The 55,300-nt window shown below is 70.4% G+C and carries 64 protein-coding genes and 2 pseudogenes (2 of these 66 running past the window's edge); 14 read left to right on the forward strand and 52 right to left on the reverse strand.

Annotated features, from left to right (window positions below; all coding sequences use genetic code 11):
• Both N5I75_RS32820 and N5I75_RS32825 read left to right on the forward strand, forming a co-directional pair.
• Positions 1-111 carry the final stretch of a DUF5655 domain-containing protein gene (locus N5I75_RS32820; RefSeq protein ID WP_476683642.1) on the forward strand. It extends 762 nt beyond the left edge of the window, so the window shows 111 of its 873 coding nt (coding positions 763-873); its start codon lies beyond the left edge, outside the window; the stop codon is at positions 109-111.
• A gap of 331 nt (positions 112-442) precedes the next feature.
• Positions 443-1,528: a pentapeptide repeat-containing protein gene (locus tag N5I75_RS32825; protein ID WP_476683644.1), complete on the forward strand. Its 1,086-nt coding sequence runs from the start codon at positions 443-445 to the stop codon at positions 1,526-1,528.
• A 333-nt stretch (positions 1,529-1,861) separates the two neighbouring features.
• Here N5I75_RS32825 and N5I75_RS32830 read toward each other — a convergent pair whose 3' ends face one another.
• From N5I75_RS32830 to N5I75_RS33085, 52 genes and pseudogenes are all read right to left on the reverse strand, one after another.
• Positions 1,862-3,229 (reverse strand): SPDY domain-containing protein, encoded by a 1,368-nt coding sequence (locus N5I75_RS32830; protein ID WP_476683646.1) that lies wholly within the window; start codon positions 3,227-3,229, stop codon positions 1,862-1,864.
• Between the two features lie 55 nt (positions 3,230-3,284).
• Positions 3,285-4,399, reverse strand: a pseudogene (locus tag N5I75_RS32835) (DnaB-like helicase N-terminal domain-containing protein).
• Positions 4,399-5,665, reverse strand: a pseudogene (locus N5I75_RS32840) (DNA cytosine methyltransferase). The pseudogenes N5I75_RS32835 and N5I75_RS32840 overlap by 1 nt, the downstream one beginning before the upstream one ends.
• Positions 5,662-6,534, reverse strand: a complete 873-nt coding sequence (locus tag N5I75_RS32845; RefSeq protein ID WP_476684854.1) for an adenine nucleotide alpha hydrolase family protein — start codon at positions 6,532-6,534, stop codon at positions 5,662-5,664. The pseudogene N5I75_RS32840 and the gene N5I75_RS32845 overlap by 4 nt, the downstream one beginning before the upstream one ends.
• A 96-nt stretch (positions 6,535-6,630) precedes the next feature.
• Positions 6,631-7,053, reverse strand: coding sequence for a hypothetical protein (locus N5I75_RS32850; protein ID WP_476683648.1), 423 nt, complete (start codon positions 7,051-7,053; stop codon positions 6,631-6,633).
• Between the two features lie 4 nt (positions 7,054-7,057).
• On the reverse strand, positions 7,058-7,891 hold the full coding sequence (gene trpA, locus N5I75_RS32855; protein ID WP_476684856.1) for a tryptophan synthase subunit alpha: 834 nt from the start codon (positions 7,889-7,891) through the stop codon (positions 7,058-7,060).
• Entirely contained in the window at positions 7,888-8,433 is a 546-nt protein-coding gene (locus N5I75_RS32860; RefSeq protein WP_476683650.1) for a hypothetical protein, read from the reverse strand. Before N5I75_RS32860 ends, trpA begins: the two co-directional genes overlap by 4 nt.
• Positions 8,434-8,468: 35 nt before the next feature.
• Positions 8,469-9,089, reverse strand: a complete 621-nt coding sequence (locus N5I75_RS32865) for a hypothetical protein (protein WP_476683651.1) — start codon at positions 9,087-9,089, stop codon at positions 8,469-8,471.
• 226 nt (positions 9,090-9,315) lie between these two features.
• Positions 9,316-10,032, reverse strand: a complete 717-nt coding sequence (locus tag N5I75_RS32870) for an SPDY domain-containing protein (RefSeq protein WP_476683653.1) — start codon at positions 10,030-10,032, stop codon at positions 9,316-9,318.
• Positions 10,029-10,256: a hypothetical protein gene (locus tag N5I75_RS32875; RefSeq protein WP_476683655.1), complete on the reverse strand. Its 228-nt coding sequence runs from the start codon at positions 10,254-10,256 to the stop codon at positions 10,029-10,031. The genes N5I75_RS32870 and N5I75_RS32875 overlap by 4 nt, the downstream gene beginning before the upstream one ends.
• 70 nt (positions 10,257-10,326) lie before the next feature.
• On the reverse strand, positions 10,327-11,091 hold the full coding sequence (locus N5I75_RS32880) for a hypothetical protein (RefSeq protein ID WP_476683657.1): 765 nt from the start codon (positions 11,089-11,091) through the stop codon (positions 10,327-10,329).
• A complete protein-coding gene (locus N5I75_RS32885) occupies positions 11,088-11,363 on the reverse strand; it encodes a hypothetical protein (protein ID WP_476683659.1) in 276 nt (91 codons plus the stop codon). The genes N5I75_RS32880 and N5I75_RS32885 overlap by 4 nt, the downstream gene beginning before the upstream one ends.
• Before the next feature lie 71 nt (positions 11,364-11,434).
• A complete protein-coding gene (locus N5I75_RS32890) occupies positions 11,435-13,222 on the reverse strand; it encodes a type IV secretory system conjugative DNA transfer family protein (protein ID WP_476683661.1) in 1,788 nt (595 codons plus the stop codon).
• Positions 13,223-13,271: 49 nt separating this feature from the next.
• A complete protein-coding gene (locus tag N5I75_RS32895; RefSeq protein WP_476684858.1) occupies positions 13,272-14,024 on the reverse strand; it encodes an SPDY domain-containing protein in 753 nt (250 codons plus the stop codon).
• Between the two features lie 14 nt (positions 14,025-14,038).
• On the reverse strand, positions 14,039-14,638 hold the full coding sequence (locus N5I75_RS32900) for a hypothetical protein (protein WP_476683663.1): 600 nt from the start codon (positions 14,636-14,638) through the stop codon (positions 14,039-14,041).
• Between the two features lie 67 nt (positions 14,639-14,705).
• Positions 14,706-15,536, reverse strand: coding sequence for an SPDY domain-containing protein (locus N5I75_RS32905; protein WP_476683665.1), 831 nt, complete (start codon positions 15,534-15,536; stop codon positions 14,706-14,708).
• Complete coding sequence (locus N5I75_RS32910; protein WP_476683667.1) at positions 15,533-15,943, reverse strand: hypothetical protein; 411 nt, start codon at positions 15,941-15,943, stop codon at positions 15,533-15,535. The genes N5I75_RS32905 and N5I75_RS32910 overlap by 4 nt, the downstream gene beginning before the upstream one ends.
• Positions 15,940-16,290 (reverse strand): hypothetical protein, encoded by a 351-nt coding sequence (locus N5I75_RS32915; protein WP_476683669.1) that lies wholly within the window; start codon positions 16,288-16,290, stop codon positions 15,940-15,942. Before N5I75_RS32915 ends, N5I75_RS32910 begins: the two co-directional genes overlap by 4 nt.
• 44 nt (positions 16,291-16,334) lie before the next feature.
• Positions 16,335-17,174 carry an SPDY domain-containing protein gene (locus tag N5I75_RS32920; protein WP_476683671.1) on the reverse strand — a complete coding sequence of 280 codons (840 nt, stop codon included), beginning with the start codon at positions 17,172-17,174 and terminating at the stop codon, positions 16,335-16,337.
• On the reverse strand, positions 17,171-17,980 hold the full coding sequence (locus tag N5I75_RS32925) for an SPDY domain-containing protein (RefSeq protein WP_476683673.1): 810 nt from the start codon (positions 17,978-17,980) through the stop codon (positions 17,171-17,173). The genes N5I75_RS32920 and N5I75_RS32925 overlap by 4 nt, the downstream gene beginning before the upstream one ends.
• Positions 17,977-18,366, reverse strand: a complete 390-nt coding sequence (locus N5I75_RS32930; protein ID WP_476683675.1) for a hypothetical protein — start codon at positions 18,364-18,366, stop codon at positions 17,977-17,979. Before N5I75_RS32930 ends, N5I75_RS32925 begins: the two co-directional genes overlap by 4 nt.
• Positions 18,367-18,680: 314 nt before the next feature.
• A complete protein-coding gene (locus tag N5I75_RS32935) occupies positions 18,681-19,409 on the reverse strand; it encodes a hypothetical protein (protein WP_476683677.1) in 729 nt (242 codons plus the stop codon).
• A 28-nt stretch (positions 19,410-19,437) separates the two neighbouring features.
• Complete coding sequence (locus tag N5I75_RS32940) at positions 19,438-20,202, reverse strand: hypothetical protein (protein WP_476683679.1); 765 nt, start codon at positions 20,200-20,202, stop codon at positions 19,438-19,440.
• Between the two features lie 30 nt (positions 20,203-20,232).
• The gene (locus N5I75_RS32945; RefSeq protein ID WP_476683681.1) at positions 20,233-20,937 is read right to left on the reverse strand and encodes a hypothetical protein; all 705 of its coding nucleotides are present in this window, start codon (positions 20,935-20,937) and stop codon (positions 20,233-20,235) included.
• 21 nt (positions 20,938-20,958) lie between these two features.
• A complete protein-coding gene (locus N5I75_RS32950) occupies positions 20,959-21,873 on the reverse strand; it encodes a hypothetical protein (protein ID WP_476683682.1) in 915 nt (304 codons plus the stop codon).
• Positions 21,870-22,646, reverse strand: a complete 777-nt coding sequence (locus tag N5I75_RS32955; protein ID WP_476683685.1) for a hypothetical protein — start codon at positions 22,644-22,646, stop codon at positions 21,870-21,872. The genes N5I75_RS32950 and N5I75_RS32955 overlap by 4 nt, the downstream gene beginning before the upstream one ends.
• A complete protein-coding gene (locus tag N5I75_RS32960; RefSeq protein WP_476683687.1) occupies positions 22,643-23,059 on the reverse strand; it encodes a hypothetical protein in 417 nt (138 codons plus the stop codon). Before N5I75_RS32960 ends, N5I75_RS32955 begins: the two co-directional genes overlap by 4 nt.
• A 107-nt stretch (positions 23,060-23,166) precedes the next feature.
• Positions 23,167-23,664, reverse strand: a complete 498-nt coding sequence (locus N5I75_RS32965; RefSeq protein WP_476683689.1) for a hypothetical protein — start codon at positions 23,662-23,664, stop codon at positions 23,167-23,169.
• A 34-nt stretch (positions 23,665-23,698) separates the two neighbouring features.
• Positions 23,699-25,468 carry a vWA domain-containing protein gene (locus tag N5I75_RS32970; protein WP_476683691.1) on the reverse strand — a complete coding sequence of 590 codons (1,770 nt, stop codon included), beginning with the start codon at positions 25,466-25,468 and terminating at the stop codon, positions 23,699-23,701.
• Complete coding sequence (locus N5I75_RS32975; RefSeq protein WP_476683693.1) at positions 25,465-26,604, reverse strand: AAA family ATPase; 1,140 nt, start codon at positions 26,602-26,604, stop codon at positions 25,465-25,467. The genes N5I75_RS32970 and N5I75_RS32975 overlap by 4 nt, the downstream gene beginning before the upstream one ends.
• 194 nt (positions 26,605-26,798) lie before the next feature.
• The gene (locus N5I75_RS32980; RefSeq protein WP_476684860.1) at positions 26,799-27,020 is read right to left on the reverse strand and encodes a hypothetical protein; all 222 of its coding nucleotides are present in this window, start codon (positions 27,018-27,020) and stop codon (positions 26,799-26,801) included.
• Between the two features lie 89 nt (positions 27,021-27,109).
• Positions 27,110-28,366: an MFS transporter gene (locus N5I75_RS32985; RefSeq protein ID WP_476683694.1), complete on the reverse strand. Its 1,257-nt coding sequence runs from the start codon at positions 28,364-28,366 to the stop codon at positions 27,110-27,112.
• A gap of 70 nt (positions 28,367-28,436) precedes the next feature.
• On the reverse strand, positions 28,437-28,787 hold the full coding sequence (locus N5I75_RS32990) for a hypothetical protein (RefSeq protein WP_476683696.1): 351 nt from the start codon (positions 28,785-28,787) through the stop codon (positions 28,437-28,439).
• Positions 28,784-29,185 carry a hypothetical protein gene (locus N5I75_RS32995; RefSeq protein ID WP_476683698.1) on the reverse strand — a complete coding sequence of 134 codons (402 nt, stop codon included), beginning with the start codon at positions 29,183-29,185 and terminating at the stop codon, positions 28,784-28,786. Before N5I75_RS32995 ends, N5I75_RS32990 begins: the two co-directional genes overlap by 4 nt.
• A gap of 70 nt (positions 29,186-29,255) precedes the next feature.
• Positions 29,256-30,437, reverse strand: a complete 1,182-nt coding sequence (locus N5I75_RS33000; RefSeq protein ID WP_476683700.1) for a hypothetical protein — start codon at positions 30,435-30,437, stop codon at positions 29,256-29,258.
• Positions 30,438-30,489: 52 nt separating this feature from the next.
• Entirely contained in the window at positions 30,490-31,296 is an 807-nt protein-coding gene (locus N5I75_RS33005; protein WP_476683702.1) for an SPDY domain-containing protein, read from the reverse strand.
• A gap of 46 nt (positions 31,297-31,342) precedes the next feature.
• Positions 31,343-32,080, reverse strand: coding sequence for a glycosyltransferase (locus N5I75_RS33010; protein WP_476683704.1), 738 nt, complete (start codon positions 32,078-32,080; stop codon positions 31,343-31,345).
• A 60-nt stretch (positions 32,081-32,140) separates the two neighbouring features.
• On the reverse strand, positions 32,141-32,665 hold the full coding sequence (locus N5I75_RS33015) for a hypothetical protein (protein WP_476683706.1): 525 nt from the start codon (positions 32,663-32,665) through the stop codon (positions 32,141-32,143).
• Positions 32,666-32,746: 81 nt separating this feature from the next.
• The gene (locus N5I75_RS33020; RefSeq protein WP_476683708.1) at positions 32,747-33,256 is read right to left on the reverse strand and encodes a hypothetical protein; all 510 of its coding nucleotides are present in this window, start codon (positions 33,254-33,256) and stop codon (positions 32,747-32,749) included.
• A gap of 78 nt (positions 33,257-33,334) precedes the next feature.
• Positions 33,335-33,796: a hypothetical protein gene (locus N5I75_RS33025; protein ID WP_476683710.1), complete on the reverse strand. Its 462-nt coding sequence runs from the start codon at positions 33,794-33,796 to the stop codon at positions 33,335-33,337.
• A gap of 18 nt (positions 33,797-33,814) precedes the next feature.
• On the reverse strand, positions 33,815-34,870 hold the full coding sequence (locus tag N5I75_RS33030) for a DUF8094 domain-containing protein (RefSeq protein ID WP_476684862.1): 1,056 nt from the start codon (positions 34,868-34,870) through the stop codon (positions 33,815-33,817).
• 30 nt (positions 34,871-34,900) lie between these two features.
• A complete protein-coding gene (locus tag N5I75_RS33035; RefSeq protein WP_476683712.1) occupies positions 34,901-35,368 on the reverse strand; it encodes a hypothetical protein in 468 nt (155 codons plus the stop codon).
• 202 nt (positions 35,369-35,570) lie between these two features.
• A complete protein-coding gene (locus N5I75_RS33040; protein ID WP_476683714.1) occupies positions 35,571-35,975 on the reverse strand; it encodes a hypothetical protein in 405 nt (134 codons plus the stop codon).
• A gap of 91 nt (positions 35,976-36,066) precedes the next feature.
• Positions 36,067-37,581, reverse strand: a complete 1,515-nt coding sequence (locus tag N5I75_RS33045) for an ATP-binding protein (protein ID WP_476683715.1) — start codon at positions 37,579-37,581, stop codon at positions 36,067-36,069.
• Positions 37,582-37,724: 143 nt separating this feature from the next.
• A complete protein-coding gene (locus N5I75_RS33050) occupies positions 37,725-38,171 on the reverse strand; it encodes a hypothetical protein (RefSeq protein ID WP_476683717.1) in 447 nt (148 codons plus the stop codon).
• Between the two features lie 23 nt (positions 38,172-38,194).
• Positions 38,195-38,665, reverse strand: coding sequence for a DUF6238 family protein (locus N5I75_RS33055; RefSeq protein ID WP_476683719.1), 471 nt, complete (start codon positions 38,663-38,665; stop codon positions 38,195-38,197).
• Positions 38,655-39,215, reverse strand: coding sequence for a hypothetical protein (locus N5I75_RS33060; protein WP_476683721.1), 561 nt, complete (start codon positions 39,213-39,215; stop codon positions 38,655-38,657). Before N5I75_RS33060 ends, N5I75_RS33055 begins: the two co-directional genes overlap by 11 nt.
• Positions 39,216-39,298: 83 nt before the next feature.
• Complete coding sequence (locus tag N5I75_RS33065; RefSeq protein WP_476683723.1) at positions 39,299-40,771, reverse strand: SCO6880 family protein; 1,473 nt, start codon at positions 40,769-40,771, stop codon at positions 39,299-39,301.
• Positions 40,772-40,861: 90 nt separating this feature from the next.
• Positions 40,862-42,214 carry an SCO6881 family protein gene (locus tag N5I75_RS33070; protein ID WP_476683725.1) on the reverse strand — a complete coding sequence of 451 codons (1,353 nt, stop codon included), beginning with the start codon at positions 42,212-42,214 and terminating at the stop codon, positions 40,862-40,864.
• Positions 42,215-42,249: 35 nt separating this feature from the next.
• Positions 42,250-42,930 carry a hypothetical protein gene (locus N5I75_RS33075; protein WP_476683727.1) on the reverse strand — a complete coding sequence of 227 codons (681 nt, stop codon included), beginning with the start codon at positions 42,928-42,930 and terminating at the stop codon, positions 42,250-42,252.
• Entirely contained in the window at positions 42,930-43,247 is a 318-nt protein-coding gene (locus N5I75_RS33080; RefSeq protein ID WP_476683729.1) for a DUF6112 family protein, read from the reverse strand. Before N5I75_RS33080 ends, N5I75_RS33075 begins: the two co-directional genes overlap by 1 nt.
• 141 nt (positions 43,248-43,388) lie before the next feature.
• Positions 43,389-44,519: a C40 family peptidase gene (locus N5I75_RS33085; RefSeq protein ID WP_476683731.1), complete on the reverse strand. Its 1,131-nt coding sequence runs from the start codon at positions 44,517-44,519 to the stop codon at positions 43,389-43,391.
• A gap of 523 nt (positions 44,520-45,042) precedes the next feature.
• Here N5I75_RS33085 and N5I75_RS33090 point away from each other — a divergent pair.
• The 12 genes from N5I75_RS33090 to N5I75_RS33145 all read left to right on the forward strand — a co-directional run.
• Complete coding sequence (locus N5I75_RS33090) at positions 45,043-45,810, forward strand: DNA-methyltransferase (RefSeq protein ID WP_476683733.1); 768 nt, start codon at positions 45,043-45,045, stop codon at positions 45,808-45,810.
• 152 nt (positions 45,811-45,962) lie between these two features.
• Positions 45,963-47,033 carry a tyrosine-type recombinase/integrase gene (locus N5I75_RS33095; protein ID WP_476683735.1) on the forward strand — a complete coding sequence of 357 codons (1,071 nt, stop codon included), beginning with the start codon at positions 45,963-45,965 and terminating at the stop codon, positions 47,031-47,033.
• A complete protein-coding gene (locus N5I75_RS33100; protein ID WP_476683737.1) occupies positions 47,030-47,350 on the forward strand; it encodes a helix-turn-helix domain-containing protein in 321 nt (106 codons plus the stop codon). The genes N5I75_RS33095 and N5I75_RS33100 overlap by 4 nt, the downstream gene beginning before the upstream one ends.
• An 818-nt stretch (positions 47,351-48,168) precedes the next feature.
• Positions 48,169-49,704 carry a hypothetical protein gene (locus N5I75_RS33105; RefSeq protein ID WP_476683739.1) on the forward strand — a complete coding sequence of 512 codons (1,536 nt, stop codon included), beginning with the start codon at positions 48,169-48,171 and terminating at the stop codon, positions 49,702-49,704.
• A 162-nt stretch (positions 49,705-49,866) separates the two neighbouring features.
• Positions 49,867-50,625 (forward strand): ANTAR domain-containing protein, encoded by a 759-nt coding sequence (locus N5I75_RS33110; protein WP_476683741.1) that lies wholly within the window; start codon positions 49,867-49,869, stop codon positions 50,623-50,625.
• 70 nt (positions 50,626-50,695) lie between these two features.
• Complete coding sequence (locus N5I75_RS33115; protein WP_476683743.1) at positions 50,696-51,394, forward strand: GAF and ANTAR domain-containing protein; 699 nt, start codon at positions 50,696-50,698, stop codon at positions 51,392-51,394.
• Positions 51,395-51,756: 362 nt separating this feature from the next.
• The gene (locus N5I75_RS33120; protein ID WP_150167986.1) at positions 51,757-52,464 is read left to right on the forward strand and encodes a DUF4913 domain-containing protein; all 708 of its coding nucleotides are present in this window, start codon (positions 51,757-51,759) and stop codon (positions 52,462-52,464) included.
• The gene (locus tag N5I75_RS33125; protein ID WP_476683747.1) at positions 52,461-52,949 is read left to right on the forward strand and encodes a hypothetical protein; all 489 of its coding nucleotides are present in this window, start codon (positions 52,461-52,463) and stop codon (positions 52,947-52,949) included. Before N5I75_RS33120 ends, N5I75_RS33125 begins: the two co-directional genes overlap by 4 nt.
• On the forward strand, positions 52,946-53,644 hold the full coding sequence (locus tag N5I75_RS33130; RefSeq protein ID WP_476683749.1) for a DUF3631 domain-containing protein: 699 nt from the start codon (positions 52,946-52,948) through the stop codon (positions 53,642-53,644). Before N5I75_RS33125 ends, N5I75_RS33130 begins: the two co-directional genes overlap by 4 nt.
• A 29-nt stretch (positions 53,645-53,673) precedes the next feature.
• Positions 53,674-54,135, forward strand: a complete 462-nt coding sequence (locus N5I75_RS33135; RefSeq protein WP_476683751.1) for an N-acetyltransferase family protein — start codon at positions 53,674-53,676, stop codon at positions 54,133-54,135.
• The gene (locus tag N5I75_RS33140; protein ID WP_476683753.1) at positions 54,132-54,812 is read left to right on the forward strand and encodes a hypothetical protein; all 681 of its coding nucleotides are present in this window, start codon (positions 54,132-54,134) and stop codon (positions 54,810-54,812) included. Before N5I75_RS33135 ends, N5I75_RS33140 begins: the two co-directional genes overlap by 4 nt.
• A 55-nt stretch (positions 54,813-54,867) precedes the next feature.
• Positions 54,868-55,300 carry the 5' portion of a hypothetical protein gene (locus tag N5I75_RS33145; RefSeq protein ID WP_476683755.1) on the forward strand. The gene runs 287 nt beyond the window's last position, so only the first 433 of its 720 coding nucleotides appear in the window; the start codon lies at positions 54,868-54,870; its stop codon lies beyond the right edge, outside the window.

Genomic DNA, 55,300 nt, shown 5'->3' on the forward strand with positions numbered 1-55,300 from the left:
GTGAGCGGCCTCGGTCACCATGGCACGGGAGACCTGGAGGTTCAGCTGCGCACCGAGCGGGACCTGGAGCGTGCCCAGGACCTGTTCCGGCTGAGTTACGCCGCGGCGTGACGGAGCAAGAACGGGCATTGCGTCTCGTGTGGCGGTGACGTCATGGATCGTCGCAGTGCTGCCTTTCGACGGGCGGTCAGGAAGCGGCGGTGGAGCTACAAGTATTCGGCGGATCCCCGGTTTCGGTAACCGGGGATCCGCCGCTATATTGAGCGCTGCTCAGCCAGGGCCGCCGTCACCTCAGGCGCACGTGGCTGACGAACGGGTACGGCCAGGGACGGCATGGAAACGGTGCCGCAGGACCTGGATCGCGGGGCGCGGCGCAAGGAGGATGTGGGGCCGCGGACTGTGCAAGGTTGTCCCTGAACGGACTCGTGCGGTGAGATGAAGCGTGCGCAGACAACGGGGACTTGTGATTCTGGGCGGCGTTGCAATAGCGACAGCCGCCGTCGGTGCGGTGCTGCTTGTATGGCGCGGGCCCTGGTGGGCAGATGGCGAGTATCTCAGCGACGCGGAACTACGCAACGGCTCGGCGGCTCTGGTAACTGGCTTTCGAACCTCGGTCGTTCAGCTGTTCGCCCTCTTCGGTGCAGGTATCGCCCTGCTGTTTACCGCGTTCAACTACCGCCTCAGCAGACGAGGCCAGGTCACGGAACGCTTCACCAAAGCACTCGAGCGCCTCGGTTCGACAGAGAAATACGTACGAATCGGGGGGCTCCTGGCGCTAGAGCAGATTGTCCAGGATGCGCCTGGACAGATGGGACATGCGCGGCAGGTACTGAAAGCCTTCGTGCGGGAGAGGGCGGCGCTAGGGATCGCCCCATCGACCCCTGTGCCTCGCTCAGAGCGCATCGCCGCTGCGCGTCGCGCAGCACGCAATGGAGTTGGGTTCAACGGAGCCCCGGCTATGTCCGCACGGCAAAGTATCGAAGCTGACGTGCAGATGGCATTGGGGACACTCGTTGGTCCGCGAACCTACGACCACCCCGACGACGACATCTGGGAGTGGCCAGAAGGTGCTGATCATGTTCATGCTGGCGGAAGTCTCGATCTAAGCGGTCTGCTCCTTGCCGGTGTCTCTCTCTTCCGTCGAGACCTGTGCGGCGTTCGGTTCAAAGGCGCCGACCTCAGCCGAGCCATGATGACCCGGGCGTACCTGCAGGGCGCCGACTTGGAAGGCGCGAACCTCACGGGAGCCACTCTGTATAGGACGAACTTCCTTAGTGCCCAGCTGCGACACGCAGATCTAACAGACGCTTATATCGACGCTGCGGACCTTCGGGATGCCAAAGGGCTGACGGTGGAGCAAGTTCTGGTGGCTCAGGTGACAAGTCGGACGTCACTGCCCAGTCATATCGCCGAAGACTCCCGCGTGCTCGCGCGTATGGCGGACGTGGAGCGGATGCTCGACGACGAGTTCGAGAGTGCTCTCCGTGAGAACGCCAACAGAAGTGCTTCGATTCCGATGGGCGATTGAACGTGTGAATCCCTGCAACGGAGCAGCCCGCCTTTACAGCTGGTTCATCGCCACCGCTTAGTTGCGGCCTTCTGTGCCTCTGCCACGAGGATTCACGGGATGACCCGCTCGCGCGGCTTCAGCGAGCGATCCCTGTCCTGGAACAGCTCTTGAAACTAGTGGGTGGCCGCACTCGACTCGCGAGGCGGACGCTCTGGGAGATCTACCGTGTAGTCCGCGCGCGGTGGGAACTGAGCGCCGTTGAGGAGAAGGGCCGGTCAGTCAACGGCATCGACCAAGCGGCCTGACCAGAGCACACGCCCCAGTGGCCGTTGCCCTCGGCTTCGTGGAGCGTCACCGTGACCTCGTTGAGGCGGCGCGTGGGACGGGCTGTGGGTGGGTGTCGGTACGGCTCAGCGTGTTGAGCCCCTGGCGCCGTGCCTCGACGGGCTTCTGCGTGAGGCCGTGGGCCACCTCGAAGGCCACGTCCTGCAGCACGAGGGCTGCAGCGTGTGGCGAGAAACGAAGCGCCCACCGCGGAGTGCTGGCGTCGCCGTCGCCCCAGAACGTCCAGGCGGGCTGGCCACTGTGAGGGGAGTGGGCTGCGAAGGCGTCGAAATTGACGCCGACGGCGTGCTCCTCCGGCGCCTGCCAGCGGATCGAGCGGCCGTCGATGGCGTGTTCCCAGCCGGCGTCGGCCAGCGGGCGGGTAGCCTCGCCGATGACGGATTCTGAAACCTGGCTGCCCGCCGCGATGTTCGCCGCGTCCGCGGAGGCGAGGCTGTCCAGGAGTGCCCGCATGATCTCCACGGGGACCGTGGTGGTCGCGGTGGCGTGCCACAGGCGTTCCCCTACCGGGCTCTCGTACGCTGCGATCTTCCACTGGATATCGGCGGGTTCGGCTTCGTGGACGAACTCGGCGCGCAGGACGAGGGATTCGTGGACGGCGTGTGTGGTGTCGTCGGACCAGGTGCGCCACTTTTCCCAGGTTCCGTGTGCTTCGAGGAAGTCGTTCAGGAGCGTCTCGTGGTCGTCAGCCCGGTCCGCGTCGGTCTCGGCGGAGTCGGCCGTGTTCGTGGGCGGCTCGGCGCCGGCCTCGGGCCCGGGAGACGACGGGGTGCGTGCTTGCTCGGCCTCGCGTTCGGTGTCTGTGGCTGGGGCGGGGCCGGGGCGAACGGCGTCGCCGTAGAGGCGTTCGAACTCGGCGATGGCCGTTGTGGGGTTGTTGTACTGGCCGGCTTCCACGCGCAGGTGGTTCTCGCCGTGGAGGTGGATGCTCGGGCCGTTGCGGTAGGTGCCGACGGCGACGATGGTCCAGCCGTCGTGGGCGTGCGCGTGGATGATCAGGCGGCCGGAGCGTATGTCGTCGTAGAACTGCTGGGCGTCGTTGGAGACTTCGCGGATCTCCTCGCGCGAGCACCAGGGCATGGGGTAGTTGGCCCAGGTCCATTCGGTGTCGATCTCTTCTTGCAGCAGCGGTGTGATGTCCACCGTGACGCCTTGGTCGCGCAGGGCGCGTGCGGCCTGGTCGGCGTAGTGCGCCTCCTCGCGGTCGATGCGGGCCATGACCAGCGTCGTGGCGTCGAGGGGCTCGAAGCCGTGCAGGGCGAGCAGGGCTCGCACGGTGTGTGTGGGGGTGCCGGTCAGGGTGGCCGTGACGGCGCTGGGGCGGCCGTGGAGCAGGTCGAGGGATACGTGCAGGTCTTGTTGGGGGTGCGGCAAGGTGTTCTCAATTCACGGCTCCGGCCGGCGAGAGGGCAGGCCGGAGCGGGTGGGGTCAGTGCAGTGCGCGTGCGCCGGGGGCGATGGCTCGCGGTGGCGGGCCTGCCCGTGCGGCGGCCGGACTGCGCGGTGTGCGTGGTGCGGGAGGTGTGGGGGTGGTGCTGCGCTGCCATCGGGTTCGTAGGGCCTGGAGGTCGGCCAGGGCGCGGCGGCTGCCGGTGACCAGTTGGTACGGCGTGTTGGCCGGGTCCTGGGCGTAGGCGGTGATGCGGTTGCCGACGTCGAATGCGCGGCCCAGCAGGGCGCGTTGCAGCACGCGCTCCCCCCAGTGCTCGGGAGAGCCTGCGGGGGTGGAGACCAGGGCGATGAGGTCGCGGGGGTCGAGGCCGTTGGCGAGGAGTCCGCGGTGCTGGGCTTCCCAGAGCACGGTGAGCGGATCCACGGGCTCCCCGTTGTGCACCAGGGTGGCCAGGCATTGCCACACCGTGGCGTGCAGGGCAGTGCGAAGTCGTCGGGCTGCAGCCAGCGCATGTCCTTCACCTCGGCCGGGTGTGCGGTGGCCGTGGCGAGGAGGAGCCGTTCCTCGTCGAGGGCCTCCTCATTGCTGGGCCACGCCGGGGTGAGCGGGGCGGGAGTACGCGGCAGGGAGGCGGGGTGCGGGGCGAACTGTCCGGTAAGCGTGTCCAGGAACTGTCCGAGCGCGTCGACCTGGGCCAAGGTGGTGACGGCCGGGTGGGGCAGCGTGGTGTCAATGGCGGTCTGGGTGAGGCGTTCGGCGTGCAGGAGCAGCGTGCGCCGGGCGTGATCGGCCCGGATCATGCGCGCGTACGTCGGCGCGTGCTTGGGCCAGGGGCAGACCTGGATGAGGGAGTGGAGGTAGGAGGCGGCCAGCCCGGGGGCGTCGGGGCGCGCTGCGTCGAGCACGGTGTTCAGCCAGGCGGGGTCGGAGTGGTGGGCCTCCGGATCGGGCAGGGGCGCGGTGCGCATGGCCCGGAAGAGGGCGCCGTGCGCGTGGTTGGAGAACTGGTCCGCGTCCAGGTCGCCGATCTCGGTGAGCCGGTGCGGGTCGAGGAGGAGTGCGCCGAGCAGGGCCTGCTCGGCGTAGTGCACCGGTCGGGCCGGCGGCAGGTCGTCCAGGTGGTCCTCGTGCGGGTCGGCGGGCTGTGGCATCAGGCGGCCAGGGTGAAGTCGTCGGGGCCGAGGGTCTTGCCCAGGTGCGGGGCCAGCAGGTGGGCGGCGAGGCGGGGCGGCACGGCATTGCCGATTTGGGAGAACTGCTGCCCCTTGTTCCCGGCCCAGCGGTAGTCGGCGGGGAAGGTCTGCAGGAGCCCGGCCTCCTGGGCGGTGATCCGGATGGACGCCGGCACCGGACGCTCCTCGTCCGTGCGGCTGGGCGCGAGTTCGGCAACCCAGACGCATTCGTTCGCACGATGGCCGAAGAACAGCGTGCCAGCCGGTTCCTCGACGGAGCGGACGGTCGCGTTGGACTGATTGTTGCTGCGCAACGACCACGACCACCGGTGCGCCTCACCCGTGAATGTGGGTGCGGACGCATCGGCCGGCCGGTCTTCCCGGGCCCCATGGCGCGCAGTCCATCCCGCTCCTTCGCGGCGGGCTTGCAGGACCACGGGGTTCTGGGGCGTCCAGGTTCCGCGGTCGCGTGCGTCGCTGAGGGTCTTGCGTGATCCGGACGGGAACGGTTCGGGACCGCCTCCTGGCCCGCCGCCGGCGCACACGGTCGGCACGGGGCGGTCGGTGGCGCCCCAGCCCAGGGCTTCGGCCATCGACACCCACTTCTGCCGGCCCGGCCCGAACAGCGACTCCGGCTCGGCGGCCTTGGCGTGGGTGGGCGGTGGCGGCTCGGCGGTGCGGGTGCGTGAGGCGAGCAGGATCGCCCGCCTTCTGGTCTGCGGTACCCCGTAGTCGGCGGCGTTGAGGATGCCGGTCCAGACCGAGAAGCCCCAGCTGCGCAGGATCGCTGCGTACTGGCGCCACAGCGGCAGGACGTCGGGGACCTCCTCCATCGCGACCCATTTCGGGCTGGCCGTGCTGGTTGAGGGCGTGGAGGTAGCGCATGGGTTCGGCGGCCAGCAGGGATCGCTCGTCCTGGCAGGCGGCCAGGAGCTTCCCGCGGGTGTCGCGGCCGGCGGCGAGGTCGGCGACGGCCTGGTGCACCAGGGGCTGGTCGAGCAGTCCGAGGCGTTTGCCGGCCATCGACCACGCCTGGCAGGGCGGGCTGGCGATCAGCCCGGTCGTCTTGCCGAGGAAGGGCCATACCGGGTACATCGCTACGTCGGTGCGGATGGTCAACTGTCCGGCTGCTGCACGGGTCTTGCACGCCCACTCGTCCCATTCGAGCCCGATGTCGCGTACGCCGAGGACGCTCAGGGCGTGGCTCCAGCCGCCGGGCCCGGCGAACAGGTCGAGCACGATCACGTGGCCAGCCCGAAGTCGTCGCGGGAGGGGGCGTCGGCGTCGCCCCGGCAGGCCCAGGGCGAGCATCCGTCGGTGACCCCGTCCTCCAGCTCGGTAGCGTCCTCGTCGCTGCCCAGTTCTTGCTGCAGAGCGGCCCACTCGGCCGCGGTGACGTGATCGATGGGAGCCTCGGACAGGGGCACGCGGGAGCGGTGCAGGAAGGCTTGGCCGAGCAGGCGGTTGCCGCTGGCGTTGGCACGCGCGTTGCCCTGGCGGATGGCGGCATCGAAGGCGACGACGTCCGCCCATTCCTCGGGGGAGGTGTCGCGGATCTGGCGCCACTGCGCGTTGCCGTGGAACGGGCACCCCAAGCAGCTGCTCTTGGGCGTGTCGGCGAGGCCCAGGGATGACAGGTAGCGGACGCAGTCGGCGCGCGACCAGCCCATGTCGATGAGCGGGTGCCGGTTGCGCATGTATTTCACGTCCGCGTCCTTGGCGCGGTGGAACTCGTCGGTGGAGATGCCGACCCACTGCTCGACGAACACCTCCCGCGGGATCCGGGCCGGGTACGGGAAGCCGAGGAGTTCACGGACTTGTCGCTTTATCGGTTTTATCTTGTACTCGCCTGTGCACTGCCGGCGGGTCATCCCGGCCTTGCCGTCCTGGTTGAGGATGTAGAGCGGCATGGAGGCGAACCGGTGATCCGGGTCGAGGGCGTCGTCGCGGATGTTGCCGGTGGACACGCGCAGGACGGGGATGCCGGCCGGGGCGGCGATCTCGCGTTCCAGACGGTCGAGGTGCGCGTACACCGTGCGGGGCTCCCATCCGGTGTCGGCGAAGATCGCGTAATCGACCTTGGGGAGGATGCCCTCGGCGGACAGGGCGAGCAGGGTGCTGGACTGGACTCCGGCGCCCAGGGACAGGGCGCGGAACTGGGGCTGTTCGGTGATGGTCGGTCCTGAAGGGGGAGAGGTCTGGGGGCTGCTTCAGCGCGCCGGCGGCACGGGCGCGTCGGTGGGCCGGGGCTGTTCTGGGGGCGGGGGCGGGAGCCCGTCGAGCAGGTCGGCGGCGGAGGTGACGAACTGCTGCGGTGTGGGGCGCAGGAGGACAGGCGGCGATGTCGAGGCGTCGCGTCGGCGGCGCTCGTTCTCGACCGCGCGCGCCAGAGCGGCGGTCAGTTCCGCACTCGCGTCCTGTGCGGCCTTGGCTGTGCGTGCCAGCTGGTCGAGGCGAAGCAGGTGCACCTGGTCGCGTGGCGTCTCCCGCTCCAGATCGAGGAAGAGCCGGAGCGCGGCGGCGGCGAGCGCCTGTGCCTCGGTGATCCGGGCTGTCAGCACCTGTGCGCCGTCGACAGGGGTGCGGCGCAGGCGCTGTTGAAGTGCGGCTGCGTCGGCCGCGAGTTGGCTCACGGAGTCAGGCATCGTGGGCCTTGCCGATCCGGGGCTTCAGGGCCTGGGCGAACGCGGCGGTCACGGCGGCGGCCGGGCCGGGGTCCGGCAGCAGGGCCCGGACGATCGGGGTGCCGATGACGACGGCGTCGACCAGGGGCGCCACGCGGGCGGCGAGATCGGGGCTAGAGATGCCCACCCCCGAGACCACGGGCAGCGCACTCGCTGCGCGCAGCCGCTCGGTGAAGGCTTCGAGGGCTGTCAGGTCGAGGGGGCCCCTAAAGCCGGTGACGCCGCTGCTCGCGGGTGCGTAGAGCCAGCCGGACGCACTCTCGACCATGGCGGGAAGGTCGGCGTCCGCGGTGGCACGCGGGACGAGATGCGGAGTATCCAGGCCGGCGTCGTGGGCAGCGCGATGCCAGCGGAACGCTTCGCTGCGGGGCAGGTCGACGACCATGATCCCCGCAGCGCCCGCGTCCGCGAGCATGCGTGCCAGACGTTCGGGGCCGTGGCGGCGGACCGGGTCCCAGTACGTCATGACCACTGTCGGCCGCAGTGATGCGGCGTGTGCGACGACGCGGGCGGTGCGGCCCAGGACGTTCCCCTTGAACAGGGCGCGCTGGTAGGCGGCCCGGATGAGGCGGCCATCGAGGACCGGGTTCGCGGCGGGCAGGCCGATCTCGAACAGGTCGGCCCCGGCATGGGCGAGGTGGTCGAGCTGGCGGCGCTGGACGTCCGGCTCGTGGACACCGGCTGGGATGAACACGCCGAGCGCGCACGAGGGTTGGGTGAGAAGGGGGTGGAGGGGATGGGCGGTGGCCAGGAGGAGTCCTTCGAGGCGGAGGGGTGGTCCGGTCAGCGGTGCCGGATGGCTGGTGAGGTGGGGGGTGCGGCGGCGGTGCTTGGCGCTGCCCTAGGAGCAGTCGGTTGCCGCTGCTGCGGTGGCGATGCGAGGGCCGGCGGATCGTCGGCGAAGGAGGGGTGGATGGCGTCGAGGCCGTCGGCGAGGTCGCGCGTACGGTCGGTGGCGTCGCGCAGCCACTGCCAGGCGGAGTCGGGGAGACGGCGCCAGTGGGCGTGGTTGCGCGCCCATTCGAGGACCTCGGCGGCGTTGCGCAGCTGCTCGGCGAGCTGCTGCAGGACCGCGGCCTGCTGATCTGGATCATCGGTGGTGTGCGCGGCTTGCAGCAGCGCGCCGAGGTCGGCAGGCAGCGGCTCGTCGTCCATGGGCAGCCCATAGAGCTGGGCGTGCAGGGCCTGGGCGTAGACGGTCACGGGGCCGCCGCGGGAGCGGTAGCCGTGCTGGGCCGCGGCCTGGCGCCGGACGGCGAAGCTGACGGTGACGTCGCGGGGAGCGGCGCCGGGGATCTGGTCGGCGAGCGCACGAGCAAAGTCGTGCACGGTGGGGGTATCGGAGGTCGTGAGGCTCTCCTCGTTCAGCGGGCGCGGGTAGCGGCGGCCGTGGGCCGGACGGCGGCGGGGCGCGTGGTGGCCAGGGCGGCGGGCCGGGGGTGTGCGAAGGAGGTTGCGAGGCCGCGGCGTCCGGCAGGGCTCAGATGCACGCGCTCGTCCACGAGCCACAGGTGGCAGTCCTCGCGCGTGATCAGGTCGCGGTTCTCCAAGGCGCGGATGGTGCTGATGCTGCAGCGGGCGCCCTCGCGGCGGTGGTAGGGCCTGCCGTCGCTGATGGTCACGTCCCCGCGGGCGATGGCGTGAAGGGTGCTGTGCTGGGTGCGAGACAGCGAGGGCGGCTGGTGCTCGGGCAGGTAGCCGTAGTGGCGGCGTTCGGCCACGTATTGTTCGGCGGTCGCGACGGCGTCGACGGCTCCCAGGGCAGTGAGTTCGGAGACGAGGGTGAAGCGCCGTCCGATCTCTCCGCGCGCGTCCTGCAAACGGGGGACGGCCAGGAACCCGTCGCCGAGCTCCATGGGCAGTCCTGCCTGAGCGTGGATGAGGATGTCCTCGGCGTCGATGAGGTGGTCGGCAGCGTCCGTGGCCAGATGGGCGAGCTGGCGGATCCGGGCGTACACGGCGCGGATGACGGGGCTGTGGTACATCGACTCCTTGTTGAGCGTGGTGACGATGTCCAGGGCCGAGTTGGCCAGGGCTTGGGCGCCGGCCGTCTGGGTGTTCAGGATGTTGTCGGGCCGGTTCCCGTTGACCGCGTGGCGCAGGTGCAGGTCGTGGAAACGGGTGAAGTCGGCAGCCAGGGAGAGGAGTTGCTCGGCCGGTTCAAGGGAAATGGTGGTCTTCTCGGGCAGGGGTGGCTCCGGGGCAGGGGGTTCAGCGGCGGCGCGGGCGGGTGTTGCCGAGCTGCGCGAGGGCGTGATCGACGTGAGGGTTGATCGCGGCTCCGCGGACCGGGGTGATCACGTTGCTGTGCTCGTAGCGGGTGCTGAGCGGCACGTCGGCGAAGGCGCGTTCCACCGCCGTGGGTGTGGCCAGGTGGGCGAAGAAGTTCCGCACGAGTGCGTCGGGGGCGTCGCGGGTGAAGGTGGCCAGCGGCTGCTTCTCGAAGAAGGCGTGCCAGGCCCGCCAGGTGATGTCCTCATCGGGCGTGTGCAGGAGCTGGCAGCACCAGTCGGGCGAGGTCAGGGCGCTGTCTTCGGCAGACCAGTCGTTGAGTGCCGCGAGCTGGTCCAGGGGCATCTCCGTGATCGGTATGCGCTCGGCGTGACGGGTGTCGCCGAGCAGCTGGGGCAGAGCCTGGGTGACGGCGGCGACGGCTTCCAGAGGTGTCTGCCGGCTGAACTGCACTTCCCAGTACGGCTCGTGGTGCGAGATCGTCCACCACTGTCCCAGGGGGTGGATGGGGTCGAAATCGACGAACACGCTGCCGTCAGGGCTGTCGATCTTGACGTGTCCAGTGGCTGGCTCGTGCTGCGGGGTCCAGCCGAAGAGATGGATCAGCGGGCCGATCGCGTCGGCGAGCCGGTCACCGGCGCCGGCCATATAACGGGGGGAGACCATGACCCGGTCATCGGGCCCGTACGCGCTCACCGGCGGGCTCCGTGGGCGACCGCGGCCTTGAGCGGGGTGGCGGCTGCGGTACGCAGTACGGATGTGTACGTGCTGTTGTCGAGCGCGGTCAGGCGCACCAGGGCGGTGGCCGTGAGGCCCTGCGCCCGCAGGAGCAGGGGGCTGACATGGCGCAGCGCGTCCGTGCCGGGTGTGTAGGAGATGTCGCGTACGCGGCCCTTGAGGGCTTCGAAGTCGTCGCCCAACTGTAGTAGTTGGACGGCTTGTTCGTTCAGGTCGGGTGGAGGCGCAGGGATGAGATGGCTCCTGTGGGGTTCAGCGGCTTCGGGCGGTGGTCTGCGTGGCGGCGGGCAGCGGGCGGGGCGCGGTGCCGGGCGCGGTGCGCGGCCCGGCGGAGGGCATGTCGATCACGGAGGCGAGGGCGGTGATGCCGGCCGAGGTAAGGCGTACGCGGTCCAGGGGCGGGCCGCCGACGTAGGCGGCGCGTGCCGTGCCCGGTGTCCTCTCGGCCAGTGCTTTCGACTCCAGGGCGCGCAGGGTGCTCATCAGCACTTTGGGCTCGCGGGAGCGGGTGAACTCGCGCCCCAGGGAGTTGCTGGCCGTGACGTGTCCGCAGGCGATCTCGGCCAGGGCGGTGCGGTGCGCGGCGCTGAGCTGACCGCCGGGTGCCGGCGAGCGTCGCCGGCTGGTCTCGCAGGCCAGCGTCACGGCGCTGGCGACGGCAGCTTCCGGAGCCAGCGCGGTCAGTTCCCGGGCGGCGCTGGTGTTCAGGTCGATCGAGGCGTCGGCGAGGACGACGAGCTGCCTCAGCCGTGCGATCACCTCGGCCAACTCAGTGCTCTCATAAAGCCGTTCGCCTTGAATGGCCTTGATGGCGGCCCCGGTGGCGGAGACCAGACGGTGCGCCGAGTTGGCGTAGGTGTCCGGCAGCGCCGGCAGCGGTGCGCCTGCGGCAGGCAGGAGCAGGTCGAGTGCGTCGTTGTGCTGGGTGTACTGGTCGGCCAGCTGGAGCAGCCGCTCGACGGGCGTCGGAGGGGGCGCCACCTCGAACAGCAGGGCCTCGGCGGGCGAATCGGTCATGCGCGAGACCGGTGGGCGGGAGCGGGGACGGAGGATGACGCCGGCGTGACGCCGGGCTTCGAGACCTGACCGGACGGGGCCGGCGGAGCCGGCGCGTTGGATTCGAGGACCGCGGCAACGTCGGCGATGTGCCGGGTGCAGGCAAGCGCCTGCTGGTTGTTCGCCTGGTGGGTGATGGCCCGCAGGGTGACGTCGGGGTCGCTGTTGCCGCATTCGAGGCAGCAGCGATGGTCGGGGTTCCAGTCGTCGGGAACGTCGTGGATCAGTGGCATAGAGGGGTCCAGGGGGCTCGGACGGTGAGCAGAGGGAGGCGGAGCGGGGCAGGCGCGGGCGGGACGCGGCTTTACGCTGCGGGACCGAAGTCGGACTGCTGCGGGGTGGCCTTGGCGATGGCGCGGGCGGTGATGCCCTTGGAGGCGCGGGCGGAGGCGGCGGAGAGTTCGGCGGCCCCGGGCTCGAGATACCAGGGGCGCAGGTCGAGCATGGCCGCTCGCATGCCGGTGGCGAACGCGAGCGCGGTGCCCTTGGGCAGTGCACGGATGGCGTCGGCGGCCAGGATGCGTTCCTGTCGCATGGACACGGAGGTGGACTTGCCGGACTCCGAGCTGGAGGTGGAGGTCGTCTCGACGTCGTGGTCGCCGATCAGGCGGGAGAGCTTGTCGGCGAAATCGGGATCGTCGATACCGCTGCCGATGACCTTGATGGTGGAGGCGGACCACATGGCGTCCATGCCCGCGTCGCCCCAGACTTTCTGGCCTTGGCGGTAGGACTGCAGGATGGTGATCGGGATGATGCCGCGCGAGCCCAGGTGGGAGTACAGGTCGGGCAAGTCCGAGATCTTGCAGACGTTGGCGGCCTCGTCGAGGATCGCCAGCATCGGCGGGTCCAGGCGCCCGCCTGCCCGTTCGGCCTGTGCGGTCGCGGACCGCATCACCGAGTCCGCGCACGCGGCGATCAGCGCGGAGGCGCCGCCGCCGCCGTCTTTCGACAGCAGGTAGAGCGTGTCCTTCGAGGTGACGAACACGGACGGCTGGAATTCCGGTACGTCCTTCTGCGGGGTCACCCAGGCGGCGATCTCGGTGTTGAGCAGGGCGGCGGCGTACTGGCGGGCCGTCTCGTAGATGCCGTCGCGGGTTTCCGGGGGGCCTTCGACGGTGCCCTTGAGCTGGGCGGCGACCGCGGCGAACTTGTGGTCGCGCAGGATGTCGAGCGGGGTGCGGTCGGCGGGGAAGGCGAGCCAGGCCATCACGTCGGTGATCGGCCGCTCGTCGAGGGCTGCGGCCAGGAACAGCTGGGACAGGATGTTGCTGCCGGCCTTCGACCAGAAGTCGCCCTGCTGTGAGGCGTCGACACTGGCGGCGAGGAAGTGGCCGGCGAGCCGTCCGGCGCCGTCGAGGGTCTTGGCGTCGGCCAGCGGGTTCCACCACATGGCCCGCTTGGCGTGGGCGATCTGCTGCGGGTCCATCGACCAGGTCCGGCCGACGGCCGCGCGTGCGTCGAGGGTCGCCGTGTAGGCGTCGCCCGCGGCTTTGTTGGAGGTGAGCAGGACCGGGCCGGGCGCGTTGAGGATCGAGGGGATCGCCAGACTGGTGGTCTTGCCGGAGCGGGGCGCCATGATCGCGACGGCGACGTCCTCGTACCCCATGCGTACTTCGTGCTTCGTGCCCTGGAGGTTGCCGAGGAGGATGCCGGTGTCGGCTGCGGTGATGTGCTTGGCGTCCTTCAGGCTCGGACGCAGGGAGCGCGCCTTGTCGGTGATGGCCTTGGACAGCAGTGGCTCGATGTCCCGCTGTTTGGCCAGTCCGGCGACGCGCTTCTTGCGCCCGCCGCCGCGGTGCCGCTGGTAGAGCACGGCGGCGGTGATGGCGAGGGCGACGAGCACGGCGCCGGGGAGGATGCGTGTGCCCAGCAGCAGGGACGTTTCGCCCAGGTCCGGCCATAGCTGGTCGGGGTGCAGCAGGGCCTGCACGGGCTGGTACGGGGCGCTGGCGCCGATGCCGGTGGCCCAGGACGTGAGGTTGCCGCCGAGCCAGGCGAGATTGGACAGAGGGACGGCGACGGCGAGGGCGACACCCAGGACGCGGAAGGCTATGTCGTAGCCGTCGTTGGACGCGGAGTTGGACTGGGGCAAGGGCTGTTCCAGATACGAGAGAGGAAGGGGGCCGGCCGCGACGGGCCGGTCAGCGCGTGCGGCCTGGCGCAGGTCCGGGCGGCGGCGCAGCAACGCCGGTCACGCGGCGGTGCCGCTCGGCGAGGGCGCTGATGCGTCGCTCCAGAGCGCAGGCGACGTCCGTCGCGGGGACATGGCGGGTGTCGACGGTCATGCGGTCGCGGGCCCAGCCCGGGATGCGGCCAGGGTCGCGCCTGATGGGCGCGGGGTCACAGAGCGCCTGCGTCACGGCGGCGATCAGGTGCAGGGGCGTGGTGCCGGTGAACACGGCCCGCCAGATCGTCGGGTCTCGGATGACGGCTGTCTCGATGTGCCACAGGTCGCTGCCGGGGTTTCCGACCCGCTCAACGCGCGTGATGCCGTCGGGGTCTGCGAGCCCGCCGAAATGCCGGGGCGGCTGCCATCCCGCGTCCTGCAACGCCGTAAAGGGATCGATCGCAGTTGTAGGCGGCCCGGACGGGTGGGTCAGTGCGTCGGCGAACGCGGCGATGATCTCCACGGGGGTGCGGCTCTGGAAGGTGGCCGCCCAGGCGGGATGGTCCGCGGTACGTGCATGGCGGATGGTCCACCAGTCCGGATCATCCGGATCGTCGGGAGCCAGACGCAGGTGCGTGAGCTGGTCCGGGCTGGTGAGCAGGACGCGAGGTGTGAGCGGTTCATGTCCGTGGCTCCAGCCGGCGACCCGGTGCAGCGGCTGGGTGATCCAGCCGGGATCGCCGATGCCCGCGAGGGAGCGCGGGGCGATGAACGCCTGCTCGACCATCTCGCTCACGCCCGTCACCGCCGGACCCTGGACGGTGTGGCGGTGGCTTTGTGCGCGGGTGCCGTCGTGGGCAGGGCCGTAGCGGATGCGTTCGCCTGCCGCTGCGCGAGTGCGTTCACTGCGAAGATCACCTGGCCGTGGATGGCCCACTGGTCGAGGTGGGACCAGGCGTCCGCGTAGCTCTCGGCGAGCGGTTCCTCGTACGCCCGCGTACCGGGGCGCGCACTGTCGGGCAGTGCGGCGCGAACCGCGAGCCAGTCGTCGAATACCGCGGAAAGGCGCTGCGAGGCATCTCGCAGTTCTCGGACCTGCCAGGCGTAGCGCCGTGTCCGGTCGGTGGGCGACAGTCCGGCGAGCTGCCGTTCGGCGACATCCACGAGTTCGTCTGCGTGGTAGTACACCCGGCCGAATGCGGACAGGGTGTCGGCGTCGCGTTTCTGCTGGCGACGGCCGTAGGCGTCCTCGTCGTGGGGCTGGAACGTCTCGGGGTCGGAGTGCCGGTCGGAGTAGTGGTCCCAGGCGGCGAGGATCTGCCGACTGTGCCGCAGATAGATGGCGAGCTGACTGAGATAGAGCCGGTGGGCCGGGCTGGCCGGTTTGAGTGAGATGGTCAAAAAGGGCCTTTGGGTGCGCAGTTGTGAGGGGCAGCGGGTGCGGAGCGGCCGGAGCCGCTCCGCACGGTCAGCGGTTGCGCGAGGCGGACGTGGCCGCCTCGACGGCGGGGCCAGTCGACGGCTGGGCCGTGGGGGTGCTGTTGCGGCGGGCCTTGCGGGCGGCGGCGGCCCGGCTGGCCTTCAGCCGCGCTTCGTGGGCGGCGGCGAGCTGCTTGCCCTGGGCGCCGCGTTCCACCTGCGTGACCAGATGGGAGTGGGGGACGTCGTAGCGGCCCCGGGAAACGGGAGCCGGATCGACCAGGGCGGCGGCGAAGCCGGCGAGCAGGTGGCGAGGGGTTCGGTCGTCGAAGTGCGCGTGCCACAGCCGTTCGTGACCGCCGAGTCCGGTGGGCAGTGCGACTTCGGCAGTCCAGGCGAAGTGATCGCTGGTCAGGTTGGCTCGCCGCTCCAGGGTGGTGATGCCGTCCGGATGGCGTGCTTGCTCGTTGCCTCGTTCGTCGCGCTCATAGGTCCAGTCGGCTGTTCGCAGCGTCGACCAGATGTCCGCTTCTGCCTCGGGCGGCGTGCGCACGAGCGCGTCGGTGAACCCGGCGATGATCTCGACGGGGGTGTTGCCGCCGAAGGACGCGTGCCATCCACCCCACGGTGTCGACGCGATACGCCACCAGGAGCTGTAGGTGCTCGGTGTGGGTTCCAGGACGAACGAGTGTTGGTAGTCAGGGCTGACCAGGACGACGTGGGGGAAGTCGGGGTCGTCGAAGTTCTTCCACCCGGCGGCCCGCAGAGCCTGGGTGATGTGGCGCGGGTCGCCTGGTCCGGCGAGGTGGCGGGGGGTGGTGTCGCACCACATACGGGACCAGGGTTCGTGGACCTGGCTGGGTATGTACGGGCGGGTCACGACTCGCCTGCCGAAGCGCGGAACTCGGAGGGGAGTCTCGAGTCGAACGGCAGCCCGCCCAGGCGGTGGATGTCCCAGTGCAGGTCGTGGCAGTCAGTCAACTCGGGCGCGGCTGTACGGAGTCTGGCGATGATGTGCCGGCTCTCGACGGACCACGGGCTCAACGCGTGCATTTCGATGAGGTGGGCGGTGTTGCGCAGGAGGGTGCCGAGGATCATGGGGACGCCGTACTCCTCGTTCAGGGCCTTCGCCAGCAAGGGCTGGACGTCGGCCATGAGTACCGGGTCGCGCAGGGACCAGGCGAGCTGCTCCAGAACGTCCAGGGCGTGGCCGATTTCGTCGAGGCTGGGCGCCTTCGTGCGGTGGATAGCGGGCGCGGCCAGATGGGGCTCCTGGGGGTGGTTCATCGGGCGGGCGGCGGGTCGGCGGCCTGGGAGAACTGGCTCTTCAGGCGCTGTACGTCCCAGTGCAGGACGTGCCAGTCGGTGGCCTCCTGCGCGGCTTCCCGGAGCCCGGCAACGATCAGGCGGATCTCGTCGCTGTCGGCCTTCGCCTCCTGGGCGACGAGGCGTGCGGCACTACGAAGAGTGTCGCCGAGCAGGATGGGTACGCCGGTGTCCTGGTCGAGGAGGACGGCGAGCAGCGGCAGCACGTCGGCTACGGACGGATCGGTGTGCAGGTAGTTCTGGACCTGGGCCAGGGTGGCGGTCGCCTGCGCGACGTCGTCGGCGCTGGGGGTGGAGGAGGTGGGCATCAGTGTCCTTGGACGAGGGAGAAGTGAGGTGTACGGGCCCGGGGTCAGCGGTGGCGCTTGTGGCGAGCCGGTCCGGGTGGTGGAGATGAGGGCGAGGGCGTGCCGGTGCCGGTGCCGGTGCGCTGCGCGGCTTCGAGGCGCCGCCGATGCTGCAGACGGTGCTGCTCCGGCGTGACGGGGCTGCGCCGGGAATCGAGGAAGCCGAAGGTGTGCTGCGGCGTCTGCCCCTCCGAGCGCAGGAGCGGGGCGGGATCGGTGAGCGCGTTGATGAACCCGGCGAGGGCCGCGGGCGGGGCGGCTTCGTCGATGGAGGCGTTCCAGATCCACCGGTGCCGCCCCTCGGCGATCGGGACGGAAACCCGAACTGCCCAGCGCGGTATCGGTGTTTCGGCGAGCGAGGACTCGCGGGAGAGGTAGGCGGTCTCGTCCGGGGACAGCGCGGCACGCTCCCTGCCGGCCAGCCGCATGGTCCACCCGCGGCCGACCGCGAGGCGCCACAGCTCTGCCTCCTCGGGCCGGGGCCCGGTGCCGTTCAGCGCATCGGTGAAACCCGCGATGATCTCCACCGGGGTGTGGAAGCCGAACCGGGCCGACCACGCGCGGCCCTGCGCCGCCGCCGGGTGAACGCGCCAGGACGCCCGGAACTCGTCCTCCTCGGGTTCCAGGGTCAGGTGCAAACGGCCGTCGGGGCTTTCCAGCAGGACATGCGGATAGCCCGCAACCGAGTGGTTGCTCCAGCCGGACGCGAGCAGGTACTCGGTCACGTGACGGGGGTCACCCCCGCCGGCCAGGTGCCGCGGTGCCACCTCGTCCAGCCAGCGGACGGTGTTGACGCGGTGCAGGGTGGGGCCATTGACCCGCGAGTAGAAGCGTTCGTGGCTCACCGCATCCGCCCGGCCTTGGCGTACGGGCGGGCTCCGGGCGCTTGAGGACGTGCCTTGTTGGTGGCGAAGGCATTCTTGCCCCAGGCGGTGGCGCGGGCCGCGGCGATCCGGGCCTGCTGCCAGGCGCTGAGCTGGTGGGGCAGCACGGACACTGAGGTGGTGCGGATTCGCTGGGAGGGCGGAACGCGACCGAGAGGCCGCATCACCGGCTGCGGATCGGCGAGCGCAGTGCTGAACGCCTGCACCAGGTGCATCGGCGTGGTCGGCGTGAGCGTCGCCTCCCACACCCGGCCGTGTTCGTTGCGGGCCCCGGCCCACCAGTGCGCCTGTCCGGGGGTGTCCTGGTGGAAGCGGACAACGGCGTCGCCGTCCGGGCTGCGCGCGGTGAAGTGCTGCTGTCCGCGTTCGGCCTCCCAGCCGTGCTGCTGCAGGGGCTCCCACACGTTCGGGGCATGCGCCAAGCGCTCGGTGAACAGGGCGTCGGTGAAACCGGCGACGATCTCGACAGGCGTCTGCCGGCTGAACGTGGCGTGCCACGCCTCCTGCGTCGCGGTCGCCTTGCCGCTGATCGTCCACCCGCCGGGTTGCGTAAAGGGGTCGTACCCGATCCGAACGCTCTTGTCGGGGCTGTCGAAGACGACCGGGCCGCCGGTCTTGGACTTGTCCTTCCAGCCCGAGGCGCGCAAATACTCGGTGACGTGGCGCAGGTCGCCGCCGCCGGCCAGGTGGCGCGGTTCGACGAGGTAGTGCTGCTGCGGCTGCTGAGCGGTGGGGCCCCAGCCGGAGAACTGCTGGTTCTTCTTCACCGGCGCCGCCTCATGACCATCGCCGAGGCGGCCGGTGCCGCGTGCGGCCTGGCGGAGGTGACGGCGGGCGCGGCGACCTTCTGGATGGCGCCGGTGTGCTCGTGGAGGTCGGTGCCGACGCTGTTGAGTTCGTTGGAAGCGCGCCCGAGGGCCAGCCAGACCTCGGGAGGCAGAAGACCGCGCTCGGAGTTGACCTTCGCGAACAGGGATCCGGTTTCGACGAGTCCGGTGACCTCGCCGAGCAGCCCGGTGTCGTAGTCCAGGACGTGGGCCAGAAGTTGGGCCGCCTCGTGCGGGGGTGCCGCTGCCAGGTGGCGGCGGAGCTGAGCGAGCTGGGCGGTGATGGCCTCAGCCAGCTGTATGGACGGGAGGGGCGGGTTGGTCATGGGCCTCCTGAACAGGCCAGTTAGAGGTGCTAGTCGTGGTGGCGGAGGCGGTAGCTCTCGACGAAGAGGAGTGCGTCGCGGCGGCGGGCTTCGTCAAGGGCGGCTTCCGGGCGTCCACCGGCCAGCGGGATGGTGCGTTCTTGGCTGCCGAGGGTGACGGCGCGCAGGTACCGGCGGAACAGGGCGGTGACCAGGCGGGGTTTGCGGCCGGATGTGATGGGCGGTGGTGTGCGGTCATGATCGTGACTGACGGCAGGCTCCTGCGGGTGGGTGGGGCCAGCCCCGGTGAGCCGGGGCCGGCGGTGGTCGGCTGGTCAGCGCTTACGACGTGCGTGCGCGGCGGGTGGCGATGGTGGACGGCGTGCTGCCTGTTCGGCGAGCGCGGCGCGGTAGGCGATGCCGCCGAAGAGGCCGGCGTCGATGTCGACCTGGTATCCGGCGCGGGCCAGTAGAGGTACAGCCCGGTCGGCCATGGACTTCATGGCGATCTCGTCCGTCTCGTCCGGGATCTGATGCCAGACGTCGTCCTCGACTTGGTGCCGGTCGAGGCCGAGGCCGTCGAGCAGGGTCAGGAGATGCTCTGGGGCCGCGGCGCGAGTGTCGACGTAGATCGTTCCGTCGCTGTGGTAAACGGTGACGTCGCGCTCGTCGGCGAGGGTCATTGAACCGAGCCGCGCAGGGTGGTTGCGGTGCCCAGGTGGGGCCGGGGCACTGTGGTCACGTAGGGCCACGGCAGCATCCGTGTAGGCGGCGGCGTTCCAGACGTCGTCGGAGATGTGGACCAGGTATCCGGCTTTGTGCAGCCAGGGCACCGCATGGCTGGCGAGCCGGTTCTTCGCGTCTTCGTCGAGGTGGGCGGGTGCTTCGTGCCACACGTAGGTGGGGCCGGCGGTGGTCAGAGTGCGGCGGGTGAAGCCGAGGGTGTCGAGAAGGGCGAGCAGCGGTTCGGGCGCACCGGTTGGGGTGTCGGCGTGCACGGTGTCGCTGAGGGCTTTGCGGTAGAGCGTGACGTCGGTGCCGTCATCGTCGGCACGGTTTCCCACGGGTGGTTGCTCCTGGGGAGGTAGGGGGTTATCGCCGTCGGGCCGAGGGCGCAGCCGTGGCGGTGGCTGGCACGGTGGCCGGGGTGGTGCCGGTGCCCGGGGCGGGGCGGGCCGACGGGTGGCCGAGGGAGGTGCTGATGCCCAGCTGGGACAGGCGGTTGCCGACGGCGCGTGCGGAGGCGGCCTGGCGGGCGGTGTCGTCGCCCGATAGGACGAGGACAGCTCGGTCGGTATCGAGGACGAAGCCGTGGTCGGTGAGTACCTGGGTGACGTCGGCACGCTCGGGCTTGTCGACCACCAGCGCACCCTCCGACCAGGTCATGACCAGGCGCTGTGTGTCGGACGGCGCCGGCGTGAGCTGCTCGGCGTTGGCGAAGACGTGGTGAACGGCGACGTAGTAGCGGGGCAGGAGGTCGACGGTGACGGCCTCGGCCGCGCTGAACGGGTCGGCCTCCACGGTGATCCCGTCGGGCTCGCGTACGCCCCGGAATGCCTCAGCCGGTACGTCGTGGGGGGCAATCGCGGCGATGAGGTAGCCCTCGCCGTCGCCGAGCGGGTCGGTGACGAACAGGCGGGTTCCGTCGAGCCGTTGCAGTACCGCGCAGTGGTCCAGGGGTTGCCTGGCCAGGGTCTCGGCGATGTCGTTCATGTCCCACACGTGGTCCGTGAGGATGTCGCGGACATCGAGACTGCCGAGGTCGGGGTGGTACGTGCTGGTCCAGGCGCCGGGAAGTTCGCCGGCGAGGACAGTGGCGAAGGAGGCGAGGCTGGTGTCGGGGATGGGGTCGTGCATGGGCTCCTCGAAAAGGGGACGGGGTGCGGGTCAGCGCCTCGGGTGTGCCGGTGCGGGGGCGGTTGGCACGGCGACGGGAGTCGAGGACAGACGCGGTGGCGGGCAGGCGCAGACGGCGGAGGCTTCGCGTTCATCCGGTCCGACCTCGGTGGTGCACGCGCGGCGCTGGGGATGGTCCTGGTGCCGGTCGGCGAGGTCGTTGCGGGTGTGAGCCAGGTCGGACCACAGGACACCGAGCCGGTGTTCGGCGAGGTACTGCAACCGCTTCGCGGTGTGCGGATCCGCCGGATGGCCGAGGTCCTGGCAGAAGGCGGCGGTGGCCGCGAGAACCTCGCCCAGAGCGATGAGGACGCCGTCGTGGGAGGCAGTCAGTTCGGTCAGGACGTCAGCGACCTCGTCGCTGGTGGTGGCGTCGCGGATCCGCTCGGCGAGGTGAGCGACCTGGGCGCCGAGTGGCAGGTAATGCGGCTCGCGGGTCGCGGTGTCGAAGTCAGCATCCGTGTCGACCGTGTAGTTGACGGCGCGCAGCCGGGCCACGGCGCGGGTGGCGAGACGTTTCTTCTCTGCTTCGTCGAGGCCGACGGGCAGGCGGTGATAGGTCTCGTGGAGGCGGACGACAGGGACGAAGCCGGTGCGCTGGAGGATGCTGTGGGCTTCGGGATCGCCGCCGCGGGCGAGGACTTCTCCGGAGTGCACGTCGCGCCCCAGGACCAGGAGTCGATCGGCGAGGGCCAAGGGGGAGGTTCTTTCTGACGGTCAGCGGACACGCCGACTGGTGCCGGGCGCGGCGGGCAGCCCAATCACAGGAGTCGAAGGCGGTGTTGGTGTCGTGGCTGAGGTACGACCGTTGGCCGGCAGAGAGCCAGCCATGGCGTCGAGGTCTTGCTGGATGCCGTGCAGGCGGCGGGCGATCAGCTCCAGCTGATGTGCACTGCCGGGACCGTGCGCGCCGGGTAGGCGGTCGAGCCGCTGTGCGGTGTGCTCGACGAGGCCGCGCACGGTGGACAGCGGCCCGGTGCGCTCGTCGGCGAGTTGCCTTAGCAGGGAGGCGAGTTGGGCCGTGATGTCTATGGCGTCGGCCTGCAGTATGGAGCGTCCGGCAAACCGGGCCTGCTGGACGGCCTGCTGCGGATCAGGGCCGGTGCGGGGCGCGATGAGGCCCAGTTCGGCCTCGATGCGCCGGCTCTCGACGGTGATCTCCTCGAACAGCGGTCGCTGCTGCGTCCATGAGCCGTCGGCGCGGATGAGGTTGGCGATCAGATGAAGGCGTCCGGGCTGCGCCTGAACGGCGATCCACCGGCAGCCGTGATCGTCCCCGGGGTGGTGGATACCTGTGGCGCGGGCGATCCGGTGGGCGATCTCGGCCCACTCCGGGAGGGTGAGGTCGCGGTCGTCAGGATGCAGGCGTGCGGACGCATGCCAGATGGCCCGGCGGTCGCCCTTCTCGTCGGCCGCGTGGCGGTGCTGCCAGGACGGATGGTTCAGATGCTGGGCCCACTCGGACGAGGTCCAGACCCGGTCCTCGTCGTCGAGGAAGTAGGCATCCAGCCCCGGCCAGTGGGCGACCACCGTGTGGTCGGTCAGCCCTTCCCGGCGGCTGACGGGTCGGCCCAGCGCCTCGGCGACCGCATCGTTGGGGTCGATGCCGCGCTCGTGAATGCGAATGATCATGAAGGTGTGAAGTTCCGTGTTGCGCGGACGTGCTGGGAAAGTTCGTAGGCGGTGGCGATGAGCGTGTACTCCCGCACCAAATCGGCGTGGACGGCCGGATCGCCGGGCGGCAGCGCTTCCAGTGCGTGGCCGATCGCCGTGAGGGCCTCGGGGTAGTGGCCCAGACTGCGCCGGGCGGAGGCCATGCGAAACAGGGCGACCGGATCCGTCAGCCCGCCCTCGGGGAGCAGCCCCACCAGGGCCAACATCAAGGACGCCCGGCCGGGCAGCAGGCTGCCCAGCCACAGACCGTGCAGAAGGACATGCACGGTCTTGGAGTGAGCGTCGGAGGCAACGAGCACGCGGTCCATGACGGCCAGGCCATCCGGCTTGGATTGCCCCAGTCGCGAGAAGGCGTACAGGGCTTCCGTGTACGGGTCCTGGTCGAGCACGCTCACCGGCACCTTGTTCAGGAGCGATTCGATGGTGTGGCAGCGGAAGTCGTAGCGCAGCGTGCTGAGGTAGAGGTGCCGGTACGTCTGCCAGATCACCGGGTCGGTGCTGGAGTCGGTCACCTGCTCCTCGGTGAGTAGACCGAGCGCGCTGTTCTGGGCGGCGCGGGCCCGCCAGGCGACGTCGGCGCACATCGCGGCCGACTCCTGCCACGTCACGTTCGCCTCGCGCAGCGCTTGGGCTAGAAGCTGTGGCCACTCGCTGTCGGTGATCGCCTCGATGGCCGCCGACGCCGCACCGGCCAGGGCCTCGGCGCGCTCGGTCTCGGATGCGTGGGTCACTGGCCGCCTCGGGCGTCGGCGACATGGACCACCTGATTGAGTTGGGTGAGCGAGTACCAGCCGCAGTCGACGACCTCGTCGGCGCCGGCCAGGCGCGGGACGAGATAACTGCGCAGGGCCTGCTGGTAGATGAGGCAGTCCGGGCACCGGGCGGACAGGTGCACGAGGTAGCGCGGGTGCGCGGTGATGTACGTGCGCTCGCCGCCGGCCGGGTCGTACAGGCGCCAGCCCTCCTCGTCGGTCGGGGTGTGCCACGACGGGGTGACGACCTTGTACGCGTCGCCCCACAGTTCGCTGCCGGAGGTGCCCTTGAGGATGACGACCCGGTCACCGGGACGGAAGTGGGCGTGGGTGATGTCCCGGTCGGGGGTGACGATGTCACCGGGGGCGTGCGGATGGCGGGATGCGGGCACAGCGAAGTTCCTTCCACGAGGTACGCGAGGAGGCGGTGGGAGGAACAAGGATCCGGACGATCCCCGGTTTCGGTAACCGGGGATCGTCGGGTATACGACCCGGCGTTCTACCGGAACGGGTTCTCCGTCCCGGTGTTCTCGGACGTGGCGGCATCGAGGAGTTCGGGCAGGTCAGAGCCATCGGCGTCCCGCTGGTCGATCCACCAGCCGGCGCGGTCGACGGTGCGGATCTTGTCTTCCAGGACGGCCCAGTCGGCCTCGTCCCAGGTGCCCTCGCTCACCAGCCCGGCGTACGCGGCGGTGACCAGCTGGTGACGGGAGCGCTCGCCCCAGTCCAGGGCCCGCTCGGGTCCTTCGAGCGGCGGCATGTCGAACTGCCCGGCCCACTCGCGGGCGGCCTGCTGCTCCTCGGCGCGCTTGGCGGCGATCCAGGCTTCCTTGGATTCCGTGTCGGAGTCGCGCGCGGCTTTCCAGCAGTCGGTGCAGTCGCGGCCTTCGAGCCAGCGCGCGTATCCGGCGCGCCGGTCGGCGGGGCGGTTGGACAGGTTGTGCGTCACTTCGTGTCCACAGCTGTGGATGATCTTCCAGGTCGTGCGTACTGTCATGTGATTGATCCTGCTTTCTGGCTTTTATCTTGTCTCAGCGTGTCCTGCGGATCGCGTCTGTGGCCGCCGTCGCGATGGCGGCGGGCGCGCTGGAGGGCTGGGGCAGGTGCAGCAAGGTGGTCCCCGGCAAGTGGCGGGACTCCGCGGTGAGGGTGAGCTGGAGTACGGCGCAGCCGGCGGTCGTGAGCTGCTTGACGCGGGTGACGGCTTGAGTGGTTTCGTCGCTGGTGTACCGGGCGTCGGTGACGATCACGAGGAGGCGGCCGGTACCGGGGCGGCTGAGTTCGAGGCCGTGGTCGAGTGCGTCGATGGCGTCGCCGAGGTTGTGGTGTCCGCCGTTGGCAGCGAACGTCGTCACGCGCTCTGGTGCTCGGTGGGTGGGTCGGGTGAGTGCGGTCAGGTGCTGGTCGTAGGCGATGGTGGCGGTGCGGGAGGCGGGGTCGGTCAGGGCTGCTGCCCGTGCCACGATCCAGGCAGCGGATGCGACGGGCGCGCAGGCGGCACGCATGGAGGCGGAGACGTCGACGGCGATCCCCACACGCAGGGGTGGGGTGGGGGAGTTCCGGCGGCGGGTGTGGGTGAACGGTTCCGCGGTGGGGACCGACCCGGCCGCGCGCTGGGCGTCGCGGGCGATGGCCGCGCGCATGTTGAGGCGGCCGGGCGGGGTGGGGCTGGTGGTCCGTACCTCGGTCCGCTCGCGGTAGGCGGCGGCACGCAGGGCACGGCTCAGGCGCGCGGCGGCCTTCTGCTCGGCGGCGGTGGGCCTGCGGGAGCCGGTGACCGGGGTGCTGGAGGGCGCCGATGTGCCGTCGGGGTTGAAGACGCGCCTGGCGGTGGCGGCGGCTTTGCGTCGCTGGCTGGCCCGCTGGACGCGGTCCCGAGCCTGTGCCTTGGACTTCGTGGCCACGGCGTTGGCCGCTGCATCCTGTGCCGTGAGGTCGGCGGCGTCGGTGGCGGCCGTGTTATCCATGACGACCACCACGGCACCGGACAGCAGATCGGCGAGGTTCTTCGGCACGGGCAGGGCGGGGGCCGCGGCGTCCAGAACGTCGCACCATTCTCGGCCGTGCGCGAGCATGGCAGTGGCGTCGTGGTCAGGACTCTGGTGGGCTGCGGTCCAGATGCGGGTGAGGGTGGCCAGCAGGTCTGCGCCCAGTACCTTTTCGCACAGATCGGCGACGGCCCGGGTCTCGCCAGCGTCCAGGATGCCGACGTCACGGCGGCCGAGGACCAGGGCCGCCACACCGGCGGCGTGCTCGATGCCCTGGAGGGTGGGGCGGGCGATGTCGGGCATAACCAGGGTTCGGGCGCTGGTGCGCAGGTAGGTGCGGTCCGTGGGCCGCGTGATCAGGTGCGCGCCCTCTACCCGGCTCTCCTCCAGCAGGAGCGCGGCCTCGACGACCCGGGGGTCCGCTCCGGTAGGCGCCGTCCACACGGAGTGGGCCGCGTGCGCGGCCTCGTGGACGAACACTCCCCAGGCGGCGGGATAGCGCTCCTCGTCGCCCATGATCCGAGGATGGATCTCGTGGGGCTTCAGCGGGGCGAAGAGGGTGGCGTCGAACTCGACCTCGCCCAGAGCGGGGAAGAACGCGGCCGGTGCTCCGCTGCGCGTGCCGGGGCGGCAGGTGACCAGGAGGTCCTGGCGGCCGGAGAGGGCGACCAGCCGGTCGCCGAGTTCGGCTCCCACGCGCAGCCACGCGTTGGGGGAGGAACGGGGTTGGGCGGGCGGGGCGCCGTCGTCGTCCCATCGCGCGAGGTCGGCGTCGTGGTCCGGCGTGGACTGGACGTGGTGGTGGGCGCTCATCGCGAGCGGCCCCGGTGTGCGGAGCCGGTGCTTGAGGGCTGCCGGAGGGCCGAGGCGGGGAGTTGCTTGCCGAGGGTGAGAGGGGCGATCTTTTTGACGCCGACGGCTTTGGTGACGGCGTCGGCGACGGCGTCGCGATCCTCCTCAGGGGCGATGCCGACGAGGTTCGCGAGCGCGGCTTTGGTGCCAAGGACTGCCTCGGTCTTCTGGTAGCTGAGCAGCTCTCGCAGTTGGGGGGCCCAGCCCAGCTCGCCGAGTTCGACTTGGCGGGACAGGTTTCGGGCGACCCGGACCACCCGGGCATCGATCCTCAGCGCCAGGGCGAGGTCATAGTCCGTGCCGACCTGGATCTGCACGCTGAACCGGCTCGACAGCGCCTCCGTCAACACCGCCCCGTGGACGTTCGGGTTGTGGCCCGCGACCACATAGAAGCCTGGCTCGGCCTTGATCGTCTCGCCCTTGTGGGCCTTGACCTGGATCTGCCTGCGCCCGTCCATCGCGGGATACAGCGCTGCCAGGACCATCGGTGAGATCAGGGTGGCATCGTCGATCAGCAGGGCGCGGCCCTCGGTCATCGCGGCGACCAGCGGCCCGTACTGGAAGGTGTAGCCTCCGTTGTCGGCCTGCGTGTACTCGCCGATCAAGTCGCCGACCGTGGTGTCGCCGTCCCCGGCGACGGTGAGCAGGTCCGGGAACGCTGCCTCGACCAGACTCGTCTTGCCGGTGCCCGGAGGGCCGTAGAGGAGCACCGGTACGTCGGCGTCGCGCAACCGGTTCAGCGCCTCTACGTCGGGCAGATCGGCCAGCTCGCGGGGGTGGTAGAGCTGGCCCCCCGCGCGGCGGATCGGGCCGCTCTGCCGGGGCGTGGATGCCGCGGTAATGGTCGTGCGGGCCTTGGCCGCCTGGGCGCGGGGAGCGTGGGTGCCTGGTGGGCTGATCACAGCGGCCTGCGCGGCTGCGGCGGTTTTCGCGTTCGCGCCGAACGACGGTTGGCCGGTTCCGCCTTGGTCGGCCTCACCGCGTCGCACCAGGGTGAGGGCGGCGTTGCGGACGGCGCCGTGGGAGTGGCCCAGCTGTCTGGCCATGTCCCCGATGGTGAGCGTGTCCGCCGGCCGATCGGCCAGCAGCCGGGCCACCTTGGCTCGTAGTTCTCCGCCCTTGGTGCGCGCTGGACTGGTAGGCGCAACGGGTGTGGTCAAAACGAGGATCCTTCAACAGGTGCGGGTGCGGGCAGAGTTGGCGATGCCCTGGAGCAGCTGGCCGCTCTCGGAGCGGATCACGGACTGTGCCGACATCGGCGACCGGACCAACCAGGGCGTACCGTCGGCGCTCACCGGGCGGCCGAGTGCTCGGTCCAGGGGCACGGGTACTCCGACGACGAGCAGCTCGCCGGCTGCTGAGCAGGCCCGTGCGTCTGCTCCGTACCGGGTTCCGTCGCTCGGCAGGCGCAGGCTGGCGTCTCTTCGAAGCCGGCCTGGAGCAGGACCCGCCGGGCGGCGGCGTTGTAGCCGGTGGTGGTGACCTCGCCGGTGATGGCGTGCCGGATCGGAATGAACGGCTCTGCTGGTACGTCGGGCAAGGCGGATCTCCTCATCGGTGGTGGGGGATGCGGGCAGGTATGGACAGATGGAGCGTGGTAACTCAGGGGCGCAAGGCATGGGCTGGCGTGCGGCGATGCCTGCCCCGGCGGTGGGCGGGGCCTGGAGCGGCCAGACGGCGGCGGGCGCCGAGCAGCACCGCCAGGCAGGCGAGGGCTCCGCCGGCCGGGAGCGCGGCGGCGTACGGATGCGCGGAGAGCGCGCCCGCGAGCGCGGTGCCCGCGGCCTGGCCGGTGCCCACCGCGGCGATCAGCCAGGCGTATGCCTCGGTGCGGGTGCCGGCGGGCGCGAGCGCATCCACCGTGAGGAACGCGCTGGTGATCAGCGCGGTGAGGAAGAGGCCCGGCAGCGCCGTGAGTATGATCGCGGAGTGCGGCCCGGGGCCCACGCAGAGCGGCGTCCACGCGAGAGCGAACAGCACTGCCCAGGTGCGGAGTTGACTATGTAGAGGGCCGGGCCAGTTGCGCCGGCCGTACAGGACGCCGCCGACGAGGCTGCCGACGGACAGCGCGGCGGGGATCACCCCGGACAGCAGGGCCATGCCGTGCCCTTCGGCCATGGCGACGGCCCACACGTTCATCGCTCCCAGCGCGAAGCCGACGCCGCAGACGGCGAGGAACAGCAACCGCAGCCCGCCGTGCTGCAGGGGCCCGAGGAGCCCGCCCGCACGCTCACCTTCGGGATGCCACTGCCGGGAGGGCGCGGCGCTGAGCACCGCGCTCGCCCCGAGCAGCCCGAGTACCGCGGTGACCGTCATGGCGGCGCCGGGCCCCTGGAGGGTGGACAGCGTGGCGACCAGCGGAGGTCCGGCGACGTAGATCAGGCCCTGGGCTCCTGTGTCGAGCGCGAGGGCGGCCCGGCGCCGCTCTGGATCCGGCAGCACCGCGGCCCACAGGGCGCGCAGATTCGCCTCCAACGGCGGCGTGCTCAGCCCTGCCATGACGACCATTCCGGCCGCGAGCCCCGGGGCGGCGACGGCGTCGGCGTACGCCAGCAGCAGGAGGCAGATCGTGGTCGCCAGGACGGCTGCCGTGGTGACAGCGGTCTGGCCGCTCCGGTCAATCATGCGCCCCAGGGCCGGCTGCCCGATGGCGCTCGCGAGCCCGTACAGCGCACACAGCAGTCCCCCGGTCGTGAGCGATCCTCCCTGTTCTGCGATCAGCAGGAGGATCGCGACGGGGACCGTGCCGTTGGGCAGGCGGCCGATCAGGGTGCCCAGCAACAGCCGGGCGACGTGCCGCTCGGCAAGCAATGGCCGGGAAGTGGGGCGGTCCTGCGGGCGGCTGGTACGGGAGTTCAACGCGGAGGTGCTTTCGGTGATCGTCTGGCGGGGACGAGAGGGGCGGGGCCTTCGTGTGGAGACGGCAGGGTCAGCGCCGTTGCCGCCGCGGCGTGCCAGCGGGTGCGGGTTGTGCGGTCATGGCGGTCTTCGTGCGGCGGGGCGCCGATGGCGCGGACGCGGCGGGTGGGACGGCGCGCAGGTCGGGGTCGAGGTCGACGCTGTAGCGGGCAGCTGTGAGCATCTCGGCGGCCCACGTGGCGTGCTCGTTCTCCCAGGTGCGGCCCAGGTCGAACGGCAGCCGGATCCAGACGCCGCGCAGCTGCGGGTAGGTGTCGAATCCGGCGCGCTTGAGGACGCTCGCGGCGAAGTGGTCGACCGGGCCCTCGACGTCGACTTCGCCGCCCTGGCCGCGGGTGATGCGGATCGGTATCTCGCTCATCGGCTCCGCCCCTTCGCGGCCCTCTGGGCCTGGCCGCCGATGGGCACGGCGCCGGGCTGGGGCAGGTACTCGGGGAGGGTGGTGGTCGGGGCGCCGCGGTGTTGCGGGGAGCGGGTGGAGGCGGCCTGCGCGATGCGGTTGCGGCGCTCCATCAGCCCCTTGCGCACGGACGGCCGGGGCGGTGAGGCGCTGCGGCCGGGGTCGAGGCTGTAGTCGGCGTGGACCTCATAGCCGTGACGGCGCAGGTCGTGGACGGCCTGGCGGGTGCGGCGGATGCCGTCCTGCTCGGGGTTGGTGAGCCGGTAAAGGCCCGGGGTCTCGGGGACGGGCTCGAACTGTTCGCGGACGAGGAACCATTCCGCGAGGTGTGCGGGGATGTTCGCGGTGGCGGCGGCCACGAAGCCGTGGTCGGGGTGGGCGCCGAAGCGGAAGTGGTCAGACAGTGGCGAATCCTTCTCTCGTGAGCGGTCAGCGGTGCACCGTCGGCGCCGGCGCGGCCGGGGGCGGCACGGGGCGGGAGGTGAGGGCGCGCTGGCTGGAGGAGGCCAGAGCGGTCGGCCCGGCCGGCTTGGCCGCGCGGACCTGTCGCTCGAACGCCGCGCTGTCGGCGAGCCACGTCTCGATGGCTGGCCGCGCGGACCGGCCGAACTCGGCCCGCACATGGTGGTACTCGTGGGTCTGCAGCAGTCGACGAAGCTGATGCAGATCGTTGTTGAGGGTGGTGTACTCGCGCATGGCCGCTTCGCTGTCGGCGAGGGCGCTGCGCAGCCGGACGACTGCGGCCTGGTCACCTGGCCAGGGGCTGGACGCGGGGTCGCATCGGGCGATCAGATCAGGGGCTAGGTCGGCCACGGTGCGGAACTGGATCCAGGCGAGGTCGGTGAAGGAACGCTCCAGGGCGTCTGTGATCCGTCCGGTCAGCGGCACGCCATCGGCGTAGTGGCCGGATTCCTTCATCTCCAGCAGCCTTTGGTGCTCGCCCCGGATGCGCTCCAGCGCCGCCAGAACAGTGTTCAGGTCCCGGTGGTGCACGGCGTTTCGGTAGAGGGGCAGGAAGGTGCCGGTGATGAGGGCGGCTGCCCGGTCGGGTTCGGCGGGCAGCACCATGGTTCTCGGTGTGGTGGGGTCCTCGAGAACGTCTTCCTTCTCGTGGTCGGTGAGCGCGCCGAGAAGGTAGCCGCTGGTGTGACCGGGTCTCTCCATCAGTAGCAGCTCGGTGCCCTGCCCGTCCTTGAGGACGGAGGCGAAGGGCACGTTGTGGTTCTGCAGAGCGGCGTGAATCTCCCCGGCTTCCCAGAGCTGGTACCAGAGGTCGTCCTGCCACAGCGGAAGGCTGTAAATCTCCAGCTGGGCGCTCCAGTTGCCCGGTAGCTGGGCGGCGATCTCGGTGCCGACGTCGCCGAGGTAGCGGCGGGTGCTGGTGACGAGGGCGATCCCGTGTTCGTAGGCGTGGGCTGCCAGGGCGCTGGCGGCACGCCGGGCGGCCTTGGGGTCGGTGAGCGGGACCGAGTAGGCCCCGCCGGGCTGGCGGGTGAGACCGGCGGCTTCGATGGCCTGGTTGGCCTTCTGGTAGTTCTCGCCGACGGCGATCGCGACGAGGCCCAGGGTGGCGCTGGTGCTGAGGGCGATCTCGGTTGAGGGGGGTGTCATCAGGGTCCTGGTGGGTCGATCCTGCGAGCGAACTCGTCCGAACGGACGTGGCTCAGCGGGACTTCGGCGAGCGCTTGGACGGGTGGCCGCGCGCGGGTTCGGCGGATGAGGAGCGTGCAGAAGGGGGTCGCGGCGTCGGAACGTGCTCGATGGTCACCAGAGGAAGGACGGCTTTGGGGAACGGGAAGGCCGTGGTGCGGAGAATGGGCCGCGGATCGAGCGTCTTGGTGACGACCGCATGCATGAGGAAGTCGGGCGCCTGCTGCGTGAACGAGATGTCCCACAGGTGACCGAGGTCGTCCGGGGAGGCGGCCACGTGCCAGGCAATGGATGCGTCGCCATGGATCGCAGGTGCTGACGAGTCCGGTGGCCGGCCGATCACGGCAGCCTGCCCGTCACGCGAGATGAAGCCGGATAGCCCGGAGGCGTCGAACGGGTTCCAGGCGTCGACGTCGACCAACAGCTCGAACGGGCCGGGTTCGACGCCGATTCCGTAGACGACGTGATCCGGATCGGCGGCCAGCTCGGCTGCCAGAGTGCCGACGAGCGTGGAGACGAATTCGATCGGCGCGGCGCCGCTGATGCTGGTCCGCCAACGCTCGGCGGCGTCCTCGTCACTGCGGGCCGAGACCACAAGGTGGGGGCCTCGTCCCACGCTCTCCTGCTCATGGCGGATGGTGACGCGCCGACAGGGGCTGGTGGCGGTGAACGAGGAGGTGTCGGTGTGCGCATCCCATCCTGCCTCCTCGGCGAACACGTCCAGGAATTCGCGGTGGGTGGAGGGGAGGCTGGCGGCCAGGTAACGGGGAGAGATAAGGATCTTCTCCCGGGGACGGTCCTGGGCCGGGATATCAGGCATAGGTGCTTTCGGTGAGGGGCGTATGGGGATAAGCGGGCCGTCCCGGCTACGCGGCGGCTGGGTCGCGGTCGCGCCGCGGCAGGCACGCGGCGCGCAGGCTCAGGCCGAAACGGTGAGCGAACGATTTCGCCCGCGACTCCAGTTCGTCGTAGCCGTCCTGCGCTGTCATCTGCCCCGGATGCTTGCGGTAGCGGTAGACCGGCACGGGCAGTACGACGCCCGGGGCCAGGCAGGTCACGGCGAGCGCGCAGTAATCCTCGCCCTGGACCAGGCCGCCCATGGGGGCCGCGCGCACCAGATCGGTGCGGGCCAGGAGGGTGGTCGGGCCGAGCGGGATGGTGTCGGCCGGGTCCCGCCAGTACCGCCACACGTCCCCGGCCTCGTGCCGGCCCGGTGGCGTCGGGGGCTGCCACAGGGTCGCGGTTCCGTCGGCGTGGAGGTCCTGGCTGTATCCGGCGCACCAGCCCACCCCGGTCTTCTCCAGGACACGCAGCCGCACGTCCATCGCCTCATCGGTGAACTCGTCATCGTCGTCGGCCCAGTTGACGTACTCGGTCCGCACCTCGTCGAGGGAGAAGTTCCGGGCGCAGGCCGCGCCGACGGGGCGCGGAATGACCAGAGTGCGGACGCGGGGATCAGCGGCGAGGGTGGTGGGGAGCCGGGCGGGGTCGGCGCCGTCGAGGGCGACAATGGCCTCCCACGGCACGCTCTGCCGGCACAGGCTGGTGTGCATGGCCGCCAGGAACGCGAGGCGTTCAGAGCGGAGTTGGGTGGCGATGACCACCGTGATCTTCGGGTGCGGGGGCAGGGGGGTCTCCGGGCGGGGCGGTGTGGGGTGCTGGGGCTAGCGGCGGGTGGTCTTGCGGGGCGTCGGTGTCGCGGGTGACGCGGCGGTCGATGGGCGTCGCGCGGTGCGAGGCGAGATGATCGGGGGCCGGGAGTCCGGCGGCCAGGCGCCGGGGTTGGCGTTGATGCGGCTGCGGGGGTCTGTGTCCCACGGGACGACGGGGCCGCGGTCGTACGCCTGCAGGGCGATCACTTCGATGCCGTGCGGGTGAAGGACGTATGCCCACTCCAGTTCGTCGGTGCTGTCCTGCGTGACCAGGAGGCGTTCGGCCGTGTCGTCCGCGCCGATGACGATCACGTCGGTGATCTGGCGGCTGGGGTACTCATCACCTCCGGTCAGGGAGCGGCGCAGGGCTTCGGGAGCGCCGTCGAGGAGGTCGGTGCCCAGCTCGTCCCAGCCGTGTTCGACGTCGTCGATCAGGTGTCGGGCCATCGCTTCCAGATCACCGGCGAACCGGTGCTGGTAGGCGGCCAGGAGCAGGGGCAGTTTGCTGTCGGGGTAGCCGTCGAAGTGGACGTACATGCCGGCGAAGCCGTCGGCGGTGGGACGGGCTATGACGGAGCGCGTGGACAGGTCGGTCTCCTGAAGAGCGAGCGGGTGGGGTCAGTGCGCGCGGGATCGCGGCGCCGAGGCCGACACCGGCAGTGGCTGGGCGGATGCCGTGTGCCGCGTGGTGGCCTGGGGTGGTGTGGTGCCGGGGATCGGCAGGCCGGGCTTCCACAGGCTGGCGGTGTCGCGGAACCGAACGCAGGGATCGGTGTCCCACGCGACGATCGGACCGCGGGCCGAGCCGGGCGCGCCGATCACTTCGATGCCCTCCGGGTGGAGGACGTAGGCCCAGTCCAGCCGGGAGGCGGTCCGCTCGGTGAAGACGAGGCGCTCGCCCGGCGAGCGCTCCGGGTAGCGGCGTCCGGGCTCGTGGTGGCCCCGAGGGAGGGTGTCGCGGAGGAAGCCGGGGGCGTGGACCAGCAGGTCTGTGCCCAGGGACGACCAGCCTTCCGGTGCGTCGTCGATGAGGTACCGGGCCAGGGCCTCGGTGTCTTTGCCGAAGGTGTACTGGTGTGCGGCGAGCAGCAGCGGCAGGTGGTGGCTGGGGTAGCCGTCCCGGTGCACGTATGTGCCGGTGTATCCGGTGCCGGTGGGGCGGGCGATGACGGAACGTGTGGACAGAGGATTTTCCTGTCGGTGAGGTCAGCGGGAGGAGCGGTGCTCGGGCGCAGCCGGTGCGGCAGGAGCCACGGCCGGGGCGGGGGCAGCCCGTATGGCGGCGGGCCGGTTCGGGCGCCGGTAGGTGCCGGCCAGGTGGTCTTCGCCCACGTAGGTGAGTTGGTCGCCCAGGTCAGTCAGCTCTTGGGCGTGCCGGCGGTACCGCTCGGCGATGCGCGGCTCCTGGTTGCGCTCGCACCAGTCGGCCGCGGCTTCGAGGAACTGGTGCAGCTCGCCCAGGGCGCTGTGCCCGTCGCCGAGCACTGCGGAGGTGACCGCCTGGAACTCCGCGGCGGTGCGCGCCTCGTGGAGCTTGTCGGACCACGCGGGGACACCGTGACCGGCGTCGGCGAGGGTGAGCGACTCGGTGAACGGTCGCGCGTCGTGGGCAGCCCAGCGATGGAGGTCGTCGGCGGACGGCCGGGTTTCGCGTGGGGGCAGGGGCATGGGGAGGCTCCGCTCGCGCTAGGCCCGGTCCGTCGCCGCGGAGCCGACCGGCGGGCCGGCGGCGTCGGTGCGGGCGCAGGTATAGCCGATCAGCTGGGAGGGGGCGGCCTTCGCCGGGACGGAGGCGGCGTCGGAGCACACGAACGTGTAGGTCACCGAGGTGCGCGGGATGCCGTGCAGCCAGGCGTTGTCTTCCTTGGAGGGGTTGATCTGCAGCCCGGAGCGCGCGACGGCGTCGGTCTGCGTGTGGGTGTGGGCGAACAGCAGGAGTGCTCCGCCGTCGCGGGTCTTGAGCGCGTAGGCGTCCTTGAACCGGTTGCTGGCGCCGGCGAAGACGGTGGTGCCCAGCTTCCCGAACTTGCGGATCGTCTTGTCGTGGACCTTGATCTGCTGCCGGCTGGCCTTGGTCGGCTTGAAGACCTTGGTCCCCGTGTTCGTCCCGCCGGTCGCGAAGTTGTCGATCACTCCGGCGCGTAGCACGTTGGCGTCGGCGGCGAGCTGCTTGTTGCCGGTGGCGTCGACTGCGGTGGCATGGCCGTCCTTGTCGAGGGCGATGTCCGGCAGCGTCGTGGACCCGAGATCGACGACCGAGACCAGCTCCCACCGCTTGTCCTTCGGCTGCTCGGCGAAGACGGTGATGCGGCTGGGATCCTTTCCCTTCTCGCTGGAGAGCGCGGCGGCGAACCAACGGTCCTGGCCGGTGGTGAAGCGCGGGATGTACAGCTTGGCGCTGGAAGCGTCGTACGACCACGGCTTGTACGGCGTGCGGTTGGACTTGGGCAGGCCCTCGGTCTCGGTGTAGTCGGAGACGGACATGGCGTACGCCGGGCCGTCTTCGACGGTGTCGAGCCGGGCACGGTCGCGCTGCGCGTTGGCCTCGTTGTTGATCTTCGAGTAGGTGGTGATGACGGTGCGGGCCTGCGCGTCACTGAGTGCGGGCGCCGGCTTCGGCGCGGCAGGCGTGGAGGTGGTTTTCTTTTCGGCCGACGTGTCGTCGCTGGTGCAGGCGGTGGCGGCTCCGGCGAGCAGCGCGGCGGAGACGAGTAGGGGGAGGGCGCGGACGGCGTTGCGGATGGGGGTGCTCCGGGGGCTTGGGCGAGTGGGTCAGCGGGTGCGGGCTGCAGTTGAGCGGGGCAGGGGGACGGGGGCGGTGGCGTTCGCGCGCGGGCTGCGGGGAGCGGCGGGTGTAGCGGTGAGCCGGTCGGCCGCCTGGTGGAGTTGGGCACCCGCCTCGTTGAGTCGGCCGCGGGTGCTGTCGATCCGCGCGTGCAGCCGAGTGCATGTGGACTCTATGGACGTGGTGCGCTGCGCGGAGCGGGGCGTGGCGGCGAGCTGGTGCAGGACGCCGGCGTGGGCGACGGCGTCTCCGAGGTCCGCCAGGGCGTGCCCCAGGGCACCGGTCGTGTGCGTGAGCTGGGTGACCATGAGCCGGGTGATCTCCGCCTCGGGGTCACGGCCGCGGCGCAGGGTGCGGTCGGCGAAGGCCGCCGCGGTGGTGAGGTGGGTGAGCAGTCCGGCGATGTCGCGGACGCGGTCGTTGAGGTCGTCGAGGCTGTCACTGCCGGAGTACACCGCGTCGTTCAGCGGCAGTTCGTCGGCCGCATTGTGGATGCGCTCGGCCAGCGAGTGCAGCTGACTGACCTGGTCGTAGGGAAAGGGCAGATGGACTCCCGGAGGTGAGCGGCGAGTGCCGGCCCGATCAACGGGTTCTAGGGCCTGGACGTTGGGCCGTGCGTGCTGAGGGCATGGCCCCCTGCGGAGTGGCGAGGTGGCCTTATCGGCCGCGCGCCACGCGGGTCGACGGCGTGCTCGCGGGCGCCGGAGCGGGCACGGCATGTGTCCGGGGTGCCTGCCGGGAAGCAGCCTGGGAGGCTGTTCCTTCCCGGTAGGCGCGGATGGTCTCTCGGAGGGTGTCGACGGCATCGGAGCGGCGGGCGGCGAGGATGTCGATCTGTGTGCCGCTGTTCTGCAGGATGCCGAGGCTGTTGATCGACGTGTTCCCGGAGGCGGCGCGCGTCAGACTGTCGGCCGCCCTCGATGCGGCGTCGACGAACTGGTGGTGCACGTGGTCCAAGTGGCGCGCGGCCGTGTACAGAAGGTCGGCGAGCGCTGTTTCTGGCTCTCCGGCCTGGAGCCGCGCGATGGCGTGCGGCGATGCGCCGAGGGCTTCGTGCACCATCCGGGTGCCGGGGCCGGCGGAAGGTGGGAGGCTGGTTGGATTCTCGATGGGCATCCTCGGGATCGGGGGTGGCGGGCCCGTCTCGACAGGGTCAATGCATGCGTGCGTCTGTGTCGAAAAGTGCCAGTTCGTGCGGGTGCAGGAGATGTTGAACGATGAATGATCGTCCGGCGACCTTCCACAGGCCGCGTCCGCGGTTGAGGTGGGAGATCGCGTCCGCCTCCACCGATGTGAGCCCCAGCAACGCGGCGGCGGCCTGGAGTTGGTCGGTTTCCTGCCGGTAAATGATGCGGGTGGAGCAGTCGGCGAGCAGGCCCTCGGCCAGCGCGCGTCCGCGGGATCCGGCGTCGCCGGCGGTGAGCAAGTCGCTGAGTCGGTGGATGACCATCAGGTTGGCGATGCCCAGGCCGCGGCTGAGCTTCCACTGGGATTGCATCCGCGCGAGCAGGCCGGGGTGGCGCATCAGCCGCCATGCTTCGTCGTAGACGATCCAGCGTCGGCCGCCGTGCGGGTCGGACAGAGCGGACTCCATCCACGCGGAGGCGCAGGTCATGGCGAGGACCAGGGCGGTGTCGTCGCCGGAGCAGCCGAGGCGTGACAGGTCGATGGTCAGCATCGGGGAGTTGGGATCGAACGCCACGGTGCTCGGCGCGTCGAACATGCCCGCCAAGTCACCGTGGACCAACCTGCGCATGGCGTGAGCCAGGTCGCGGGAGGCGTCACCGAGGCGACCGGACATGACGCCGCCGACCCGGTCGAGTTCGTCGGGGTTGTTGAGGGTGGCGGCGATGTCGCCGAGCAGCGGGGTGCGTCCGCTCGCGGCGGCGCGGTCGACGACGGCGTCCAGGGCGACGTCGAGGCCGGTATGCTCCATCGGCAGCAGGTCCCGCCCGAGGACGGTACGGGCCAGGGAGCCGAGCAGCAGGAGGCGGCGCTTGCGGATCTCGGACGCCCAGTCGGCCTCGGAGACGCTGGTGGGTCGCGGAGCCGCGTCCAGCGGGTTCAGCTTGCCCGGAAGCCCCGGTCCCAGGGCGATGGAGGTGCCGCCCAGCGCCTGTGCCACAGGTGTCCATTCGCCCTTGGGGTCACATGGGACGTAGACGCGGTATCCGAAGGCGATCGAGCGCAGCGCAAAACTCTTGGCGAGGGCCGACTTGCCCTGCCCGATCACGCCGGCCAGCAGCACGTTCGGGTTGGTGAAGCCTTCGATGCGGCCGTACAGCGCGAAGGGGTCGAAGCAGAAGGAGGCTTCGGCGTGCACGTCGCGGCCGATGTAGATGCCCTCGGCGCCGAGGCCGCCTTCGGCGAGGAACGGGTACGCCCCAGAAGCGGTGGCGGTGGTCATGCGGTGGGCGGGCAGCTTGATCTTGGTGTGGCGGGAGGAAGCGGGGCCGGGACGGCCGCCCGGGGGGAAGATCGGCGCCGGCATCTCCCGAGCTTCGGCCCCGGTGCCATGGGTGTGGGCGCCTGCTTCGGTGCGGGCCTTCGCGGTGGCCTCGGCGAGCTGGCGACGGGCCGCCTTGCGGGCGGCGCGATCGGTGCCGTGCGGGATGAACAGGGGGCTGGCGCTGGCTCGGCGGGCGCGGCGTGCGGGCCGGTGGCTCATGAGTCGGTGGCTTTCACGTGACGGCGATCAGGACGCAGTGCTTAAGGTCAGACGCGCGGTGAGGCGCTGAACAGGAGCGGCTTGCGGTAGCCCGCACCGTCCCCGGACCAGTCCAGCTCGATGTATCCGTCCGCGAGGTACTGTTACTGGCCGCTGGCCTTCGTCTTGAGCGTCCCGGTCTCGTAGGAGCCGTTGCCGTTGCCGCTGCTGTGTTCGAGGGCGTGTTCCAGGTAGGCGTAGTTGGCGTACTTGACGACCGGGTCCGTGCCCGCGGTGGAGCGCTTGGTCTGCAGGTGGAAGCGCGCCTTGTTGAAGGTGAGGCTGCTGTGCTGGTTGGTCGCGTAAGGGCCGTCCCAGACGACCTTGGCCGTGGTGTAGATGTAGCCGCCGCTCCGCTTGGCACAGAGTGTGACGTCGAAGTCCCAGTTGTCGGAGTCGGGGCCGGTGTAGCTCGGGTCGTCGATGGTGTAACTGCTGGTCTTGCAGTGATACGACGCGGCAGAGGCCGGGGCTGCGGTGGCGAGGGCGGCGGTTCCGGCGAGGGTGGCGACGATGACAGCAGTGGAGGTGGAGCGCTTGAGCTTGCGCATGCAGGGCCTTTCGGTGGTGGGGACTACTGGCTGCAGGTGGTGGTGCGGCCGGGTGCCGGGGAGTTGAGGTCGGCCGAGGTGGTCTTGCGGCGTACGACGTGGCCGGCGGCGAGGTGGCGCTGGCAGATGGTCAGGACGGGAGGTCCCTCAGACAGGCGCTCGGGGTGGCATTCGGTGCTCGCCGCGGTCTCCTCCGCCACAGGCAGGAGGTGGAAGGCGTCGTGGACGGCGGCGATGGCCTGCCACAGCCGGGTGTGAGCGGTGGCGAGCTGCCGGCCGGCGGCGGGATGCGCGGGCCGGGTGGCCTCGGCAAGCTGGTCGAGCAGCTGGTGCACCGCGGTCACATGGGCGTGCAGCACGTCGAGCTGCACGCGGTCCGCGGCCGAGGCCGGGTGCTGGGCGCGCGGGGCCAGGGTGCGCGCGTGATGGCGGATGCCGGCGCTGGCCGCTCGCAGGTACGGGTAGGCGCTGCCAACAGGGATGTCAGAGGTCAAAGGTGAAAGATTCCTTCCTGCCCGAGGGGCAGGGGCTGGCAGGGGGGGGGCAGCGGGTGCGGCCCGGCGGCGCGGTAGGCAGGGATGGCGGGCCGGGCGGAGCGATGCGCTGGGCCTTGACTCGGGCCTGTTCGCGGCGCATGTCGTTGTATGTGCCGGGCGCGGGTATGCCGGGGTGGCTTCGTCCCGCTATGAGGTCTCCGCCTCCGTCGCGGGGGGCCTGCGGATAGTCGATGGCTTCCAGCCATTCGCGAAAGGAGGGGAGTTGGGTGAGCGTTTGGTAGGCGTCGTCTGCGTCGGTGCCGTTTACGACGAACAGCCAGGGCGCGTGGCCCTCCTCGTGGGAGGCGCTGCGCAGCGCGAGGGTGAAGGTGCGTGGCGGCTCGCCGGTGATGAGCAGTTCCAGCTGCGCCACGAATCGGTCGAGAGCATCGCTGGCCTCGACGGCCGTCTCACGACGGGTCTCTTCGTACGCGGCGTACTTATCCTCGATGACCTCACCGCTCTCGTCACGGTGGGCATCGAGCCGCTGTTGGTGCTGGCGTTGCATAGCTCTGACTGGGGTGAGCAGCGTGGACAGGTCGTCGTACAGCTGAGACAGGCGAGGGTTCGTTGCGGGGCGAGGGGTGGGTGTCATAGGGCGGTCCGGGCGAGGGGGAGGGCGCCGAGTGTGAAGGCGTCGGGCTGCTGGAAGGCCAAACGCCGCAGGTCGACCTGGGCGGTGACGGCGGCCGTTTCGATCTGGGCGCAGGCGGCGTCGAGGAGGGCGTCGGTCTCGGCGGACACGGTGAGCAGGCCGGTCAGGGCGACGTCGGCGTGCCCGGCGATCAGCTGGCGCTCACGATTCTTGACGTCCGCGTACTCGACGCTGTCGGCCTCGGAGTCGACCTGCCCGCGCCGCGACCGTTCGTTGGCGTCGGCGATGATCGCGGCCTTCTTGCGCTGCACGTCGCGCATCGCGGACTCAAGCCCCTGAGGGACGTAAATGAGGGACAGGGTGCGGCGCACTCCGGCGGTGAACATGAGGCCGTGCAGGAAGCCGGCGCTCGTTTCGGTGCGCGGCCAGTCCTCGACCCAGTAGGTGGCGTGCCGGGCGGAATCGGTGGCGAGCCGGTCGTACTCCTCGACCTGGACCACCGGCCCGGCGGCGGCCGGATCGGCCTCGGCTCGCCCTGATTCGGACCACTGCTGGAGTGCGGAGAGAGCCCCCGGGTCGTATGCGGTACGAATGACGGCGGCGATCTCACGTGCCGAGAGCCAGCCGGTCACCATCAGTCCGGCGCTGCGCGCGGCCTGCGCGATCGAGCTGGTGGTCTGCTCCATCACCGTGAAGGCGCCGGGCAAGCCACCGCCGGCCTGCGAGATGAGCCGCTTGGCCGCCTTCAGGTCGAGGGAGATCGCCAGGTATGCCTCGTGCGGGGCGGCAGCCGGTCCGGCGGAGGCGACCAACTCGCTGTAGACCTGTCCGGCCACCGGTGTCTCGGGGTGGCCCTGCTGGGTCCAGTGCCGGGCGAGGGTGTCGCCGCTGTCGGGGACGGTGCGCTCCAGGACCTGCACGGTGGCCACGTGTCCGGTGCGGGCGATGCCCGCCAGCGCGCGGCCCCAGCTGCTCACGTTGTGGTTCTGCGTCGCGGGGTCCAGCAGGGCGAAGGCCCGGCTGGAGACCCGGGCGATGGCGGTCAGGGTCTGCTGGTGCGGGTCGTGAACGGCGGCGGCGCCGGTGGCGGAATCGCCCGGGGTGACCACTCGCAGCGAGGCGGCGGTGCCGGGCAGGTGCAGGACGCCGTCCTGGCGGGGACGGGTGACGGGCCGGGCGAGCCACAGGGTCTGCCCGGTGCGGCGTCGCTGCGCGAAGCGCAGGACGATCGGCGCCCAGTCGATCAGTGAGCGGCCGTGCCGGCGGATGGCGACCAGGGCGGCGACCACGGCCCACAGCGGCGTCAGGGCGATGGCGCCGAGCAGCCCGGTGGACACCACCGTGATCAGCAGCAGCGCCAACGCGGCTGATACGAGGATGAGTTGGGGAAGGGACAGGCCGAGCAGGATGCCGCGCCTGGAGCGGTGGGGGAATTTGACGATGAGCGGTTGGACGGTGAGATCAGACAAGGGCCCTTCCGGGGGTGCGCGGGGCGGTGGCCGGGGCGGCACGCGGCGAAGGGGGTGCGCAGCGCGTGCCGCCCCGGAGTCGGGCAGGGGCTACAGGCCGGTGGGCGGGGGCGGCGGCGTGCCGGTCCCGCCGGAGGCGCCGGCCGAGTCCGGTGCCGGCGGGGCACCCTGGGGCGGAGGCGTGGAGCTGCCGGGGCCGGGCTGCGACAGGAAGCCGCTGCCGCCGCTGGGGGCCGAGGCGGAACCGCCGCCGCCTCCAGGCGCGCCGCCTACCTGGCCGCTTGTGTCGTCATCGGCGCTGGTCGGGGGCGGCTGGACCGCCTTCTCCAGACCGTTCTTGATCCCGTCGCCTCCGGAACCCTGGGGGCCTTGGCCTTCCTGGCCGCCGCCTCCGGTGGGGTTGGCGGCGATGTCGCCGGGGAATCCGCCGCCGGCCGCCTCGGGTCCTGCGGCACCCGCTCCGGCTGCCGCGCCGCCGGTTCCTGCGGTGGCGACCGCGGCGGCGGCCTTGCGGCCCGCCTTCTCGGCGTGCTGCCGGGCGAGCTGGGCGCCGGCGCCACCGGCGCGGTGGATCGACTCTCCGTCCGTGCCCTCGGCCGCCCAGTGGACGAACTTGAACGTGGCGTACGGGCACAACAGGACCAAGACCATGATCACGATGCCTGCCATGACGTCGGCGAGCGCGCCGAGGCCGTCCTTGGTCTCGGTCTTGCCCATGGCGGCGATGCCGAGGACGAAGATCACGGTCATCAGGAGCTTGCTGACGACGAGGATGGCGGTGGCTTCGATCCAGCCGCGCCGCCAGCGGCGGGCGACTTCCCAGCCGCCGCCGGCCCCGGCGAAGATCGCGAGCGTCACCATCACCAGGATGCCGACCTTGCGGACCATCATCACGCACCAGTACAGGAAGGCGCCGACGGCTGCGCCGAGTCCGGCGAACACGGCGACCAGCCAGCCCATGCTGGACACGGCGCCGATCTCGGAGACCTTCACGATGCGGCGTACGGCGGATTCGATGGACAGGTGCGAGGCTTTGAACAGCCCGTCACTGAGCGCGTCGACGACTTCGATGGCGACGGTCGTCAGGGCGATGGCGGCGAACGCGAAGATCACGCCCGAGGCAGTGCCGGTGAACGCCTGGGTGAGGGCCTGCCCGTCGCGTTTGACGGCGGCCCGGACGAGCTGGGCGCAGAAGGTTCCGACGAGGATGACTAGACCGATCGGCAGCAGCATCTCGTAGTTGTCGCGGAACCATCCGGCGTTCAAGTCGACTTTGGTGGTGGCGTTGACCGCCTTGGCGGCCAGGTCGGCTGCTGCGGCGGCGAGTTCGCCGGCGCTTTTGGCCATCCAGTCGCCGATGGCTTTGCCGGGATCGCTCGCGAAATCAACTGCTTCGCCGACGGCGCAGAGTTTGTCCGCTACGGCAAAGTCGCAGAAACCCATGGGGAGTTGACCTCCTTATCGGTCGGTGAGGGGGGTCACTGCGTGACGCTGGGGGCGATGGCGGCCAGGGTGCAGTCGTGGTTGGGGCGGCACTGCACGGCGAGGGTCACGGCGCGGTCCTCGGCTCCGCCGCCACCCTTCTTCCACTCGATCTGCTGCTTGCCGTTGACGGTGACGACGTAGATGTACGCCTCGGTGATCGCGGACGGGTCCTCGGCCAGGGCCTGCTTGAACGCGCCGGGGTAGTGGCCTTCGATGACCGTGCCGGTGGCGTGCTGGTCCTGGTCGGCCATGCGCGACCACAGCAGCGGGTCGGGGACCTGACCGGAGACAGAGGCCCAGTCGGCGTACTTGGTCTCCTTGCTCATCCACGCACGCATGCCGGCGAGTTGCTGATCTCGGCTGGTGTCGCGGGTGTCGTAGGACCAGAGCATTTCTGCTGCGGTCTTGGCGAAGGTGACCGGTTCGGCGATCTGTGGAGGCTTGGGCACCGATCCCGACCCGGCCGCGGGCTTCGGTGCGGCTTCGGCGGGTGAGGAAGTGGACGCCTGTGACGGCGTGCTGCCTTCGTCGTGGTGTTCACCGCGGCCGGTGAACCAGGCCGTGGTCGCGGCGAGGGCGAGCAGCGCGGTGATGACCAGGGCGACGAAAGCGACGCGCTTGTTGGCCGACCAGGTCACGCCGTACCCGGACAGGGAGGGGAATCGATTCGGCATCAGTGAACCTGCGACCCCAGGCTGGAGAAGAACGCGACGATGCCGTTGGCGGCTCCGAGGCCGAGCGCGGCGCCGGCAGCGACGACCGCGCCCTTCTTTCCGTTGGCCTCGGCCTGGTGGCCACCGGTGTGGTGGCCCCAGGCCCACACACCGAGGGACACAGCCAGGGCGCCGACAACGGCGATGATCCCGAACATGTTGATGCTGTTGACGACGTTCTTCAGCACGGTCAGGCCGGGCAGTCCGCCGCCCTTGGGCGAGATGCCTGGGTCATAGGCGAGGAGGACGGCGGCGCGGTCTGCGAGAGGTATGGGCATAGGTGTGGCGGGGCTCCTTGCGTGCGCGGGCCGTGCAGGGGCCGGCGGAAGGGAAGAAAGAGGGAGGGAGGAGTGCGCTCGCGGCGCGAGAAGGGGACCCGACGGGGCCCGGCCCGGTAGGTGTCCGGGAGGCGCGCGGCGTCAGAGGACGCGGCGGGCGGCCAAAATGTCCCAGTCCTTGATCGGCGTGATCCGGACCGGCTTCGATGTGCGGGGCGCCTCGATGACGAGGCCCTCGCCCACGTACATGCCGACGTGCTCGGGCCGGGCGGCAGTGCCGCGGCTGAAGATCAGGTCACCGGGCTTGAGGTTCTTCGCCGAGACGGCCTTACCTTCGTTGACCTGCGTGTACGTGGTGCGGGTGAGCTTGATGTCGGCGTGCGCGTACGCCTGCTGCATGAGCGAGCTGCAGTCGCAGCGGCCCATCGGGTCGGGGCCGTGGGAGTCGGTGCACGAGCCGCCCCACTGGTAGAGCGTGCCGAGCTGGTGCATGGCCCACTCGATGGCCGTGCGCGCCTTCGGATCGGCATCCTTGGGGATCTTGTAGCCCTTCGGGACGCTGCCCTCGGGGATCCGTCCGAAGGACGTGCCGTCCTTGTCGGGCGTGCACCCTCCGGTAGTGGCCTGGGTGTCCCTGTCCTTGCTCGAGTCCTTGGCGGGTTCGTCCTTGTCGGCGTTCGGGAACGTCTTGACGATGGCGGTCTGCAGCGCGGTGGCGAGGTCCTCCCACTGCGCGTAGGCGTCGGGGTAGCCGGACTTCTGGACGGCCTGCGCTGCTTGGGTGACCCTCATCTGCTGCCAGCCGTCGACCCTCAGCAGGTGCTTGTAGAACTGCTCGCTCGCATAGACGGGATCGCGGATCTGCTGCGCAGTTCCCCACCCCTGGCTGGGGCGCTGCTGGAACAAGCCCAGGGAGTCGCGGTCGCCCGAGTTGAGGTTGCGCAGCCGTGACTCCTGCATCGCGGTGGCAATCGCGATGACCTGGCCCTTCTTGGGCACGTCAAGGCTGATGCCGGTGGCCACGATGGTCTGCGCGTTGGGGATCTGTTCGGCCAGAAGGTCCAAGCCCTGGATGTGAACGTCTTTGCCGTCAGCGCCGTCGAGGAGCTTGGTGACCTCCTTGGTCACTTCGCCAGTGTCGATGCCGGTCAGGCAGCCGCTGAAGGCGGCGGTGGTGGAGGCTTCGCTGGAGGACGCCATCATCATGGCGGTGCCTGCGAGCAGGAGCGGGGAGAGCACGCCGACGCCGATGCTGGCGGCTACGCCCTTCAATCCGGCCCGCCTCCCGGAAGGCGGTCACGGGCCGGCGGACGGATCGTGGGCAGGGGAGGGTAGAGCGATGTCACAGCGATGTCCTTGGTGAAGTCCCGGCGGCGCGTGTGTCGTTGAGGAAAGGGCGCGACGTCCGGGTGGTGGGTAATTCGAGTGGCCCAGGTGCCCTCGCGAGTTGCCGCTCGCGGTCAGCACGGGGCGTCGGTCAGGTGTGCCAGGACATGGGGATACCTCCACGAAGGCAGGGCCGGGGGATGTGCCATCGGCGGTGTTCGCCGGGCAGTTCCAAAACAGTAGGGGCCGATCCCCGGTTGCCGAAATCCTTCGTGATCAAGGCTCTATTTCGGGGTTTCTAGTGGTGATGGCTCCCAACCGGGGATCGTGCCCTACTGTTTTGGCTCCTCCCCTTGCCCCCTCGCGCAGTAGACCGCGGAGCCGTCGGCCCGCATTCGGTCCCGTGGGGTCATCTAGGCGAGCTGGAGCATCTCTCCCTCTCTCACCCGACCCGAATTGGGGTATCTCTTTGCCTTTTTCCCTGCACCAGGGCGACGCGCTCGGCGTCCTCGCCGAACTGCCGGACAACTGCGTCGACTCCGTCATCACCGATCCGCCGTACAACAGCGGCGGTCGGACGGCGAAGGAGCGCACAAGCCGGTCCGCGAAGCAGAAGTACACCTCCGCCGACGCCGGCCACGAGCTGCCGGACTTCACCGGCGAGAACATGGATCAGCGCAGTTACGGCTTCTGGCTCACGCAGATCATGACCGAGGCGCACCGGCTGACTAAGGTCGGCGGCACGGCGCTGCTGTTCACCGACTGGCGGCAGCTGCCCGTCACCACGGACGCCATCCAGGCGGCCGGCTGGCTGTGGCGCGGTGTGCTCGCCTGGCACAAGCCGCAGGCCAGGCCCCAGCGGGGGCGCTTTACCCAGAACTGCGAGTTCATCGTCTGGGCCAGTAACGGGCCGATCGATGCCTCCCGCAATCCCGTCTACCTGCCGGGTCTGTACAGCGCCTCGCAGCCCAGCGGCAAGGCGCGCCAGCACATCACGCAGAAGCCGGTCTCGGTCATGCGCGAGCTGGTGCAGATCGCCCCGGAGGGCGGCACGGTGCTGGACTTCACGTGCGGATCTGGCTCGACCGGGGTCGCCGCGCTGCTGGAGGGCCGCGACTTCATCGGCGTCGAGAAGACCAAGCAGTACGCCCAGGTCGCCAATGAGCGGCTATTGCAGACGATGCAACAGCTGCGTTCGCAGGAGGACTTCGTTCTCGCAGGTCCAGAGGCTGAGTAGCGCATTGAGGGTTGGGGCTCCGGAGTACCCGATCAGGGGATTTCCCGGCGTGGCCAGTCGGCGCAACGATGATGCATCGGCTGCAACGCTGGGGGTGGGCGATGCCTATCGGGAAATCTCCGGAGCCTACGATCTTCGAACTGCCTGGGAACGTGAGCCCATTGGACCCCGAGGCGACGGTGTTCCGGGCGATGCTGGAGGGCTGGGCCAGGCAGCAGCGGGCACGGTTCCTCCAGGAGAGCGGAACGATCACTCCACGGCTGGCGCTGCTTCGCCGGTTTGCGGACTTCACCGGCCTGTACCCGTGGCAGTGGACTCCTGCGGAGGCCGAGGCGTTCATCAGCCATCTGCGGTCGGGAGCCCGGCCGATCATGGTGTCCACGGCGCGCGGGTACGAGATCTCCATCCAGATGTTCTGCGCCTTCGTCAGCGACGTGCGCTATGGGTGGCCGGAGGAGTGCGAGCGGCGCTTCGGCTCGGTGCCGCAGCAGGTGTTCCACGAGTGGAACACGGTGGTGCACGTTGCGGAGTACGAGGGTGATCCGCGCCGCCGTCCCTTGCACTACGACGAGGTGCAGACCTTGTTTGATGCGGCGGATGGTCGGGTGGAGCAGATACGGGCGCGCCGGGTGAAGGGCGCGCTGCCCGCGATGCGGGACGCCGCGCTGGTCAAAACGCTGTATGCGTTCGGTTTGCGGCGCCAGGAGTCGGTCGGGTTGGACCTCGTCGACTTCCGGCGGGTGCCGCGCACCGCGCGGTTTGGGCAGTTCGGTGCAGTATATGTGCGGTTCGGCAAGGCGTCGCGCGGTGGTGCGGCGAAGCGGCGCACGGTGCTGCTGGTGCCCGAGATGGATTGGGTCGTACCGGTGCTGGAGCAGTGGGTCGGGGAGGTGCGGCCGCTGTTGCGGCCGGGCTCCCATCCGGCGTTGTGGGTCACCGAGCGGGGTGGGCGACTGCATCGCCGGTCGGTCAACGACGCCTTCGCCACGCTGCGGGGCCTGGCCGGGCTACCGGTGGAGCTGGATCCGCATTGTCTGCGGCACTCGTATGTGACGCACCTGGCGGAGTTCGACTACCCGGAGAAGTTCGTGCAGGACCAGGTCGGTCATCTGCATGCCTCGACCACCGCGTTGTACACGGGGGTTTCCGATGAGTACCGCACCCGGCTGCTGCGCCGGGCGCTGTCCGAGCACCGCGGCGAGCTATGGGGTGATCCGGGGTGATCCGGAAGATGGGATGCTGCTGGAACCTGCGGCAGAAGATGGCCGAGCAGGGCATGTTCCAGACCTCGCAGCTGGTGCCGCTGCTGGCCGAACGGGGCGTGCAGCTCTCGCGCGAGCAGGTCTTCCGCCTGGTCACGCAGGCGCCGCAGCGTCTGTCGATGGACACCCCGGCGGCGCTGTGCGACATCTTGTCCTGCACTCCGAATGATCTGATCGAGGTGCAGGTCGTTGACCGGCAGATCCCCAAGGCAGCCGGCCAGGCGCCGGCCCCGCCCCCAGTGCGCCGCACTGTGATCCGCCGCCCTGGTGAGCCGTGAGCACCCGCGCTCCGTCGGCCGAACCGGCCGGCCCATCGCTGACGGAGATGCGACGGCAGCTGATCTCCCGCCTGCGGCAGGAGCTGCCCGAACTCGATCAGGCCGGGGCGGAGGCGGCACTGCGTGCGGCCCGCGTCTGGAGCGGGCGGCCGGCACGGGAGCTGGACGCCTACTGGGCGGCGCGACCCAATCCGCTGACTGATCCGGGCGAGTGCTTCCCGCTCGCGCTGTATCGCCTCGCCCGGGTTTTGCACGCCTCCGGACACCCGGTCGACGTGCCGGGCTGCACCGCCTGCGGGGCCCTGCCGGAACGGCTCTTCCTCGACGGTGAGGGTCGCCGAGTGTGCTCCTCGTGCAAGCCACCACGGCAGCCTCGAGTCTGCGCGCGCTGCGGACGACTCGGCCTCATCGCGGCCCGGCGGCCCGAGGGCGGCATCTGCCATCCCTGCTACAGCCGCGACCCACAGGTCGTCACGCCCTGCGGGCAGTGCGGACAGCTGCGGGCACCGGCCGTGCGGCGCGAGGACGGAACCATGCTCTGCCAGCGGTGCTGGTCTCGCCCGCTGCGTCGGTGTGCTGGCTGCGGCAAGGTTGACCTGGTCAAGATGGTTACGGACGAAGGGCCGTGGTGTCCGCGCTGATACCAGCAGCGTCGGCCCCGTGGGGAGTGTGAGCAGTGTGGTCAGATCGCGCCGCTGGCCGAACGCGGGACTGTTGAACGCCCCGCCCGCTGCTACCGCTGCTACCGGCGACCCACCCGGCACACCCGGCACACCCGGCACACCCGTTGCGGGAGTTGCGGAAGGAGCCGCGAGTGCATGCGCCGACCCGATCAGCAGTGGCTGTGCCGCGACTGCACGCCCAAACCGCAGCGGATCTGCGGGCACTGCGGTCGGATGCGGATCGTGGCGGCGAACTGGCCGCTCGGTCCGGTCTGTCAGCCCTGCTACCGCACGCTGAGCTATCTCGGCCGCAACTGCGGCCGCTGCGGCCGGGCCCGGCCATTGATCGGCCGCGACGAGGCAGGCACCGGTATCTGCGGACCGTGTGCCGGCTACCCGCCGCCGCCATCGTGCCGCACCTGCTCCAGTGGCGAGACGTACATCCACGGGCAGTGCGTGCGCTGCACCCTCCGTCACCGTCTCGGCGAGCGTCTGGCCGGGCCCGATGAACGGCCGATTGTTCAACTCGCCCCGCTGGTCGATGCCTTGACGGCATCGGACCACCCCGTTCGCCTGCTCACCTGGCTGCGGGGCAGCACCAGCGCCCGTCTCCTTGGACGCCTCGCTGCCACCGGCCGTCCAGTGACCCACGCGTTGCTGGACGAGCTGCCGCCGAGCCATGACGAGTGCTACGTGCGGGCCCTGCTCGTGCGCACCGGCATCCTGCCCGCCCGGGAGGAGAGCCTGGAACGCATCCTTCCCTGGCTGGAGCACCTGTTGGCCGCCCGCTCCGCCGCTCATGCCCGGCTCGTCCAGCCATACCTCTGCTGGGTCGTGCTTCGCAAGGCCCGCAGACGCCTCGCACGCGGTCAGGCCATCGCGCGGGCCAGCGGCGGGATTCGCGGAGAGATCCTCCTCATCCTGTCCTTCTTGGCCTGGCTCGATGAGCGCAAACTGACGCTTCACACGCTGCGACAGGGGCACCTGGAAGACTGGCTGGCTGCCGGGCCGGACCGGCGCCACGACATCTGCACCTTCCTCACCTGGGCCCACCGGCACGGACTGACCACCGAACACGACATCACGCACATCCGCCCCGGACCCGGGGCGCCGCCGTTGACCGACGAACAGCGCTGGAAAGAACTACGGACCTGCCTCACCTCCGACGCCCTGCCCCTGCGCGTTCGCACCGCCCGCATGCTCACCTTGCTCTACGGACTGCCCAGCGAGCACATCCGGCACCTGACCGTTGCCGACATCGACCACCGCGGCCAGGAGACCTACCTCCGCCAACGGCGCCACGCCCTGCTTATCCCACCGCGTCCGGCCCGCCTGTTGACGCACCTCGCGGCGCTCGCCCCGGAAGAGGCGCTGCTGCCCGCCACGGATCCCACGCAGCTGTGGCTCTACCCCGGCACCGTCCCCGGCCAGCCGCTTTCAGCCGCCGGCTTCGGCCTGATGATGCGCCAGCACGGTTTCCACGTCAGCCCGGCCCGCACCGCCGCGCTCATCTCCCTCGCCGAACAGATCCCCACCCCGGTCCTCGCCCAACTACTGGAGATCCACATCAACACCGCACTGAAATGGGCCGCCCACTCGCAACCCAACTGGACCGCCTACCTGGCCGCCCGGGATCAGAAAGGCGCACAACCCCAGAGCATGAGCCCGACACCTCAGTCGCACCATGAGTAGGCGACTCAACCACGGGTACGGGCGGCCAACGCCCCTTCCTGGTGTATCCGGCAGTTCTGTTCCCCGCCGGGGGCGTCCGGCGAGACAATGCCACCAAGCCCGAAACCCCCGGACAGATCATCCCGGCACCGGTCCGTGGAAGGGACGGAGGAGGCGTACGCGATGGTGCAATGGGAACGAGACGAACGACTCGCGCGAGCGTTCCTGGAGTTGGCCGACACCCTGACGCAGGGCTTCTACCTGGTCGACTTCCTGCACGTCTTGACCGACCACATGCTCGACCTGCTGGACGTAACGGCGATCGGCGTCATCATGGTCGACGCCCAGGGACGGCTGGTGGACGTGACCGCGTCCACCCACACCGCCCACCAACTGGAAGAGACCCAGATCGAGTTCGACGAAGGCCCGTCCAAAGACTGCTGCCACCGGCACGACCAGATCGGCCCGGTGGACCTGAACGAGCCCGCCATCGCCGACCGCTGGCCACGCTTCACCAAAGCAGCCCGCACAGCCCACTTCTCCACGGTGGCCGCCCTCCCACTGCGCCTGCGGGACGAGGTCATCGGCGCGGTGAACATCTTCCACTCCCAGCCCGCCGGCCTGCACCCGGCCAGCCTCCGACTGGGACAAGCCCTGGCGGACGCGGCGACCATCGGCATCCTGCACCAACGCCTCTCCCAGGACCAAGCCGAACGGGTCGGCCAGCTGCAGACCGCACTCAACAGCCGCATCATCATCGAACAAGCCAAGGGCGCCCTCGGCGCCAACCTGCGCATCGCACCCGACGTGGCCTTCGAGCGACTGCGTGCCCACGCCCGCAGCAACCGGACGTCACTGACCCGAGTGTGCCAACACCTCGTGGAAGGCCAGCTGTCGGCCACGACATTCGCCACGCCCCAGGACCGGCCTCACCACCCTTGACCCGGCGTCCTGCCATCCTGCGGCCCGCGCCACCAGCGCCCCACCGCACTTCAGCCAAGGAGTACCCGCGGTGCCCGCTGACAGCCCCGATATCCCCGGCCTCATCGCTGCCGCCACCCGGACCGGCGAGGGCCTGAGCGCGCTCTCGTCCAGCTCCTGCGCGACCGCGCTCGGCCTCGACAGCCTCACGCTCTGCCTGCTCGACGACTCCGGACTCGAGCTCGTCTGGTACGACCCGGACGACAGTGTTGCGATCGCCTTCGAAGATCTCCAGTACACCCTCGGCGAGGGCCTCACGCTGGACGCCGTCCGCACGGGCGTCCCCGTCCTCGTCCCCGACCTGCACACCGTGCCCGAACACCGATGGCCCGCCCTGCTGGCCGCCACCCAGCAGAAGCCCCCACGCGCCGCTTTCGCCGTTCCTCTGAACTTGGGTGCAGTCCGGCTCGGCGTTCTGACCGGTCATCGCAGCATCGCCGGCCCACTCACTCGCTCCCAGATGAGCGGTCTTCTCGCGCTCGCCGAAGGCACCATCGCGATCCTCACTACACCCCACGGCATCCACGACATGGGCAGTGACGACCCGTTGCCTCTGCACCGCGCCATCATCCACCAGGCAACCGGAGCCCTGACCGTCCTACTCGACGTCTCCCTCAACGAAGCGCTCGTCCGCCTGCGGGCCTACGCCTTTACTCACAACCTCCCCCTCCCGGAGGTCGCCCACGACGTGGTTCACCACCAACTCAACCTGGACAACTCAGCCAGCTAACACTCCTGTTGCGGGACAGCCCGCAGATTTCATCGTGCAGTCCGGTGACGGGCCTGCCGGTGCCAACGTAGCGCCAGTGGCACCGAGGAATACCGCACGAGTGCAATACCGGCACTCCGCCAGTTTCCGACCGTCTCACCGAAACGCTGCAACAGACCCTTTCCCAGGACGATTTCACCCTCACCGTCTGAGGGTGATCCAGCTGCGCGGGGCGTGGCGTTGAAGCCCGGCCTCTGTATGTCTTGGCTACGCCGCGCGCAGCTTCATAGCAGCGAAGTCCCGGTTACCGAAACCGGGGATTCTCCGGATGGTTGGAGCCGCAATCAACGCCCTATGGCTGCGGCTCAAGGAGGCCCCTTTTCGTGCCTGAATCCATAAACCCCCCGGAGGACGCGGGGACGGAACCGGCCCACACGCCCGATTCCCACCCCCTTCCGGAGGAGGGGGAACTGGAGCCGGTCCGCGTGCCGGAGGCCGGTCTGGCGAGCATCCAGGCGGACGTCGCCAAACTGACGGCCCGATTCGCCGATCACGACCGGCAGATCGACACCCTCTCCGCCGCACCGCCACCCCCGGACTCACCCTTCGGTGCCTATGGCCTGCCGGGGTTCGCGGGCCTGCCTGCTGCGCCGGCTCCGCCCGAGCCACGCCCGATCCTCGAGCTGGAGGACGAGGAGTACGAGGATGAACTCGATGCCCTGTCGGACTGGGTCGACGACTTCCTGGTGCGTGTCTACGGCGCGGAGGTCACCACCGCCGCGCCGTGGTGTGAGCAGTGGCAGGAGCACGAAGACGTCGTTGCCTGGCTGCACGCCCTGTGGCTCGCCTACCAGCAGCACAAAGACGCCGAAGCCGGACTGTCCGGCCTGTTCGTGTGGCACCGGGACTTCCTTACCCACGCCATGGCGACCGTCCGGGCGGCCGGCGGGCCGCTGTCCGCGTGCATGACCGATCCGGACCGGCCCGCGCACCGGGTGTTGCCCGGCCCTCGTCCCTCGAACCGCACCACCAGCGCCGAGGAGCCCGAGGAGCGCGAGGAGCCCGGCGCGCCGGGCCAGGCAAGCGGATGACCGGCCGCGAGGACCGGCCGCAGTACGGCCTGTCCTTCGACCCACGCGCCCTGACCGACCTCCTCCAAGCCCCCGTCGATATCCGAGACCTGGCCCTCGCCCAGCTCCAGGACATCGTCAACGCCCGCCTGTCCGGCACCAAGCTGACCCGCGACCTGGCCGGATGCCGCAAGGTCTACGTCGATCACCGCAATGCCTGGCGGATCGTCTACGCCCAGCGGCCCGCGCCTGCGACCTCCACGCTCACCACCGAGATACACGTCGTGGCCGTGCGCCCACGCGAGGCGCACGACGTGTACGACGCCGCCCGGACTCGCCTCGGCATCCGCCGGCGCCCGCTGAGCGAGCGCACCCACGCGGCGCGCACCCGCTCGCCGCAGCTCGGCACGCGCCAGCCCGCCCCCAAACCGGGACCGCCTCCTTACGCGGTGCCCGGCCTACCACAACCCGCACTGCCCCCAACCCTGAAGGGCCCCGCCCGTTGACGTTCCCCACCCTGATCGACCAGGTCGCCGCCGCCGTACTGGCGCCAGCCCAGGTCACCGAGAACCCGCACCACCGCGCCATCCTCGACGCTTTCACCGAGGTTCAGGAACTCGACCGGCAGCTTGGCGAGTTCACTGACGCCGAGCTTCCCGGTGTCTCTCCCGCCGAGCAGTTGACCACCCTCACCGACCTGCTGGTCGAACGGATGGCAGCCGGTGCCGAGCTGAGTGCGCTGCTGTCGACGGCGTGCTGCTGCGCCGCCTCCTACGAGCCTGTCCCCGAGGACGCGTACGAACCATGGGACGATGAGGCACCCGACTTCGACCCTGACTTCGAAGGCATCGACGGATTCAATGAGCCGGACGACCTCGACGATCTTCACGGGGACACCTGCGAGGAGTTCCTGTCCTGCCCCAGCAGCCCGCGGACGATCGTCCACGCGTGCCTGACCGTCTTCGAAGATGAGGGCGCCCCGGAGTACGTGAGCACTGCGGAGCTGGTCAAGCGCCTGCGTGATCTGCCCGGACAGGCCGATGGGCGCTGGCGCTACGCCGACCTCACCCCGCTACGGCTGGGCCTGCTTCTGCGCGGCTACGGGGTGCAGTCCCGCAAGCCTCGTGCTGGCGACGGCAGCCGCTACCGGGCCTACCGGCGTTCCGACCTGCTGGCCGCCCGGCCGTCCTGCTCCTGCTGAGACACCCGGCCCTCGCGCAGAGCCGACAGGTGACGAAGGCGGACTGGGACCTGGTCGCCGACTTCCACGCGCAGTGCTCCGAGCAGAACCTGCTGCGCCGCTGGGGCCGCACCCGCATCACCCCGCGCGACCTGTCCCAGCTGCTCGGCCACACGCAGTGCTGGGTCGGGCTCGGCGCGGACGAGCGGCCACTGGCCCTGGTCTGTGTCGGTCCGGTCAGCCGGGAGCCGGGCGTCTTCGATCTGGGGCTGCAGGTCGTCGACCACCGTCACCGTCAGGGCATCGGCACCGCGGTGGCCTGGCAGGCCGCGCTCTTGGCTCGTACGCGAGGCGGCCACACCCTGGCCGCCTTCGTGCACGCCTCCAACGCGCCCATGCTCCGACTCCTCGGCCGGCTCGGGCCGACCCGGCACAGCCGCGACGGCCCGTACGTCGATGTCCGCGTCGACCTGGACGCGCTCGCACCGGGCCCAGAGATGGCACCGCCATGACCTCACCCCTGTCCGACCAGCACACACCCACCGCCCTCGACCAGCGCATCGAGACCGCCGTGGGGTACGGCGTCCAAGAGCTGCACCGGCACAGCGACGGCGGACTCCTCGACTCGGCACACGCCGCCTTGGCCATGGCCCACCGCGACCTGGTGGCCGCCGAGCGGGACGTCGCTTTCCATCGCGTCCGCCTTGCTCGTCTTGCCTCCAGCGATCTGCCGGTGGATCAGGCTCTGTTCGCCAGAATCCAGCGCACCCTCGATCAGCTGGCGACGGCCGCCGCCGTCCGTGACGCGAAGCAGACCGCAGCAGCTGCCGTGCTGGAGCCCATCGAAGCCGTCGCTTCTCGGCAGGCGCCGCTACAGGTCGCGACGAAGGACATCGCGGCACTGCTCGCCATCGCCCAGGGCGCCAAGCTGCATGAACACCTGGTCACCCACCGCCTCGCGGTGGCGACTCCGGCGCGTACCCGCATCTCCTACGCCCAGCTGCAGCATCTGGAGGCGCTGGGCCTGGTGGCGCGCGACATCTCGCACCCGGTGCAGGCCGGGCAGCCCGTCACCCTCACCGATGCCGGCCGCAGCGTGCTGACCGCACCGCGGCGTTCCAGCCCGCCCGGCACCACGCCCGCGCAACTGCCGCCGACCGTCTTCTCCGCCTCCGCTCCCCACCGCTGAACGGCGTCTGCGCGCCGCGCGCACGGAACCCAAGGCGCCACGACCGAAAGCACCGATGTCCAGCTATCACCCCGACTTCCGCCTCGACGGATACGAGGCCGTCAACGACCATGTCGCCGATCAGTTCTGGGGGCATATCGGCAAGGAGCAGGACATGATGACCGTCCTCGCCGAGCACCACAGCGACGATGCCGAGCACAGTTTCTACGTGATGCACAACGGTGCCGTCACGTGGGGGATCCCCGGGGAGCCGCAGCTCGTCGCCCTGCACCTCAAACGCGACCCGGTCGCGCGCAGCTACCAGTTCGACCACAAGATGCTGCCGCTGCCGTCCATGGCCCAGTCCTGGCTGATCGCCCGCGGCTGCCCCGAGGAGAAGATCCTCCTGCCCGAGGGTATGGGCACCGCCGCGGCGGACGAAGCCACCCGTGTCCTCGAACAGCGGCTGCGCAGCGACGGCGATCACTTCGCCTACGGAGTCAGCTACA

Source organism: Streptomyces sp. R818, assembly GCF_056172735.1.

What these genes read in the sequence shown, in the direction of transcription:
- N5I75_RS32865 (WP_476683651.1), bottom strand. Translation starts at nt 9,089, where the DNA reads ATGTACCACAGCCCCGTCATCCGCGCCGTGTACGCCCGGATCCGCCAG.
- N5I75_RS32880 (WP_476683657.1), bottom strand. Translation starts at nt 11,091, where the DNA reads ATGACCGATTCGCCCGCCGAGGCCCTGCTGTTCGAGGTGGCGCCCCCT.
- N5I75_RS32885 (WP_476683659.1), bottom strand. Translation starts at nt 11,363, where the DNA reads ATGCCACTGATCCACGACGTTCCCGACGACTGGAACCCCGACCATCGC.
- N5I75_RS32895 (WP_476684858.1), bottom strand. Translation starts at nt 14,024, where the DNA reads ATGGTCGAGCAGGCGTTCATCGCCCCGCGCTCCCTCGCGGGCATCGGC.
- N5I75_RS32910 (WP_476683667.1), bottom strand. Translation starts at nt 15,943, where the DNA reads ATGAACCACCCCCAGGAGCCCCATCTGGCCGCGCCCGCTATCCACCGC.
- N5I75_RS32915 (WP_476683669.1), bottom strand. Translation starts at nt 16,290, where the DNA reads ATGCCCACCTCCTCCACCCCCAGCGCCGACGACGTCGCGCAGGCGACC.
- N5I75_RS32930 (WP_476683675.1), bottom strand. Translation starts at nt 18,366, where the DNA reads ATGACCAACCCGCCCCTCCCGTCCATACAGCTGGCTGAGGCCATCACC.
- N5I75_RS32940 (WP_476683679.1), bottom strand. Translation starts at nt 20,202, where the DNA reads ATGCACGACCCCATCCCCGACACCAGCCTCGCCTCCTTCGCCACTGTC.
- N5I75_RS32950 (WP_476683682.1), bottom strand. Translation starts at nt 21,873, where the DNA reads ATGATCATTCGCATTCACGAGCGCGGCATCGACCCCAACGATGCGGTC.
- N5I75_RS32965 (WP_476683689.1), bottom strand. Translation starts at nt 23,664, where the DNA reads ATGACAGTACGCACGACCTGGAAGATCATCCACAGCTGTGGACACGAA.
- N5I75_RS32970 (WP_476683691.1), bottom strand. Translation starts at nt 25,468, where the DNA reads ATGAGCGCCCACCACCACGTCCAGTCCACGCCGGACCACGACGCCGAC.
- N5I75_RS32990 (WP_476683696.1), bottom strand. Translation starts at nt 28,787, where the DNA reads ATGAGCGAGATACCGATCCGCATCACCCGCGGCCAGGGCGGCGAAGTC.
- N5I75_RS33000 (WP_476683700.1), bottom strand. Translation starts at nt 30,437, where the DNA reads ATGACACCCCCCTCAACCGAGATCGCCCTCAGCACCAGCGCCACCCTG.
- N5I75_RS33005 (WP_476683702.1), bottom strand. Translation starts at nt 31,296, where the DNA reads ATGCCTGATATCCCGGCCCAGGACCGTCCCCGGGAGAAGATCCTTATC.
- N5I75_RS33015 (WP_476683706.1), bottom strand. Translation starts at nt 32,665, where the DNA reads ATGTACGTCCACTTCGACGGCTACCCCGACAGCAAACTGCCCCTGCTC.
- N5I75_RS33025 (WP_476683710.1), bottom strand. Translation starts at nt 33,796, where the DNA reads ATGCCCCTGCCCCCACGCGAAACCCGGCCGTCCGCCGACGACCTCCAT.
- N5I75_RS33040 (WP_476683714.1), bottom strand. Translation starts at nt 35,975, where the DNA reads ATGGTGCACGAAGCCCTCGGCGCATCGCCGCACGCCATCGCGCGGCTC.
- N5I75_RS33045 (WP_476683715.1), bottom strand. Translation starts at nt 37,581, where the DNA reads ATGAGCCACCGGCCCGCACGCCGCGCCCGCCGAGCCAGCGCCAGCCCC.
- N5I75_RS33050 (WP_476683717.1), bottom strand. Translation starts at nt 38,171, where the DNA reads ATGCGCAAGCTCAAGCGCTCCACCTCCACTGCTGTCATCGTCGCCACC.
- N5I75_RS33060 (WP_476683721.1), bottom strand. Translation starts at nt 39,215, where the DNA reads ATGCAACGCCAGCACCAACAGCGGCTCGATGCCCACCGTGACGAGAGC.
- N5I75_RS33070 (WP_476683725.1), bottom strand. Translation starts at nt 42,214, where the DNA reads ATGGGTTTCTGCGACTTTGCCGTAGCGGACAAACTCTGCGCCGTCGGC.
- N5I75_RS33075 (WP_476683727.1), bottom strand. Translation starts at nt 42,930, where the DNA reads ATGCCGAATCGATTCCCCTCCCTGTCCGGGTACGGCGTGACCTGGTCG.
- N5I75_RS33080 (WP_476683729.1), bottom strand. Translation starts at nt 43,247, where the DNA reads ATGCCCATACCTCTCGCAGACCGCGCCGCCGTCCTCCTCGCCTATGAC.
- N5I75_RS33105 (WP_476683739.1), top strand. Translation starts at nt 48,169, where the DNA reads ATGCGCCGACCCGATCAGCAGTGGCTGTGCCGCGACTGCACGCCCAAA.
- N5I75_RS33110 (WP_476683741.1), top strand. Translation starts at nt 49,867, where the DNA reads ATGGTGCAATGGGAACGAGACGAACGACTCGCGCGAGCGTTCCTGGAG.
- N5I75_RS33125 (WP_476683747.1), top strand. Translation starts at nt 52,461, where the DNA reads ATGACCGGCCGCGAGGACCGGCCGCAGTACGGCCTGTCCTTCGACCCA.
- N5I75_RS33140 (WP_476683753.1), top strand. Translation starts at nt 54,132, where the DNA reads ATGACCTCACCCCTGTCCGACCAGCACACACCCACCGCCCTCGACCAG.